Below are 57,671 nucleotides of genomic sequence, written 5' to 3'. Positions count from 1 at the left end.
ATCTCCCGGTTTATATGGATATCTACAACCTCAATACCGCAGATACTATTGATCCGACTGCCGAGACTATATCATTCTGGCAGTACGGCGGTGATGATCCCGACGGTTCATTTGATCAGAGTTTATGGCCTAATTCCAAGAAAGAGGGCACTGTGATCTATGACCATGTAACCTACTACAAGGTCAGTGATGACCGTTACAGCAATCTTGAAGAGTTCCGCAATTACTATGATAAGTATTTTGCATATAATCGTGAAGATGTTAATATCAACGGCCGCTATGTTTACTGCGATGATTTTTCCGATCATAACGTTGATGATAAAATAACGGATCCTGACAGTCCGGTCCGCAGATTTGACGTTATCGGCTACAACGGAGCTCTTTATGTTCCTGTGAAAGACGATTTAGCGCATCATCCCGAAAACTGGGACAATATAATATCCGACCGTTCCTTCAACGTCACCGAAAATTCCTTTGTCTGGGAGAGGATCAACAAGATTGAAACGGAAACGGATCCTTATATGGAGTGTTTAGACCTTGAGTTCGTAAAATGCAGCGACGGAAAATGGAGGATCTCGGATCATTCACTGATATATATGGCATACGATCCTTCAAAGGATTACAGTAAAGCCGAAAAGTCTTTGATCGACGGATTTACCCGCTATGGGGAAAGCGCTGAAGAGGCAGAATAAAAGACTTTTTTAATCATATATACAGAAAACGGGAACAGCTGGGATAAGCTGTTCTCGTTTTTGTTTTATTCTCATCCGAGCTTAACAGGCTGATAAGGCACGAAGTCCGCTGCCGGCAGCATTGCGGAATTTCTCTCTGTCAGCGGGATATATAATACTGATTCTTATGCTGTCAACTTGACAATAAACGAGTGATGTTGTATGATTTAATATAAGAATTTTAAATAGATCAAATAACGCAGGGAGGAAGAGTATGAAAAACAATATCCTTATAATAGATGATGATACCGACTTATCGTTTGTGATAACCGATATGCTTGAGGGATACGGATATAATGTGACTTCCGTAGAAAGTGCCGGACAGGCTTTTGAAATACTGTGCAGAACAAGCTTCGACCTTATACTTCTTGATATCAATCTGCCCGACTTTACAGGCTTTGAGGTATGTAAGGAGCTTCGCAGCGTATCAAATGTTCCTGTTATTTTTGCCAGCGCCAGAACCAGTGAATCCGACAGGATAACAGGCTTCGACATCGGTGGTGATGACTATCTTCCCAAGCCGTATTCCATGGCGGAACTTTTTTCACGCATAAAGGCATTGCTGCGGCGTGCTTATGGTAATGCTGAAGAACAGGAGCCGATCGTATTCGGAAATGTAAGAGTGGATATTTCTTCACGTTCAGTGACCAAGAACGGTGTTCCCGTAGCGTTGTCGCTAAAGGAGTTCGATCTGCTGGCTTGTCTCTGTGAGCATACCGGCACAGCGGTCTCAAAAGAGGATCTGTTCTCGGCCGTATGGGGAACTTTCTCTGACGTGGAGCCTTCAACACTTGCAGTGCATATACGCTGGCTGCGTGAAAAAATCGAGGACGATCCGGCTTCTCCGTGCTACATAAAGACCGTATACAAAATCGGATACAAACTGGAGGCAGAATAATGAAAAGCAGGATAATCAGCATCTCCATTTTCTTTATGTTTCTGATTACAGCCGCATCGGCGCTGTTTATATACAATGATAAGGCAGATTACATTCCTGATGCCAACGGAGGTATTATAGTCGCTGTAAACGAAGTGGAGCAGCTTATAAAAATGGGCGAAACAGAACAGGCTGCTCAGAAGGCGGCTGCATTAAAGGAAGAACTCCATGATTATTCAATGCCGGCGCCTGACAGCAATAAGGCTTTGATAATATGCATCATAGGATGTGTATTTGTGGCAGTCATCTTCGGATATGTATATTTCTCAATACTGCGTCCATTTGATAAGATGAAAAAATTTGCCGAGAAGATAGCACAGGGAAATTTCGATATCCCACTCGACTACGAGCGTTCAAATTACTTCGGAAGCTTCACGTGGGCATTCGATAGTATGCGCCGCGAGATAACAAAGGCGCGGGCATGCGAACGTGAAGCCATAGACAACAACAAGACCGTTATCGCTACGCTCTCACATGATATAAAAACTCCCGTGTCATCCATAAGAGCTTATGCCGAGGGACTTGACGCAAATCTTGACAGTTCCCCGGAAAAAAGAAGAAAATATCTGTCGGTAATAATGCGCAAGTGCGACGAGGTGTCAAAACTTACCAACGACCTTTTACTGCACTCACTTGCCGACCTTGACAAGCTGAAAATGCAGCCCGAGAGATTTGAGCTTATATCATTCATGGAAAGCTCCGTAAAAGAGATTGCTGCGGAACAGAACGATATTCATTTCATCAGTCCCGACTACACTGTCGAAGTATTTGCAGATAAGAACCGACTTATGCAGATAACCGAAAACCTGATCAACAATGCAAGAAAATACGCCCATACAGATATAACTGTATCAATTGAAAAAACGGAAAAAGCCGTTATGATAAATTTCCGCGATTCGGGTAGCGGTATCCTTGATGAAGATATGCCGTTTATATTCGAGAAATTCTACCGCGGAAAAAATACAGGCACCGAACAGGGTTCGGGACTTGGCCTATATATCGTAAAATACCTCACTGAAGCACATAACGGCGAAGTAAGCCTCAGAAATGCGGCAGGGGGAGGTCTGGAAGTAACGGTATCATTTCCGTTAAAAGCCTTAAGTACTTCTTAATAACTTTTGCTGTATAATTATAACAGTAAAAGTGAAAGGAAGCTTAAAATATGAAAAAAACAATTCTGAAATCCAGGCTGCTTTCAAAGAGTTTTGCTCACAACGGCGAACAGGTACATATATTATCAGGCGTTGACCTTGAAATATATGAAGGAGACTTCACCGTTATAATGGGAGCTTCAGGCTCGGGAAAATCCACAATGCTCTATGCTCTCAGCGGCATGGACAAGGCTACCGCAGGCTCTGTGATATACAATGAGAAAGATATCGTTAAAATGAGCGAAAAGGAGCTTGCAAAGCTGAGGTATTCAGACTTCGGATTTATTTTCCAGCAGATGCATCTTGTAAGCAATCTGTCTCTGTATGAAAATGTTGTCGTTTCGGGATATCTTAATAAAAAATGCTCGGCCTCTGAGGTGAGGAGCAGAGCGGATGAACTGATGAAAAGAATGGGGATAGATCACGTAAAGACAAATCTTCCCTCACAGGTCTCGGGCGGCGAACAGCAGAGATGTGCTATCGCACGAGCTGTTATTAATCAGCCGAAGCTTCTCTTTGCGGATGAGCCAACAGGTGCGCTCAATCGTAAAAATACTACAGAGGTACTGGACCTTCTCACAGAGATCAACCGCAGCGGTCAGAGCATACTCATGGTAACGCATGATATACGTGCAGCATTGAGAGCATCTCGTCTGCTTTATCTTTCGGACGGAAACGTTATTGGTGAGCTTGTTCTCAGACCATATGAACAGTCTGAGGAGAAGAGCCGCGAGACTCAGGTAAACGCATGGCTCAATTCCCTTGAATGGTGAGGTGAGAGGTATGGAGATACTTACCTTGCTGAAAGCAAATATACGCCGCAGGAAGGGCACGTTCATCAGCATAGTGATCCTTATGTTCATCATATCTATGGCGCTCAATCTTATATTCAGTGTCAGGAAAAGCTGTGACGACTCCCTGAACGAAGCTTATTCCTCAGCCAACAGCGCAGACATTACGGTTATGCTCAAGGACGTACTTTTTACTGACGAAATGAGACAGAAGCTTGATGATGAAGCTATCATCGACCATTATACATTAACACCTTCTGCTGTAATTTCATACGGTGTTGAATCAGAGAAAGTCAGCAACAAAAACTCATGTTTCTTTACTCCTTTGCCCAAGGGCATAAAGCTTGTGAATAAAGAGTGCAACGGCCTTGAAGAAAATATCCCTCCGCTTTCCGAGGGAGAGATATACATGAGCTACGGTTCAAAGAGCAGATATAAATGTGATATCGGTGACAAAGTGACTGCACACACCATAAGCGGAGATTACGATTTCACTGTAAAGGGATTTGTAGTTGAACCGATGTACGGAGCAATGGTCATAGGCTGGAAGTGGATGTTCGTTTCACAGAAGGATTTTGATATGATAATGGCTGAAAACTCAAAGGAAAACAGCGATGATCACTGGGGCACAGGATATTTCGTACAGCTGTACAAGTCAGACGACTGCACACTATCCGACGGGAAAATTCGCCGTCAGGTAAATCTTGACACGGATATAATCTCAAATGCGTGGGGGGCAACAACCAAAAGCGAGTCTATGCACTATACCAACATTTACCAGGATATCATACTCGGTATACTGCTCGTGTTCATACTTATACTTGCCGTAGTCGTACTTATCATTATGGGACACAGCATCTCAACGGGCATAGAAATGGATTATACCAATCTTGGCATATTAAAATCTCAGGGATTCGGCAACTTCAGGATACGGCTTTTTATAATGCTTCAGTATATCATTGCGGAAGTCATCGGAAGTGTCCTCGGAATATTCTGTGAACTGCCTCTCACGAGACTTGTAACCCGTGTTTTTGAGCCGATATCAGGCTGTATTACACAAACACATCATGCATTCGGAAAAACGTTTCTTTACCTTTTTGTGATACTTGGAGTCAGCGTCGTATTTATATATATTATCACTCATAAGGTATGCAAGGTATCACCTATACGTGCTATTTCAGGCGGCAGAAATGAAATATATTTTGACACCCGCATAAAGCTTCCCATAAGTGCAAAGCTGCTTTCTTCAACACTGGCTCTGCGTCAGTTCACATCTGCAAAAAGAAGATATTTTGCATCGGTGTTGATCGCAGCAATACTTGTGCTTTTCATGCTGATGGTCAATGCCCTCAGTGAAGCTGTAAACTCTCGTACAGCCGGAGAAAATATGGGAATGGATATAAGGGATATCGTTTTTTCCTTCGATGAGATGACACAAAAGGATAAAATAGATAAGATAGTCGAAACTGTGGAAGAACACGCTGCTATCCGAAGAAAAAATTTCTCTCTCGGCACATATATATCTGTAAACGGTGAAGAAGTATATTGCCGTATGGATATGTATCCCGAAGATATCATGACTTCAAAAGGCAGAGCACCTTTATACGACAACGAGATAGTCATTACCGAATTGTTAGCTGATGAGCTGGACATTAAACTCGGCGATACAGTAAATATTGCTAAATTCGATAACCATGAGGAATTCATCATTTCCGGAATATATATGTCCATGAGCGATATGGGCAGAGCTGCTGCCATCAATACAGATGCAGGTGAAAAGCTTGGTTTGCATAAACACACTGATCATGGCAGTATTATGCTTGAAGATGAAACAAAGGCTGAAGAGGCAAAAGCCGCTCTTGAAGAAGAATACGGCGACAGCATTAAGGTCACATTGGGAAAGGATGATGATGACGATGCAATATACGATACAGCGGTCAAGGTAATCAGGATCATAATCTATACATTTTCACTTTTCTTTGCGTTTATAGTAGTTTCAATGATGAGCTCAAAGGCCTTTACGCAGGAAAAGAATGATATCGGCATATTCAAGTCACAGGGCTTTACCACAGGCAGGCTGCGACTGCAATTTGCTGTAAGGTTTTTTATTGTTTCGGTTTTCGGAGCACTGCTCGGAACTCTTTTGGGGATGCTGTTCATGAATAAGCTGATAACAATTCTGTTAAGGGGAATAGGTGTAACAAACTTCTATACACCGCTTACTCCTGCAAGTGTTCTTGTTCCGGCAGCAGCTATCAGTATATGTTTCTTCCTGTTCGCATTTCTTGTGTCACGCAGGATAAAAAAGATCGGCATAAGACAGCTTATAACCGAATAACGAAAAATACAATATACTATCTGTTCTTATTTTGTATTTGTAAATCAGTTTTTATAAAACTGTTCTTATTCTGAGCATGAACGGGACGGTCATGACGCCGAGCCCGGCTGCTGCCGGAACACAACAGGCGACCTTGAAGCTTCTATCTCAGGAAGCGGCAGCTTCACTGTCCGGGGCATGGTTTTTATAAAGTAAACAGCAATGAATAAAGCTCCGACTGTAAAGTCGGAGCTTTTTCGGATTTAAAAGCGGATATCGGCTTGATATTATAGTTTTATAACTACTTCTATACAGCTGTCAACAGCCTTGCGGAATTTCTCTCCGTCATCGGGAGAGCCTGCGACTGTTCCGTAATGTATAGGGATAGCATACTTAGGGCGGATAGCATTAGCAAGCTCCGCCGCTTGCACCGCATCGGTAGTGAAAGTACCGCCTGCGGGAATGAGCGCAATATCACACTTTACCTGCTTGTTGTCGGGAGTTATGTCAGTATCTCCTGCAATATATATTCGTCCGTGAGCGGAACTGTCGATGATATATCCCAGCCAGCCGTTGGACTTAGGGTGGAATGGCTTGCCGATATTGTACGCAGGAACTGCTTCAAATCTTACGCCGAGGACTTCAAACTTTTCGCCAGCGGTGACCTGCTTCACGGACAGATCAAGCTCCTTCGGCTCGTTTACAGATGTGGGACAGACGATGACAGTATCGGACTTCATCACCTTGCGTATATCATCAAGGGAGTAGTGGTCGAAGTGGCTGTGAGTGATGAGAATGATATCGGCGTCGTGAGCAGCGCTGCTGATGTTGTACGGATCGGAGTATATGACCTTTCCCTCGTCAATACGGATACTGCTGTGTTCGTTTATTGTTATGAATTCAAGCATATTAAGACCTCCTGACAATGTTTTTTCCAATTATAACACACAATGGAAGAAATAGCAAGCTGGTATAACAATGCTTGACACTGTATAAAAACCGTGATATAATGGTAAAGTTAGTTCGGAGGAAAAACGTTAAACAGAGATTTAATGCCGGATAAGACCGCAGAGCTGATACGCCTGCTGTTTTGTCCGGTTTTTTGCGGAGGTATACAGATGAATAATAACAGCTTTACCGAGGGAGCTATCCTGCCCAAGCTCCTGAAATTCATGCTGCCTGTCCTGCTTGCGATGTTTTTGCAGGCTATGTATGGTGCAGTTGATCTGCTTGTAGTGGGGCAGTTCGGCACAGATGCCGATGTGTCTGCCGTTTCCACAGGCTCTCAGATACTTCATACGCTGACTAACCTTATAGTCAGCTTTTCAATGGGAATAACAGTAGCCGTCGGACAAAAGATAGGACAGAAACGTCCTGATGATGCGGCCAGGACTATAGGGACAGGTCTTATCATCTTTGCTTTAACGGGCGCAGTGTTTACACTTATAAGTGTTACAGGTGCAGGAGGACTTGCGGCAATTATGCAGGCTCCCGAGGAAGCCTTTGATCTCACAAAAAGTTATATCAGAGTATGCGGCGGCGGCTTTCTCGTTATAACGGCATACAATCTGCTGGGGAGCATCTTTCGTGGACTCGGAGATTCCAGAACACCGCTCATCGCAGTCGGCATTGCCTGTGTATTTAATGTTTTCGGTGATCTTCTGTTCGTTGCGGTATTTCATCTCGGAGCGACAGGCGCAGCTCTCGCAACTGTACTGGCACAGCTTGTCAGCGTTGTCATATCGTTCTTTATTATCAGGAAAACAAAGCTGCCCTTTGAGTTCCACAGGTTTGATCTGAAATTGGAAAGGAACTGCGCTAAAAACATTCTCCGCATCGGCACGCCCATAGCATTGCAGGATTTTCTTGTGGGGATCTCCTTTCTTGTAATACTTGCGATCGTTAATAAGATCGGCGTTACTGCTTCCGCAGGAGTAGGTGTCGCCAATAAGGTATGCGCCTTTATCATGCTGGTGCCTGCGGCGTTCATGCAGTCAATGGCAGCCTTTGTTGCACAGAATCACGGAGCAGGGTATACAGACCGTGCCGTAAAGGCTCTTAAAAGCGGTATCGCAGTATCACTTGCATTTGGTGTTGTAATGTTCTTTACTGCGTTCTTCCACGGAGACCTGCTTTCGGGACTGTTCTCCAATAAGCCCGATACTGTCGCTGCTGCGTGGGACTATCTGAAAGCCTACGCCATCGACTGTATGTTCACCTGTTTTCTGTTCTGTTTTATAGGCTTTTACAACGGTATAGAGAAAACAAAGTTTGTAATGATACAGGGCATAGTGGGAGCGTTTCTCGTGAGGATCCCTGTTGCATTCATAATGCAGCATTTCGGCGGCGGTTCGCTGTTCAGGATAGGTCTTGCCACTCCATGCTCAACGGTGGTGCAGATAATCATGTGCTTTGCGGTGTGTGCGCATTTCGTCAGGCAGGAAAAAAACGTATAAAATAATCGGGAACAGCTTATACAAGCCGTTCCCGATATTTTTTATGTGCTTTTCAGTTTTTATGAATTAAGCATTGATGCAAAATAATTGCTGTCTGTTTCGTCGATGATACCGTCGTCGTTTGAGTCAAGAAGCTCAAGCTGGAATGATGAGAACTTTTCGCCGATCTTTATATTTTTCTCATCTTCATTGGTGTCTTCGTTTAAAATATCGAAGTATTCCATTATCTTTCCGTAATCATCAGCGTTGATTTCGTGGTCGTAATTCAGGTCGCCTTTTTCAAAATTCACGCATAATGTGTATTCCAGAGATTCATTGTTGGTGAGTTCCTTCATGTAAACATCGCCGTTTTTAAATGAACACTCCGATACGATATTGCCCTTATCGTCCTTGAGGCGGATGCCCTTTACGATCGTTTTTGTGGTATGGTATTTGGAATCCGAATTGAGCTTGACTGTATAGTCTTTTCTGTTGATCTCAGAGCCGCATAATCTTGTTATATCAGTGTAGATCGGACCGCTGAATACTACAGGGGTGGAACCATAATCTGATATGATATCATTTGTTATTTTCTGAGAATGGAAGGAATAGTTATCTACACTCAGACTGTAGTAATCCTGGGAAGTTACATCAACCTCCGAGACCAGTTTTATCTCCTGCGGCGAAACATTGATTACATATGCCTCTTCAAAAGCGGGGTATCTTTGGTAAGTGCTGCCGTCATTTGTTTCCGGCGGAGCAGGGCAGTCATCAAGGGCGGATTCTTCATGTACTGCATCATACATTACCCATACAAAACCATCATTGCCCCAGTCTGTGCCCCATGAGTTTGCGATCTTGAAAGCTCCCTTCTCACCGGGATCGTCAGTATCTCCGTCATTGTTTATATCGCATTCGATAGTATCATCATAGCCTACGATCGTGAATTCGTGACCGGATCTTAATAGTCCGAATCTGTTATACTGTGTTACGTTCTGGAATACTATATGTTCATTCTTATCGTTTTTCAGGTATGTATTTCCTTCAAAATCGAGATAGTGGAAGCTGGTTGAAGTAGCTACTAATTTTCCGTGATCGAGAGCATCTTTTATATTGCTGATGAACTGATCTTCTATTTCTTTAGTATCTGTTGTATCCCAGTCTACGGTGGTGTCTTCGGTTATCAGCGCTTTTGATGCGTGATCCTGGTTAGGTGAGCATATAGACCAGCCTTCGTAGCTGTCAAGTCTCATTTTGAGGGCATTGAAGAGAGCCTGTTCATCTCTTGGAATAGCTCTGTAGGTTCTTGCTACGTGCCAGTAAAGCCCTGTCGGAACCTCGGTATAGTTGTTTCCGTAAACGGGCACATAGTATTCCTGGTCAGATGCGCTGAGGTTATTGTATTCGCTTTCGGTGATATATTCGCCTTTTCTTCTGTAGCGCTGCTTACCTCCGACCACATCGACCTTTTCAAAATCATTTTCATTGATTATTCTGTTTCCGTTTTCATCTTTGGCTGTGCTGTGCAGAAGGATGTTATTGTATGCATAATCATCCTGGGTTATATAATTGATTCTCGTTGGGTCACTGTAATATGTTCTTATATTATTCTCGTCTTTATAGAATCTCATATCAAAGCATCCGTCATAAGGCATTTCTTCAACAGTAAGAGCTCCTCTGTTCTTTAAAACACGATATGCCTTGTATTCCCATGATCCCCAGTTTTCGCCGTCGTTGATCTGAGGATAAAGAGATGCGGGAGAGTAGGTGAATTCGGTATTTGCTCTGGGATCATAATGATAAAGAGCTTTTCTCGCCTCATAGGTGAACTGATAGTATGCTGTTGTGCAAGCCACGCATGAGCCTACTCCGCCCTGATTGATTATTCCGGGGAAAAAGCTCGATGTGCTGAGGTCAGCAGATCTCGGCGATTCAGCCTGAGCTGATACAGTTGGTACGAAAGCTGCTGAAGAAGCGAGCATAGCAATTGATGTAACAAGTGCTGAGATTTTTTTGTTCATGATCATTGTCCTTTCTGTTTTTTGAGTTTTTTCTTTTTAAGGAAGCGGGGTTGTAATAATCAGATCTGATGTTTGTGCCTCCATAAAAAACAAACGGAGATGAGAAGCAATATCAGACAGGTTTTTTAAAAAATTTTTTTCGGATTGTATTTTTAAGGATAAAAATATGGTAATATTTATAATAAAATTTCGCATGGAACGTCTGTCCGTAACCGACAGAAATGCAGTGCGGCCATCTTTGTGAAAAGCCGGAGCGGTTCATCATGGGTACAGCTTACAATGGTAAAATTGCAGCTTACCTTTGTAAAACGACAACTTACCATAGTAAAATTGCAACTTACCGAAATTCTATTGACTTATATGGCTTACAAAGTATATAATAATGCAAAAGAAAGAAACAAAGCGGATCACCTGTACAGGAGCACAATACATTCTAATAAAATTATTACGTTCACCGGCTGCTTCCTGAGCAAGGAAGTTCACAGCAGGAAATAAAAAACAATTTTCAGGAGGATTTATACATGAAAAACAGAAGACTAATCTCATTTATGACAGCAGCACTGACAGGTATTTCAGTTACTGCACTTCCAATTGTATGTTCAGGTTCCGCAGGCATCACCGCCAGCGCGGAAGAGGGCCTTGGCAACTATATCATAAAAAGATATCCCACGGACGTTGCAGGAGAATTAATGGTTATCGGCTATTACGAGAACTCCGATGAAGCTTATTTTGTAAGGTATGCAGGCTACGGACGTTCTTTCACAGTTCCTGATGAGATCGATGGCAGAACGATAACAGAGCTTGATGCGAATGCCTTTAGTAATAAGTCGGATCTGCGTTCCGTTACACTGCCCGATACGATCAAGGTCATTGGCGACTGTGCATTTATGAATACACCTATTGAGAGTATTTCGCTGCCAGATTCCCTTGAATATATCGAAGACCGTGCCTTTGAAAATTCAGGGCTGAAGAGTATTACGATCCCTTCAGGTGTGAAAACAATTAAAGAAAAGGCATTCAATAATTGCAGATCTCTGAAATCTGTCACCATTGAGGGCGATACCGTACTTGAAAAAGACGCATTTGCAAACTGCCCTTATCTGGAAAGCGTTCAGATCGCAGACGGCTGTAAAAACGCCGACGGCGTTGCAGCATTCAGGAATGATTTAAGCCTTGTAAACGTAAATGGTGAGCCCGCATATACTTTGCAGTCTGTTTCTGCGACTGTAAAACGTCCTGTACTGAACAGCAATATTTACAATGTTATTAAGGATGTTTTCTCAAGCAGTACCAACGTTAAATTTGTGGATCAATACTGTTCGGATTACTGCAAATATGTTGTAGGCACCGAAACAGCAGGATGGATGAATGATGCACTGAAGGCACGCCAGCTCCATGACTGGGTTATCCGCCATTGTGAGTTTGAAGACTACGAGGACGGCGAGAAGTTCATGGATCTTGACAACCACGTTGCATCGTCGGTATTCCTCAGTGCAGGCGTGAACGCAAGAGGAGAAGGCGTCGGCGAAAGTGTCTGTGTCGGCTATGCCAAGGCTTACACCATGCTGCTTTCTACTGCGAACATAGAGTCATATGTCATAGGCGGCAGTCCCTGTATCGACAAGGGCGGACGCGCATGGAATGCAGTCAAGATCGACGGCAGCTACTATCAGTGTGATGTTCTTGCTGACGATACAGACGGCACAGTTGGTGATTACGGCACATACTACGTAAATTTCCTGAAGAATGATAATGATATGAAGAATCTTCATAATTGCAAATACGGTGCTACAAAGATGTATGATGATGCCAAGGACCACCCGCTTCTTACCAAATACAGCGGATCGGTACTGACACAGATCGGACAGTGCGCCCAGTCATATAAGGACGCTAATCACGACGGCATCCTTGACTACGACTATAACCTAAGCGGCAAGTGGCTTCAGTACGACTTCCTGAGAGACCTTTACGCATACAACTTCATGAATCAGTATATATATCCCGGCAAATCAATGGAAGAGATGAACGACATTATGGACGAGACGCTTTATTTCTGGTTCTATCAGCAGCACACTTCCTTTGAAGGATTCATTGACGGCTATTACGGAACAACTCCCAGCAATTAAGCTTTCGCTGAGCTTATAGATAAATTTGCGGAAATCATCACTGTATTATTTTTAAAAACTGTTTAAGGAGGAATTACATATGAAACGCAATAAAGCTTTCTCATTTCTTACCGCAGCATTTCTCGGCGCTTCTTTATCGGTCATACCCGGAGGCCTTACCGCAAAGGCAGCTTCAGGCTACTGCACTGTCAACAATATCAGGTATTACTATGATACGGAGACAGGACAGGCAAGGATATCCGGTTATTACGGTTCTGGCGGAGCACTGACTATCCCGTCCACAGTTGTAATACCTTCTCTGAATGAAGAGGTGTCCGTTACTAAGATCTCACATGGTGCTTTTCACAATGCGCCGTTAACGTCTGTTACCATACCTGCAAGCATTACATATGTTGATCAGGAGGCGTTCAGACATTGTACCGCTATGACATCGCTGACCATTCTCGGCGCGACAGAGATCACTCCGAATTCATTTACTGACTGTACTGCGCTGGCACACGTACAGCTCTCCGACAGCTCATGGACGAGCAGCAGGTATACTTATCCGGCATTTAATAACTGCCCTGCACTCTATGATGTCAACGGCAAGCAGGCGCTGCAGTATGTGACAGACAGCAGCGGTGTACGCAAGCCCGTTATTAATCCTGCCATTGAAACAGCTGTCCGCAATCATTTCAGCAGAAGCGTCAATGTGGGATTTGTGAATGACTACTGCACGGATCTCTGCAAATATATCGTAAAGACAGAGACCGACTCCGATCCCGATCAGCCGGGAAGCGGCTGGATGAACGATGCTCTGAAGGCACGTCAGCTGCATGACTGGCTGGTGCGTCACTGCGAATACGAAGACAAACTTAACGGAGAGACGAATAATGATCCCGAGAATCATATGGCTTCATCGGTATTTCTCAGCTATGCAATAAATGTCCGCGGAGACGGCGTAGGTGAGACGGTATGTGACGGCTTTGCAAAGGCATATACCATGCTTCTTTCCACAGCAGGCATAGAATCATATCACATCGGTCACAGCTTTCACGCCTGGAATCTGGTCAAGATAGACGGCAAATTCTATCACGTTGATGTTACCAATGACAACTCTTATGCAGGAGCTAATCCGCCGCAGGATAAGACCCATTATACCTACTTCCTGAAAAAGTCTCTTCACGGCGGAAATATCGTACAGAATCATCCGACCGATCATCCGCTTCTCATGGTTTACAACAATGATGTCAATGATGAGATCGCAAATTGTCCCGAGACCTACAGCGATGCAAACGGAGACGGCATACTGGATTATGACTTCGATCTGGACGGTACCGCGGGCGGAACGGACTACTGGGAGGATATGCTTGCACGTCAGATGCTTTGCGGACAGCAGCAGTGGAACTTCGGTTACAACACCGACATCAACGGAAAGCTCTCAGAGGTGCTTTACAGGCTGCATCAGCAGCACCATGGCTTCTGGGGCTGATCGTGCACAGATGCTTCGGCAGAGCAAGACAGCCGCACTTGAAACTTTTTGTCCTGTCAGGATAGTGTTGCATAAAAAAGGGACTTTCCATATTCGGAAAGTCCCTTTTGTTTCAGTTGTTAATGTATGCCGATCAATAAAGGTGATACTGCTGTATAAGTGTAACAGTATCTGACATATCGATTGTGCCGTCAAGGTTTGCATCTGCATATACTTTGTCTGTTGGGGCAATATTTTCAAGACCTAAAAGGTATCTCTGGATAAAGTTTATGTCATCTTTATCGATATCTCCGTCCCTATCTGCATCACCTACAGAATATGGGCATTCAGGCAGAGGAATTGAAGAGACATCAGGGAGCCTTGAATTGTTGGCGGTTTCAAGGTGCCATGTTCTATGGCCATCGGCACTGAATACAGAATCTGATTTAAGGAAATAATTGTAGCTATTTGTATAATCATCCCATGTTGCATCAATATGGAAATAATGGCCATCAATTTTGGCCATGTTCCACAAATGACCGTTGTTGTCCGCAGTATATGCTTCAATGCCTGCTTCATTCAGAAGTAATGCCAATCCTTGGGCATAACCTTCACAAATTGCTTTATCGCCCATAAAAACTGATGAATCTATAGCCTCTTTGCCTGTATGAGCTGGGTTTCCTTCTTCATCAAATGCATATTCAACTTTGTTGCACACCCAATCATGTAAGGCTTTGGCTTTCTGAGCATCTGTCTGCTGAGAATTTGTATTGGTTTTGACAATGTATTTTATATCTGCTTTAAGAAACTCTTCATAGAATCCCGGACGATCAGCGTCTGTTATGTCAAAGTTTTCATAAATAAAATCAGAATATTTGGAATTGAAATAAGGTTCAGCAATAGGACTGTACCTTTTGCTTCTGTATAAAACAACAGATTCATTGTTTATTTTTGTAAGATTAGGAGTATTTTTTAATGAATGATTCAATATCAAAGATTCAAATACACTAATACCTGAAATATTAATATTGTTAAGTGAAGTACAGCCGTCAAATATGGCTTCACCAAAATCGGTTACAGAAGAAGGTATCGATACTGATTGAATACTTGTACAGTCTTTAAATGCGTTTTTTTCTAAAGAATAAACAGATGAAGGTATAGTTACTGATTTGAGTTTGACACAGCCATCAAATGTACCTCCTCCAAGTCTTTTTAAGGAATTGGGAAGAGTTACTGTTTCAAGGCTTGAGCAGCCCTTGAAAGTGTCCCATGTCAAAGTAAAACCATTCTGAAGATATGCAGACTTGAGGTTTTTGCAGTCTTCAAAAACAGCGCTTCCCATATCATTAAGCGATGATGCTGAAAAAGAAGTGATTCCCGATCCCCAGAATGCACGGAATTTGATGTCTTTAACAGTTGAAGGGATAGTGACAGATCTTAAACTCTTGGTATCCTTGAATGCGCAGTTCCAGATAGTAGTCAGTCCGCTTGGGAGAGACACGGATTCAAGATTTGTTGCGCCCCAGAAACAACAGTAAGGGAGTTCTGTTATGCCCTTTGGGATTGTTACAGACCTGATAGTGGTATTATCCTTAAATAAGTTATCTCCTAATGCAGAAACAGTCTTGTTATTGATGGAGCTTGGTACAGTTACATATGAAGCTCCACCGGTATACCTGGTAAGTTTTACTGTTCCGTTGCTGAGAACTGAATAATCCCAGCCGTTTGAATTTGCTGCTTCTGCTGAAAGTGTGTTTGCAGGTATAATATTTCTTATTATACTTGATTCAGCTGATGTTGCTCCTGCGGTTATGATCGAAAGTGCCATAACAGATGCAATGAACTTTTTGTTTTTTTTGCTTGAACTCATGTTTTTTCTCCTTATGAAATATATATTTTGTAATATTGCACACGGTGCAATATACCATTAGTATACCATAATGTTATAAAATTGTCAAGCTTGGAGGGCAGAGCGGATATTTGAGAAAAAGGCATAGCTACGCCTTTCAGCTTCGCGAATACGGACTGACAGGCAGGGGATAAAGACAAAAAAACAAAAGGACCTTCTGCAAAAGAAAGGTCCTTTCTGATCGTAAAGAGATTACTTTTTCTTTAAATATGTGCTGATAGATGTGATCTGAGAGTTGTTTGTGCTGTTGTAAGCATAGATGCTCAGAATCATTGAAGCATCAGAAGCGTCGAGAAGTTTGTCGCTGTTTACGTCAAGGCGCATAATATCGTCCTTGTATGTAGCCGCATCGCTCTTGAGCTTTGCTACCTGAGATGTGAGAGATGCCTTATCTGCGGTAAGAGTTGCTTTTTCTGAAGTAAGGGTTGCCTTTTCAGAAGTAAGAGTGGAATTTGTCTTTTTAAGATTTGTATTTTCTGTGGTGAGTGAAGAATTTGTCTTTTTAAGATTTGCATTTTCTGTGCTGAGTGAAGAGTTTGTTTTCTGAACACTTGAAAGCTGATCCTGAAGATCTACTATCTTACGGTTTGCGCTTGCCAGCTGATCTTCATAGTCGTTTATAACTTGTTTGCGCTGATTATCTCTTACGTCAATTTCTTCCATTAAATTAGCTCTTTCACGCTGCCAGGAATTCTGCATATCATCCATTTCATACTGATACTGTATCATACGTCTTTCTGCTTCGGCCAGTTCTGCTTTAAGATCTTTGACCTGAGCCTGAAGTGATTTTATCTTTTCATCTGTCTTAGAATCTTCAACATTGTTGTAAGAAGAGATCTCGGGATTAACAACAGCTGCGTTTGCAACAAACATATTTGTTCCCGCACTAAGGCAAGCTGCTGCCAGTAATACAGATATTGATTTTCTAACGTTCATTATAATTCCTCCAATGCATTATAAAAAAATTTACACGCTATTATAACATACCTTTTATCCGACATCAAGTCAAATTACGGTAATATACTTGTGGGAGACAAAAAACGTCATATGCAACAATAACGTTGAAAAACTTTGTCTGCCCTATATATAATTATATAACTATTTGTATAATATGTGCTGTATATTCCGCTTTATAAAGTCCGTTCTCCCCAGATATTGCGGTAATACACGGTAAAAATAAAGGGCTTCCGCATGAGAAGACCTTTATTCCGCACCGCTGCCCCTGAATACTACGGCAACGGTCTTTAGTATTATTTTTGCATCGAGAAGCAGGCTCTGGTTTTCGATATATTCGCGGTCGAGCCTTACTACCTCCTCAAAGTCGGTTATGCGGCTCCTTCCGCTTACCTGCCAGAGTCCCGTAAGTCCGGGCTTAATGCTCATTCTTATCCTGTGGCCGAGGTCGTACTTCTCCCATTCGTCGAGAGTAGGCGGCCTTGTGCCCACAAGGCTCATATTTCCCTTCAGGACGTTGTAGAACTGCGGCAGCTCATCAATGGAATGGCGGCGGATAAAGTTTCCGATACCTTTGGGACGGCCGTGCCTGTCCTTTTTTTCGCTGCCTATTATTCTCGGATCGTCGTCCATTTTGAACATCATGCCGTTTTCGATCTTGTTCTTTTCCATGAGCTCCTGCTTGCGCTTTTCCGCGTCCATATACATACTGCGGAACTTATACATCAGAAAAACCTTTCCGTTCTGTCCTACGCGCTTCTGGGCGAAGAATATAGGTCCCGGGGACTTGATGTATATTACGGGAGCAAGGAATATGAACACTATCAGCGTTATTATACAGCCTATAAGGCCTCCTATAATATCTGCCAGTCGCTTTACAGCCTGTTCTCCTGCGGGAGCTATTGAAACGCTGCTTGAGAGCACCCTGTACGGTCCAAGTCTGCGCATTTCGGCTATGGGCCATCTTCCGTCTGTGATGGGGGTTATGGAGTAATTTACGGTGATACCCATGCGGAAAAGGTTATCCATGAGCTCTGAGGGGAAGGACATATTGTCCGACTGGAGCAGGAAAACCTCGTCTACCCAGCCATGGCTGAGCTTTGATAGGGTATCGCTGTTCAGCGAGTACAGCGGGACATCTCCGAGCTTTTCATCCTTGTGGTGTTCGCTGTCGGTGACGATAACGCCTGAGATGAAGTAGCTGCTGTGCTTGGGATCGCTCATAAGAGCTCTGAGAGCGTTCTCTGCGGTATCGCAGGTGGTAATGAGCACTACTGAACGGCGGTTCTGTCTGTATTTGCTTGAATTGAAAACGCGGAGCTTGTTGAGCTGTCTCAGGATATAGTCCGCGATGGTATAGGTAACGGACGTAAATCCCAGCTGAAGACGGGAAGCGGTGGTGGATTGCTTTACTGCGAAGAGGTAAATCAGCGCCAGTATCATTATCGTCGCTATGTATTTGAATACCGCCCAGGCTTCTTCCAGCTTGCCGCGCCGAAGGATGCCGTTGTAGTTATTGGTGAACACTATCACAAGCAGCTGGCTCGTAGTGAGTATGACCGCCTGGTACTGGAAGGAGTCGATGCTGTAAGGGTTTTCAAAGGGCATATGCAGCCAGTAGCTGACAATGAAGCAGAGCTGCAGACAAAGCAGGTCTATAACGATGAAATCGCCGTGCTTCAGCCCTTCCTTTAAGGTCTTGTTTCCCACGAAGCACCTCCGTGATATTTATTTGTTTATAATTATTATAAACTATATGCAGTCACCTGTCAAGCCTTGGAGACAAGGCAATAACCGCAAATTATGAGTTGACAAATGTCCTTCCGTGATGTACAATTCCAGTAGAGGAATATTATTCTTTACGGAAAGGAATGAGATAATGAAAATAATAAAAAAGGCGTCTGCCGCAGCGGCTGCCGTACTGACCGCACTGACCTGTTCTGCGGCTGTTTTCCCTGTACAGGCAAAGACGACTCCATATGTTGTCGATTATGAGGAAACAGACAACAACTGGGCAAAGGTGCTTCAGTACACCCTGCATTTTTACGATGCGAATATGTGCGGCACAGACGTAACGGGCAAGAGCAAATTCAGCTGGCGCGGAAACTGCCATGTCTACGATGCTAAGGTACCCATGCATCCCATTGATGAAAAGCACAGCGGCGTGAATATGTCCGAGAGCTTCATGGCAGAGAACAAGGACATACTTGATCCCGACGGTGACGGATGTATAGACGTTTCAGGCGGCTACCATGATGCAGGCGACCATGTCAAATTCGGACTCCCGGAGGCTTATGCCGCTTCTGTGGTATCCTGGGGCTATTACGAGTTCCGCAGGGCTTACGAGGAGACAGGGGAGAGAGAGCATATAGAGACTATATGCCGCCATTTCTGCGATTACTTTATGAAGTGTACCTTCCGCGACAAGAGCGGAAAGGTAGTTGCCTTCTGCTATCAGGTGGGCGACGGCTCTGTGGATCACAGCTACTGGCAGTCTCCCGAGATCGATGCCATGGGACGTCCTGCATTCTTTGCCACGGCGGATCTGCCGACCACCGACGATGTGTCTGAGAGTGCCGCTACTCTGGCCATAAACTATTACAACTTCAAGGACACCGATCCCGAATACGCCGAGAAGTGTCTCGATTACGCAAAGGCGCTCTTTGATTTTGCCAATAAAAACGACAAGGCAGTAGGCCCTTCAGGTGAAGGCCCCATGGGCTTCTACTCATCGTCGAAATGGGAGGACGATTTCTGCTTTTCAGCAGGCTGGCTCTACCTTATAACCCGCGATCATGACTATCTTGCAGCCTGCGAGAAGTACATAGACTATTACGCTCCTCCGGGATATGTTCTCTGCTGGAACGATATGTGGAACGGCGTGGGCATAGTGTTCGGACGTATTCAGGATATATACCCCGAGGTATGTGAGGAGACAAGAGCTGCCATAGGCAGGGGAAAGTACGAGGTGCTCGACTTCTGGGAAATGGAAGCTAAGGCACTGAATACCGTTATGGAAAAGAAGATGACTCCTGCGGGCTATTTCCACCTTGACACCTGGGGAAGCGCCAGATACAATACTGCGGTGCAGTTCACAGCCCTTGTCTATGACAAGTATCAGAACGGCGTAGACCGCTATAATGACAAGAATCCTGATTATACATTCACCGACTGGGCAATAGGCCAGATGGAATACATCATAGGAGATAATCCTCTTGGCAGGAGCTACATCGTAGGCTACGGCGATAACTGCGTAAAGCATCCTCATCACCGTGCAGCTTCGGGACTTACCATGGCTGAGGATCCCGCTCCCCATAAGCACGTGCTCTACGGCGCTCTTGCAGGCGGTCCCGACGAAAACGACCAGCACAACGATGTCACCAATGACTGGACTTACAACGAGGTCACCATCGACTATAATGCCGCCGTGGTGGGAGCTGCCGCAGGTATGTACCTTGCCAAGAACGACGGTACAATGAAGCCCGAGGAGAACTTCCCTCCCGCAGAAAAGACAGATGATACACAACTGTTTTCGGGAGATGATTTCTGGGCGGCAGGCTACTGCTCCGACGCTCCCGAGGCTACGGGCGCAGGAGTTACAAAGCTGACATTCTTCGTGAATACCGACTCTATTGAGCCCCATGAGGATATTTCCATACGCTATTATTTCAGCATTGAGGAATTCAACAAGAAGGAGATCCCCGGCAGCTTTGTATTGCAGAAGACCTACGATCAGGTAGAGACCGAGGTCGCAGGCAAGGCAGCAGTGCTTTCAAAGCCTGTGCAGTACAAGGATGATATATATTATATCGAGATCTCATGGCCTGATTATGCCATTGCCAATTCCAACAAGAAGTATCAGCTCATCATCGGAAACTATTTCGGCGAGAACTGGGACTCCACCAATGACTGGAGCAAGAAGGGCATGACCGATCTCACCAAGGAGGGCGAGGACTACGATAATATCGTAGGCGGCGTAGAGTTTGCAAAGCGCTGCGACAACGTGTGCGTATACGCTGACGGAAAGCTCATCGGCGGCACAGAGCCCGACGGCACAAAGCCTTCAAAGGTATACAAGGTTGCGCAGCTTGTAAGACTGAGAAGGATGCTTCTGGGCAAGGAAGCATTCAGCTCTGAGGAGGCGGCAATGCAGTTCGACTTCAATGCCGACGGAAATGTTGACGTCCATGACGAGGTCGAGCTGAGAAAGCTCCTTGTGGCACCGGCAAAGTAAAGAATATATCAAGAAAGGCTCCCCGAAGGGAGCCTTTTTTATCAAACACAGAATAACAGGATCTTACTTTGCGAATCTGTAGTTGGAGTTGCTTAAATATTTCATGAACATATCTGTGTCAGCCTTGCTTAAATATCCGTCATTGTTGATGTCGAATGAGTAAGGTGAATAATTACGGCCTACGTTGCCTACAACTACGTTCATGATTCCGAAATAGCTGAACTTGTAGCTCTTTGTGAAGTTGTTTGTAACTGATCTGATTCCGCTGTAAAGGATCTGGTAATCATCAGAGTTTATCTTCTTATCCAGGTTGAGATCGCCAACGAGGAATGTAGGACCTGCTGATACAGCATCTGCAATGAGGTTGCCGTTTGCATCGTATGCGTAGTTTGTAGTGCTGAGCTCCTTATAGTCGGAAGGAGAATTGCAGTACATATGTACAGATACCATGCCGCCTACCATATTGCGGTTTGAGGGACGGAAGTTGCCGCCGCCGTTGTATACGCCGGGATTTCCGCCGCCGCCGGGGGTAAGTGATCCGGATGCGATCTTGTCTGCAGAGGGAGCGCTTGTGTTAGCTGTTCTGCAAGAAACACCGAATACGAGGAGATCGATATTCTTGCTTTCAGAAACTGCAAAAACCTTTCTGTATGTGAAACGTGCGTTTGCGTTAGCTGCTGCGTTTGCAGAAAATGAGCTTGCCATAGGAACAGCACAAAGAACTGCTGCTGCAATTGAAGCTGTAACTTTTTTGAGAGTGTTTTTCATTTTATTACATATCCTTTTCAAAATATTTGAGTTGTCGACGACTCTGATAGTATTATACCAGATTTTTGCCAGTAATTGGCTGTTTGTTGCACCTGGTTAACGTATGGTATATGTAAATTTATATGGACAATCTTTATTTATTTTATCAATTTACAAAAAATCTGTAAACAAAAAGACTCCCCGAAGGGAGCCTTTTCAGAGTGACTATTGAATAATAGAAAGATTATTTAGCAAATCTGTAGGTGGGATTGCTTAAATACTGCAGGAACATATTTACGTCAGCCTGGCTTAAATATCCATCATCGTTGATATCGAATGCGTAAGGTGAATAATTATGACCTACGTTGCCTACAACTACGTTCATGATTCCGAAATAGCTGAACTTGTAGCTCGTTGTGAAGTTATTGGTCTTTGATCTGATTCCGCTGTAAAGGATCTGGAAATCATCTTCATTTATAGCCTTATCCAGGTTAAGATCGCCAACGAGGAATGTAGGACTAGCAGATACTGCACCGCTTACAAGGTTACCGCTGGTGTTGTATGTATAAATAGTATTGCTGTATTCTGTGAAATTCGGAGTGGTGGAATAGAAGCTCTGCGAGAAAAGGCCGCCTACTATATTATTGTTTTTGGGAGAGTAGGTTCCTGCGCCGATGTGGCGGTTCTGAGCGCCTGAATTACCGTTGATGAAAGTACCGCTTGCAATTGCATTTGCCTGAGGAGCTGATGTGCCGTTGGAATTGATGCTCCATGAGAATACTACATCCTTGATGTGGTAGTTAGAAGAGCAAGCGTAATTCTTTCTGAATGTATAACGTGCGTCTGGGCCTGCGTAAGCATTAGCTGTTAATGAGTTTACAACGGGAAGAGCGCAGAGAACTGCTGCTGAAATTGAAGCCGCGATTTTTTTAATAGTGTTTTTCATTTTGTATTCATATCCTTCGTAAATTATTTGAGCTGTCGACGACTCTGATGTTATTATAACAGTCTTTGGCTAAAAATAGTCATTTGTTGCGCATGGTTAACAGTGACTTGTGTGTAGAAAAAATAAACTATTGTTTGTACAATTTGTACAAAGAGCATAAAACGAGAGGGTGTAAAAAAGGCTCCCGTGAAGGGAGCCTTTTCGTATGTGCAATTATTTATTTGTAAAACGAGTCCGATTACTTTGCAAATCTTGTGAGACTGCCGTTGTTGTAGTTGGCGAGCATAGTTCTGTCAGCAGAAGTTACATAGCCGTCGCCATTGATGTCGAACTTATATTTTGCATATGAGAAATAGCTGCCGCCAAGAGTACCTGTTACGTTCTGAGTGTATGAGTAAGAGCCTGTGAAACCGTTGTTGATTGCATAGCACATATAATCATAGTCCTTTGCGTTTACAACATTGTCGTTGTTGATGTCGCCAACGAGGAACTTATAGCTGTGAACGCTGTTGTATGACGGTACGTTTCCAGCCTTGAAAGCATTACCTACTAAGCTGCCTTCAACGAAATCAGAAGGGCTGTTGCAGTATGCTGATGCGAAGCAAACAGGGCCGTAGAGACCTGCTGATCTTTCAACATTAGCGCCGCAGCTGTAGTACTGAGTGCCTGCGCTGCCACCGTTGCCTGTTACATTTCCCTTAAGAATGGTGTAAGAGGGGACAGAGGTATTTGTCATCCTGCAAGAGAAGCTGAAAACGAATTTTACTACATTAGCTGAATCGTCAATAAACCAGATGCGTCTGAATGTGTTGCGTGCGTTTGCGTTAGCTTCTGCGTTTGCAGACAGTGAGCTTGTCATAGGAACAGCACAAAGAACTGCTGCTGCGAGTGATGCTGTGATTTTTCTAAGAGTGTTTTTCATTTTTTAACATATCCTTTTCTATATATTTGAGTTGTCGACGACTCTGTTGTTATTATACTTGTTTCTGGCTAAAAATAGCCGTTTGTTGCACTGAGTTAACTGCTTTTGAACGTAAAAAAAACAGCTCGTTTTTTGTGCATTTTATCAATTGACATCGGGGATGCACCTATAGATGCAAAAAAGGCCCCCATAGCGGGAGCCTTTTTGATCTGTATTATTTTAAGTATGATTACTTAGCGAACTTCTGGAGATTGTTGCTGATGTACTGGAGATGCATCTCATAATCAGCATCTGTTATAACGCCGTCATCATTGATATCGAACTTGTAAGCAGGGATAAGCTCGCCGTTTACACTGATATTTGTCTTGAAATCAGCGTTTCTTGCGCCGCAGTAATTGATACCTGTGTAAAGGAGAGAGTAATCAGCACCGTCAATTATTGAATTACCGTTAAGATCTCCAACAAGGAAAGGTCCGAAAGTAGTGATGGAGTTGTATGAAGGCTGCTCGTTGTTCTGAGGCTTGTAGTTCTTGTAGCCTGTGCAGTAATTGTATTCACCGGGTACGAAATCAGTAGCTGTATTGCAGTATGCGGATACTGATAATACAGGGCCTGAGAGAGATGAAGTCTTCTTTAATGTACCGCCGCAGTTATAGTATGTATCACCTGCGCTGTTGCCGCCTGAGTAGGTAGCATTCTTGGCGATAACTGTCTTGAAGGGGCTGGAAGTTCTGTACTTCCTGTTTGCGAAGAAGTGCTCTATTCTCTTTACGCCTGCTGTACCGTCAACGTAGTATGTCTCTCTGAATGTGAAGCGTGCGTCAGCGTTAGCTGCTGCGTTTGCAGTTACTGAGCTTACCATAGGAACTGCACAGAGAACTGCTGATGCGAATGCTGCTGTAATTTTCTTAAGTGTGTTTTTCATTTTAATTCATATCCTTTGTAAATCTAATATTAAGATCAGTCGACTCATCTGTTATCAATTATAACACATTACATGGGAAAAAATCATATGTTGCATCAAGTTAACAGCCTTTTGGACGTAAAAATTCCTGCTCATTTTTTGTGTATTTTGTCAATTGACATAACAAAAAGGCTATATATCCGAGAAAACAACCTGTATGCGTTGATTGATAAGAATAGGACGCCCTGAAAAAAGCGTCCTATAAATTTTTTATATAACATAAGTTTTTTTGCCCTGAGTATAAGCTGAGCTTGTGAAAACTCATTTATACGGAAGGGATTTTAGTCGCTGACATCGGTGTCGAGGGTAATGCTCACGGCATGATCGGGATAAGCCTCCTGCGTTTCCGTGAGGATATGTTCATAGAGCTCATTGGCATCAGGAGCCGCAAAATCTATGATGATGTCGAAGTGTATGGTCTTGCGCACCTCGTCCAGATAAAAACCGTGTATCTGGAGGATATACTCATGGGACATGACATTTCTGCGTATATCGCTGTAAACCTGAGCTGCACGGTCGTTGCCGGTATTTACTGCATAGACGCTTATGCCTGCCAGTATGACCTTGTGCTGTACAAGTACCTTTTCCGTTATGTGGTGCTCCAGCTTGTCGAGCTCTGCCACAGGCATGGTATCGGGCACCTCTATATGCACCGAGCCTATGAGCAGATCCGGACCGTAGCTGTGCAGCAGCAGGTCGTATGCACCTTTGACCTCGGGGAATGAGGTTATGGTCTGCTTTATCTCCTTTGACAGCTCACTGCTTATGCGCTTGCCTATGATGTTCGAGAGGCTGTCTCCAAGCATACCGAGACCTGATTTTATTATCACGAGGGAGATCACAGCGCCCAGCCATGCTTCCGTGCGGATATTGAATATCAGGTATACCGCGGCTGCAATGAGAGTGGAAAATGAGATCACCGAGTCGAGCATTGCATCCTTGCCCGAGGATATGAGCGAATCCGAATTTACGCTCTCGCCCTTTTTCTTGACATAAAGGCCAAGTATGACCTTTACGACAACTGCCGAGGCTACTATGATAATGGCTGCCGCAGAATAATCGGGAACGGCAGGGTGTATTATCTTCTTGACGGATTCGACGAAGGAGGTCACGCCTGCGTACAGGACTATTACCGCGATAAAAGTCGCACTGAGGTTCTCCACTCTGCCGTATCCGTAGGGGTGGGCTTTGTCGGGACGTTTCCGTGCGAGCTTTGTGCCTATTATGGTTATGACGGATGACATAACGTCGCTGAGGTTGTTTACCGCGTCGAGTACGATGGCGATGGACGAACTGATTATTCCCACTGCCGCCTTGAAGGAGGCAAGAAAGATGTTTGCCAGTATACCGATGATACTGGTCCTGACAATGACTTTATCTCTGTTCAATGAAATAACACCCCTTCAGATCATTTCCCATTCAAATTCCGAGCAGTCCGTAAGACTTATATCGTCGGGGGAGATATTTACTGCTTTGGTGGAGGCGCGCATACAGTTCATGTCAAGATCGTAACGTGCCTGGGATTCAAAGCTTTTTTCTGTTCTGTCATAGCTTATTTTCAGAAGCTTTCCGAGCTTTGCTCCTGAGGCCTCGCAGAGAACGAGAGCCTTGTGCTTTGCGTCGGCGGCAGAAAGCCTGATGAGCTCATCACGGACGGCTTCCGTATCCTTTACGGAGAATCTCACTGACAGCTGTGGAGCAGCTGAGGACGAGGAGATATCCCTGAGCACGGACGCAAGGAGCTCCGTGTTCATGGGGAATTGCAGACTCATGCTGTGTGAGCAGCAATAGCCTTTGAATACATTGCGGAACATACCGTTTTCATCTGAAACAGACTCGTATTCCGTATATACATTGAAGTTTGAGGTTTTAAGGCTGTCCCTTTCAAAGCCCAGCCCTTCAAGGACAGTGCGCAGCTCTGTGAGAGCGGCTTCTGCCTTTTCCATGGCTTCGCCGCAGTCCTTGCTGCGTGTCTGTACATCGAGTCCAAGATCTATGAGATCGGGCTTTACAGAAATGCTTCCCGTACCTCTGACTATAATAGAAGCCATATCCTTTACTCCTTTCTCAATAGCCGCCGCCCCTGACCTTTACGTCATCTTCGGTGGTGGCTATATCTCCCGTAAGACCGCACCAGCCGCAGGTCATACGTTCCTCGTTGTTCCAGCAGCTGAGTTTTCCGCAGCGTCCGCAGAGCACGAACTTTACCGAGCCGCAGTAGGGGCAGCCGTTATAGTCGTCCGTAGCGTCGAGGCTTCCTCTTATCTCGGTCCTGTCGAAGCCTTCATGGGAAGCGCGGCGCTCGTCTATGGGGAAGGCCCATGTCCTGAACCAGTCGTTGTATCTTTCCTCTACTCTCACACCGTAGATACGGCGGGATTCCGGGCATTTCATAAGTATTACTTCAGCTTTCATTTTCCTCAGCCTTTCTTTTCTGTTCGTCCCTGTATTCCGAGGGAGAATGTCCCTCGCACATCCTGAACTGGCGGACGAAATAATTATAGGATGAATAGCCGCATTCGCGCGATATCTCCGTAACGGTCATATCCGTCTGTGAGAGCAGCGTCTTTGCGGTGTCTATACGGAATTCTATCATTTCCTCGATTATGCTCTTTCCAAAGTAGGATTTGTATATCTTCTGGAGGTAGCTCTTGCTGAGATACAGGCTCTCGGCTATCTCACTGATATTCCACGGGAGCTCGGGGTTCTTCATTATCCTGTTGCGGAGCAGGCAGAGCTTTTCAAACTGCGGATTGTTGGTAGGCTCTGATATGGTATAGGAGAACACGCGGTTTACAGTAGCCTTGTACATAGCGTCCGAAAGGTCGGCGGAGGGCGTCAGCTCCAGACTGTAAACGCCTACTGAGAAATCGATATTGCAGTTTTCCTCGCTGCTGTTGAACTGAGTCTCCTTTATTTTTGCACATAGGGTGTTGTATATGGGCTCGGCTCTGTCGGTATCGGGACTTATTACGCACAGCGTCTGCGAAGCCCATGCACCGCATATCTCCCTGTTGTGTATACATGAGCGGAGTTTTTTCGCAAATGCCGCCATGATACTGTTGGACTTCTCCTCGCCGCTCTGATAATAGGCTTTCTTCAGGCCGTGGAGTTCAAAGGTCATGCACTCGATGTATTTATTGCCCGAGTCGGCCGAGAGCTTCGCAGCGAATTCGCGCTCGATGCCGCTTCTGTTGATAAGGCCTGTGATGTGGTCGTACAGCAGAGCCTTGCTGGTATTGAGGATAGTGCGGTTCATAATGGCTTTTATGCGCACCTGTTCAAGGGCGACGTTTACGTAGTTTATCCACTTCATGTAAAGGGAGCTGAAGGAACGAGGCTCCTTTCCGAAGGAAACTGCGCAGTAGCCGAAGAAATTATTGTTGTAATGCAGGGGCGATATGAAGAAAGCGGAGGGGTAGTTCCTTTCTTCGCTGTAATCGGGGAGTATCCTTGAGGAACTGAATACCACATTGGTCTCTGCTTCTCGCCATATGGCGGATTTTGCAAGTATGACCTTCATATCGTCTCCGACGCTGAAATTGAGCTCCTCGGCGTTTTTGTCCAGGGTGGCGTCAACATACTTCTTTGTAAGACATATGCGTATCCTGCGCATTTTATGCAGAAAGTAGGTGTAGTTGTCGAGTCTGTCGGCAAAGGTAGGGATATTGTCGGCATTGGTTATGTCAAACAGCATATCACCGTAGAGCAGCTGCGACTCAAAACGGGCATTTATGCTGATATTCCTGAGTATATTATGACGAAGCCCGGGATTTTCCGAGCAGCCGCAGCTCTCACCGAGACGGAGCTCGCCGTTCTCGTTAGGCACCTTGCTGCATATCTTTCCCGTGATTATCCGGTAAAGTCTTCTTACAGCCTCTGCTCCCAGCTGGAAGTTGGGACGGCTGTAGCTGGTTATGGTAGGACTTGACTGATAGCCCTCTATGGAGGCGTCATAGCCTGTTATGGCAATATCTCCGGGGACGCTGAGACCTGCGTCCATAAAGAGCTTTGTAAGGGTTATAGCCATGACGTCGTTTCCGCAGACGATGGCTTCGGGGCGTTCAAGCTCGCCGCTGAGTATTCTTTTTGCGTATTTTTTCGGAGCTTCTGTCCAGAAGTCGCCGTATTCGAACCAGGTCTTATCTATATTTATGCCGTGGCGTTTCATAGAGTTCTTATAGCCGGCAAGCCGTTCCTCACCGCTGAAGGTGTTTTTTGGACCTGTAATGCAGTATATCCTCTTGTAGCCATGTACTCCGATGAGGTGGTCGGTGATGGTCTCGAAAGCCTCGCGGTCATCAACGGATGTGGTCTCGAAGTTTTTGTGGCCGTTGTAGTCCAGGAGCATTACAGGCTTTTCGGAGCGCTTGCAGAGCTCGTCGATATATCGGCATATATCCTCATTGTGAAAGGCATTTCTGTCATAGATGAGACCGTCTATATTCTCGGAGAACATGAGGTCGAAGATGGTTTTTTCGGCGTCCTTGTGGACGGAGTGGAGAGAAAAGTTGTGAAGGGGCGAGATGACGGCGATATCGCAGTTGCTCTTGAAAGCCTGAGTTATGATACCGCGGAGTATCTCGCTCTGGAAGTCGATATGGCAATCGGCGATTATCACGCCTATTAGGATTCGTCGGCTCATTTTATCCCTCCTTATTTAAATACATATATAAAATGGCGGGGAGGAAATTATCTTCCTCCATTTCAAGGAATGCTTCTGCCGTCCGTGATGTGTTCGCTATTAAAAAGGTATCAGTATCGATGCCAGTTAAAGGACGTCAGTGGGGGTATATTTCTGCTTATGTACTATTGTATCATATTTTTGTGTGAATTGCAAGATGATTTTATATATTTGTCAGCGTAATTTCAAAAAATCTTCTCAAAAAGATAGTTTTTTTCATTGTATTTGCTGATCGTATATGTATAATATTATTGTAGGCATAAGACGTTCGTGAAAACGGCAGAAACATAGCCGTTGCTTTATGCCTCCTCAGGGGAATGATCCATTGCCGCTACGGACATTAGGCAGTTCTTCGGCATCTGATCTGCTCGGCTCACGGAGCCGACGAACAGGACACTCCGATTACACCCTCAGGTTTTTTGTAAACATCCCTCAGGAAGAACCTCCCTCACAATCGGGAGGTTTTTTCATTTTTATAGCTAAAAATCGGTGAAAACAGTCTTTTTTTGATGTAGTATGTATAAAATCGCACAAAAATACGCCGCCAATTATATCAACCGTAACACTTGACATTTACTTCGTAAAATGGTATGATAAAGTTATATAACTGCAGCCTGCACAAAGGAATCACTATTTTTTTGTGCAATGTGCAGATAAAAAGGAAATACAATATGCTTGCAAGCCTGACAAATATAAACAAATTCTATAACGGCGCTCAGGTGCTGTGCAATGTCTCGCTCACTATTGACGAGAACGACAAGATAGGTCTGGTCGGCAGGAACGGCTGCGGAAAATCCACTTTGCTCAAGATACTTACAGGCTCTGTGGAACCCGACCGCTTCACTGAAAAGGACGGCATCATTTCTATGGCGGCCAAGACCACGGTGGGCTATCTCGAACAGATGGGAGGTCTCAACACAGAGAATACCGTCATCGAGGAGATGAGAAGCGTTTTCGCTCCCATACACCGTGCCATCGACAGACTGCGCGAGATCGAGATAGAGATAGAAACAGGCGATGATTCCTCCGCTGATGAGTACCAGCAGCTCTCTTCATGGATAGAGGCCAATGACGGCTACAATACCGATGTGAAGATACGTATGGTGCTCAATGGTATGGGTTTTTCGGGCAAAGAGCTTGAGCGTACGGTCTCGGGCTTCAGCGGCGGAGAGAAAACAAGACTTTCAATAGCAAGACTGCTGCTGGAAGAGCCTAACCTTCTTATACTCGACGAGCCTACCAACCACCTGGACTTCAAGACCATAATGTGGCTGGAGGATTATCTGCGTTCATACAAGGGCGCGATACTCATAGTATCCCATGACCGTTACTTCCTGGACAGACTCTGTACTTCGGTATGCGAGATCGAAAGGGGAGTCCTTACAAGATACAGGGGCAATTATACAGCCTTTGTCCGTCAGCGTGAGGAGAACGACGCCCGCCGTGAAAAGGAATATGAGCTTCAGCAGAAGAAGATAGCTCAGCTGGAGGACTATGTGGCGAAGAACCTCGTCCGCGCCTCCACTACAAAAATGGCTCAGAGCCGCAGAAAGCAGCTTGAGAAGATAGAACGCATAGAACGTCCCGTACATGAGACGAAAAATGCAAAGATACGCTTTACCTATGCTGTTGAGCCGCCTCTTGACGTGCTCAAGGTAAAGGGCGTGGATATATCAGTGGGTGACGGAGCCGCCAGAAAAACGCTGGTGGACAATATTGACTTTGAAGTCCGCAGAGGCGAAAAGATCGGTATCATCGGCGATAACGGCATCGGCAAATCCACTCTTCTGCGTATAATACAGGAGCAGCTGCCCCACAAGGGCATCGTGCGCTGGAACAGCAATATAAAGATCTCCTACTTTGAGCAGGAGAGCACCAACCTCAATAAAGAGCTTACAGTTATGGAGGAGCTCCACAGCCGCTACCCGTCCATGTCGGATCTTGAGGTCCGCAGCCTGCTGGCTCAGGTAAGACTGGTGGGAGAAAATGTTTTCAAGGAAACAGGAGTCATCAGCGGCGGTGAACGCGCCAAGCTCTGCTTCGCAATAATGATGCAGGAGCACGGCAATGTACTTATTCTCGATGAGCCGACCAACCACCTCGACCTCAGCTCAAAAGAGGCCATAGAGGAGGCATTGGCTGAATATACGGGTACGGTCATTTTCGTCAGCCATGACCGCTACCTCCTCAGCAAGATTGCTGATAAACTTATAGAACTGACTGACGGCACATACAGGCTCCATAACTACGGCTTCGAGAAATACCTTGAAGTTCTGCGTGAGGAGCAGGCCGCGGAGAGAAAAGCTCTCGATGCGGAAAAACAACAGAAGGCTGCGGAAGCAGCCGCAGAAAAGGCTGTAAAAGGCTATCGCAGCAAACAGCAGAGAAGTGCCGACGCTGCGAGAAAAAATGAAATGAGACGCCTTGAAAAGGAAATCGACGATCTGCAGGCGCAGATCGACTCCCTTACCGAAGAGATCGGCAGGGAAGAGGTGTACAGCGATTATGAGCTGATGAACCGAAAATGCGCCGAGATCGAAGAGCTTAAGCAGAGGATCGATGAGGATTTCGAGCTTCTGATTGAGCTTGACCAGTGAAAAGGAGTAATTTATGAAAAAGAAAACGCTTATGAGCCTTGTCGCAGCAGCGGTCATGACTATTTCTTCTGTGGGCATTGCTGCTCACGGTGAAGCAGGTCTTTTTACGATCGGAGATCTGAACGGTGACGGCATGGTGGACGCAACGGACGCTTCAAGTGTTCTTGCAGCATATGCGTGCGCATCAACGGAAAAGGAATCGCCTCTGCTGAGCTCTCAGCTCCCTGCTGCCGACCTTAACGGCGACGGCATGATAGATGCGGTAGACGCTTCACTTATACTTTCTTACTATGCATGGGCTTCGTCCAGCAATGATGAAGGTGCAATACTTACTGACTTCCTCGAGAAGAACGGATTCAAACAGAAAATGACAGATGCCGACAAGGCTGAACGCACAAAGGAGAACAACGGCGGCGAACCCGCTCCCGAACAGAATGATGCTCCTCCGATCGCGGAGCCCGGCAGCTTTGAATATACTCTTCCCCGTATCGACAGCGAATACGATGAGTGGTTCTGGGTTGGAGACTCACGTACCGTGGGTATGGCAAGAGGTATCGATATAGACTATATCGGCAAGGTAGGCGCAGGTATAAGTCTCTTCAGGAACAACTACGATCAGATATGCCAGATACGTGACAAGACAGTTATCATCAACCTCGGCGTAAACGACCTCGACAGCGGTGCTTACCTCAGACTCTACAACGGCCTGCCCGATGATTTCCTTGAAAACAACAAGGTCATCGTTCTGGCAGTAAATCCCTGCGACGGAAACTATCAGTACCTGAACAGCAGGATAGAAAAATTCAACAGCGATATGAGTGCAGGTCTGGACAGCAGGATCACTTTCCTCGATTCCTATACCTTCCTCGTATGGAACGGCTTTGCCACTGTTGACGGACTCCACTACACCAATAATACCTATGTGGATATTTATAACTTCGTTTTCGACAGCCTTCATGCCGAATAAAGAAAAAAATCTGAATTTTTTGAAATAACACTTGCATTGAAGCTGTTAATATGATATAATATTATAAAGTATTCTGCGGCAGAGTGCCGCATATTCCTATGGAGGGTAAAAAAATGAAACACATCAAGACTATCAATAAGGCTAATCTCAAGGAATCTGCTCAGAAGGGCGGCTGCGGCAAGTGCCAGGCTTCATGCCAGTCAGCTTGCAAGACTTCATGCACAGTTGCAAATCAGAAGTGCGAGAGATAAGCTCAAAGCTAAGAACAGCTGAGGCAGTATGAAAATGCTGCCTCATATTTTTTGAATAGAGGGTACAGATATGATACATAAGTACAAGCTTAACGGACTTAATATAGTCCTTGACGTAAACAGCGGCGGAGTTCACATCGTGGACGAGCTCACATATGACCTCCTCGACAATATTGAGCCGCCCTTTGAGGCAGAATGTCCGCAGGACGTTATCGACAAGCTCTCAAAGTCATATCCCGAGGAGGATATACGCGACTGCTACGGTGAAATAATCGAGCTCTACAATGATAAGATACTCTTTTCAGAGGATGATTACGAGAAGTACGCTCAGTACTCCGTAGCTTCTCCCGTTAAGGCTATGTGTCTTAATATAGCTCACGACTGCCAGCTCAGATGCAAGTACTGCTTTGCGTCCACAGGCGACTTCGGCAAGGGCAGAAAGCTTATGTCCTTTGAGACAGGCAAGCACGCCATCGATTTCCTGCTGGAAAATTCGGGCGATCGTCCAAATCTGGAGCTTGACTTCTTCGGCGGCGAGCCACTTATGAACTTCGGCGTGGTAAAGCAGGTGGTAGAGTACGCAAGAAGCCGCGAAAAGGAGTATAACAAGAAGTTCCGCTTCACTATCACCACTAACGGACTTCTTCTTGACGACGAGAAGATAGACTTCATAAACCGCGAGATGTCAAATGTCGTACTCTCTATCGACGGAAGAAAGGAAGTCAATGACTATTTCCGCGTTCTTCCCAACGGACAGGGCTGCTACGATATAATCATGCCAAAGTACAAGAAGCTCGTTGCAGGCAGAGGCGATAAGGAGTACTATGTAAGAGGCACCTTCACAAATAAGAACCTTGACTTCTCAAAAGATGTATTCGCCCTTAATGAGGCAGGCTTCGACCAGATCTCGGTAGAGCCTGTTGTGGGCGATGATGACATATACGCTCTTACGGAAAAGGATCTCCCTGCTGTATTTGCAGAGTACGAGAAGCTTGCGCTTCAGCTCCTTGAAAACGAGAAAAAGGGCAAAAAGTTCAATTTCTTCCACTTCATGCTGGATCTCGACCAGGGGCCCTGCGCTATCAAGCGTCTCAGAGGCTGCGGCTGCGGAAACGACTATGTAGCTATAACTCCCGACGGAGATATCTTCCCGTGTCATCAGTTCGTGGGTATCGATGAGTACAAAATGGGCAATATCGACGAGGGCACCTTCGATCAGGAGATGAAGGCCGACTTCGCAAGGGCTCATGTATACTCAAAGCCCGAATGCCGCGAGTGCTGGGCAAAATTCTATTGCAGCGGCGGCTGCAACGCCAATAACTACCAGTATATGGGCGATATAAGAAAGGCTCATAAGATCTCTTGCCAGCTGGAAAAGAAGCGCCTTGAATGTGCTATCATGATGAAGGCTGTCAAAATGGCGGACAGCGCCGAATAATTCTGTAAAAAAAGGGGCATTGCCCCTTTTTTTATGCCCTGATCTGATATGAGATGAACCTTTGTACAGGCATCGGCAGGGCGAAAATATGATAAATAGGCAAAAAATACTTTTCAGGGCTTGCATTTTTGTCCAGTTTATGTTATAATTGTATATATCATCATTGATTCGGGGGGGGAGAATATGAAGATAAATCACATTGAACTCAATTGCAGGCGCAATACCTCTTTCGGCGGTGAACTGGGCGCCGATCCCGTCTTTATATTCTTCAGGACTCCTGTTATCTACATGGAAAACGGACAGGAGATGTATACCTCGGACAGCTCCGCGGTGCTCCTCACCAGCGGATATAAGTCCACCTTCCGCCCGCTGAAGGGCAAGTCTGTACGTTACGATCTGGTCAGCTTCAGGACTTCTGCTGCTGACAGACAGTATATCGCCTCCATGAATCTCCCTTTGGACAGACCTGTGGAGCTGAAGGACGATTTCGTAGTCTCAGGTGCGCTGCGCTCGATGAGATCACAGTCCATGCACAGAGGCAGACATTTCAGTGAGTTCATGGAGCTTTCAATGCGCATAATCTTCATCGCCATAAGCGAGGCCGCAGAGTCACTGCCTGCTTCTCCCGAGGAGAAGATACCGCGTTATGCCGAGCTGAAAAAGCTGCGTACCGCTATATATGACGATCCCGTCAATACCTGGTCCATCGAGGAGGTATGCGATGATATGCAGATAAGCCGCACATACTTCCACAGGCTCTATTTTGAGGCTTTCGGAGTCACCTGCCGTCAGGACGTCATTGAGAGCCGTCTGCTGAAGGCCGCCGATCTGCTGAAAAATACGGGAAAGTCGGTCACGGAGATAGCCGAGGCCTGCGGATATGACAGTGAGTCGTATTTTATGAGACAGTTCAAAAAGCACAAGGAGTGTACTCCTTCCGAGTTCAGGAGGAGAATAAATTCGGGTGAAATCAGTTGACTTTTGTGGGCAAATATGACTGCATTAGTACACAATGTTCAAAATTAAATGAATTATTAGTGCAAAAAATCAAAAAAACACTTTACAAGTACAAAAAATTGTGATATAATACATTATGAACAATTTATGATACGGAGATCATCTGGGGAGCAATTTTGGAAGACATTGCACGAAAGTGCGATCCTATATGCGCAGGCAGCTGTTCCTTCTCGGGAATAAAGCTGTCCGGTTCTTTACCGAATAATCTTTAAGGAGCGATTTCTTTTTATGACTAACGGAGATAAACGCAGAAACCGCAGCAGAGACAGATCGTCCAGACGCTACAAAGTCAGATACGACAGACTCGTTGCGGTAGCCCTTGTCCTTGTTGTTCTTGTAGTTTTGCTTACTTCATGCTATAAGAGCTGTTCCGGAAAGGGAAAGAACAAAAACTCCGCTACATCGGCACAGACTACAGTTTCAGACAATACTCAGCAGTCGTCAATCGTGGATAACCTGGAATCAAGCAATGAAACAAAAACGCTGATAACAGGAACTCCCGGTGCATCAGCGCCTTCTGAGGCTCAATACACTACGGAGATACATAATGCTTCGGATATTAACCGCGGAAACCTCGTCCTCGTAAATTCCGAGCATGAGTATAAATTCATTGAAGGCGATACTGAATTAGTTACACTCTTTGATAACCACGACGATTCACATTACCATGTAAGCGATTTGGTAACAAAGCTGGATTCAGAGACTCTTACTCAGCTCAATGCACTCATGGACGGCTTCTATGAGGCTGAGAGCAATTCTGATATTTATGTTATAGGCGGTTACCGAACCATTGAGGAACAGAATGACAAGTACTACAACGGCAATTCTCAGTTCCAGGGCGGTTATTCCGACTACCACACAGGAAGGACCTTTGATATAGGTATCTTCCCGACTGACGGCTCAAGCTCGGGCTATTATTCGCCTACCGGCGTTTACGGCTGGATAGACGAGCACGCTGCGGAGCACGGCTTCGTAGTCCGTTTCCCCGAGGGCAAGGACAATTCTACGGGCGAACGTCAGAGAGCCTATACATACAGATATGTGGGAGCGCCCCATGCTGTATATATGAAGCAGAACAATCTCTGCCTCGAAGAGTATATTACCAAGCTCAAGGAGCATACTAAGGACAGCCCTGTTGAGGTAACAGTGGGTAATAAGCTTTATAATATATACTATGCTGCTGCAAATTCCACAGGCGATACAGAGGTACCTGTTCCCGCAAACAAGACCTATACCGTTTCGGGAAATAACGTTGACGGCTTTATCATCACCGTCAGCATGAATTGAAGCTGAATGTCCCCCGTCTTTCGGGGGGCATTATTTGCTATTGGGAGAATGACGGCTGTATATAACGGCTGCAAAAGAACAGGAATGGAGAAAAAAGTGAGAGAGAAAAGGATCATTACTCTGGCTGTATGCGCTGCCTCGGTCATAGGTTCTGTGACGGGCTGCGGAAACAGCGATAAAAAAGGCGGTGGCGGCGGTCATATGTACAGTGCCGCACTGGCAGGCAATCCCCGCAGTCTGGATCCTCAGTTCGCTACGGATCCGTCTTCGGCTACGGTCATAAAAAATCTGTACAGCGGACTTATGATGAAGGACGAGAGCGACAATATCATATGCTGCAATGCTGCGGACTATAAGGTGTCGTCGGACGGCTGCGTATATACCTTCAACCTGAAGGACGACAATTACTGGTTCTTTGATAAGAATGACGACGATAAGATAGATGAGGACGAGTATTATCCTGTTACCGCTTACGATTATGTTTTTGCATTCAGAAGGCTTCTTGATCCGAATATGCACTCACCATTCGCCAGGGACTTCCGCTGCCTGAAAAACAGCGGCAGAGTTGCTGACGGAAGCTATGCCACCCATTCTCTCGGAGTTGAGGCAAAGGATAACCATACCCTTGAATTCACCCTTGAGGCTCCCTGTGCGGAGTTCCTCAGCCTGCTTACTACTCCCGCTGCTTTTCCGTGCAATGAGGAGTTCTTTATAGGCACCAAGGGAAGATACGGCCTTGATGACAGATCGGTCATGTCCAACGGCGCCTTCTATGTGCGTCAGTGGTTCTATGATCCCTACGGCAGCAATAATATCCTTTATATGCGCAAGAACGAGGTCAACGAAAACGACTCCTATAGCATACTGCCTTCCTATGTGAGCTTCTCCATACAGGACGATGAGGCAGGAGTGAGACAGGCCTTCAAGGACGATGAGGCGGAATGTTTCCCCACTATGAAAACCGGCGGATATAACCCTAAAAAGTACAAGATAACAGGCGAGCAGGCTACTACGCTGGGACTTGTCTTCAATCCCGATGATAAGCTGTACTCCAATCAGGACCTGCGCAGAGCAGTTGCGCTGTCACTGGACAGAGAAGCTCTCGGTCTGGACGATAACAGCGACCTGAGGGCAGCTTACGGCATTATCCCTCCTGCTGTGGATATTGTGGGAAGAAGCTACCGCGACCTCGCCTCAGACAGACAGTTCGATATCTTTGATCCGCAGGCGGCTGTCGGGCTGCTGGAGAAGTCCAAGGAGGAGCTGAAGATAAAGTCCGTGGACAGCGTGAAAATTATCGTGGACGCAAGCACCGTGGATTCGAGATACCTCCATATCCTTTCACAGAGCTGGCAGGATAGCCTGGGCATATACATCGGTATCGAGGATCTTACCTCTGCCGAGTTCAGGGAAAGGATCGACAGCGGCAATTACAGCATAGCGCTCTATCCTCTCAGGGGAGACTTCAACAGCGGTATCGCTTTCTTTGACAGGTTCGTTACCGAGAGCTGCCTTGCCGGCGCTTCAGGCGGTGCGGACTGCTCTGCGGATATTATAAAGTGTCCCACGGTCAATGAGCTGGTAAACAGCTATACGGCTGCTGAGAAGCTTATACTCGAAAAGAACGGATTTATCCCCGTTTTCTACAAGAGCTCATACCTTATAGCAAAGGACGATAACGACGACATTATCTACGACCCTTTCACAGGCTCTATAGATTACAGAATCGCAAGAAATTACAGCTGATAGTCACGGGAGTTCTTCCGCGGAGTCGGCATAAAAAAGTATCCTCAGGAAGGATACCGATACAGAATTAAAGCCCCGGAGCAGTTTGAATATGCTTCGGGGCTTTATTATTGTGATTTAAGTCTTTTTAATCCATGCTGTTCAGATATTCGCTGGCAAGATAAAGGGAACCGCATATTACGGCTACTCCGTCATTTTCACGGGCGAGAGCCTTTGCTTTTTCTGCGCACTCGGCAAGAGTGCCGAACTCAGCTTCTGTCCTGAATGAGGCTATATCCGCAATGGTCTCTGCGGAGACTGCGTTGGGAGCAAATCCGTCAACTGCAAAGAATTTATCGGAAAGTCCCGATATAGTCTTTACACATTCTATATAGTCCTTGGAGTCTACCATGCCCATGACAGTATATATCTTCTTGCCTCTGGTGCTCAGATACATCAGCATCAGCGACAGCATACCCACTCCCGCAGGATTGTGTCCGCCGTCCACTATCACCGGGGGCTCGCCGTCTATGTACTGAACCCTTGCACGTACCTGCGTAGTCTCGACGGATCTTATCATGGCTCCGTCGCTTACGGAAAAGCCCTTGCTTCTTAGGTAAATGCAGGCAGTTATTGCGGTCTGTGCGTTGTATTTCTGGTGTATACCTGCCATAGCAGGCCTGAGCTTTATGCCTTTGTACATGAATGGTGAGAAGAGCCCGCCGTCAGCCGACGGGGGACAGTCCTCGCAGGGAATGAGCTCCGCGCCGACTTTTTCCGCAGTCTCACGGACGAGCACCTTAACGCTTTCGGGATTGTCCTCGGAGAGAACTACTGCTGAGCCGTTCTTTATTATGCCTGCCTTGTGGGAGGCTATCTCCTCAACGGTATCGCCTAAAAGGGCTGTATGATCGAGGGATATGGAGGTTATCACTGACAGTAGCGGCGGCGGTATCACATTGGTTGAGTCCAGCGTTCCGCCTATACCTGTTTCAAGCACAACTATGTCGCAGCCCTCGCGCTCATACCACAGCATAGCGATGGCCATTGTTATCTCAAACTGAGAGTAGGCCTCGTCGTCAATGCGTTCCTTTACGTAGTCAGCGATCTCGCAGAGGGACTTCTCGTCGATCTCGTCGTCGTTTATGCGTATCCTGTCGGTGTAGCGCAGTACAAACGGGGAAGTGAACTTTCCGGTTTTATACCCCGAGAACTGCAGTGCATTGGCAATGTATTCCAGAGTGGAGCCCTTGCCGTTAGTGCCTGCGATATGGACGAATTTAAGCCGCTCCTGCGGGTCACCCACACGCTTCATAAGCTCCCTTGCGCGGGAGAGATCGGTTATACGTCCTCCCGATTTGGTATAGGAGTTTATGAAGCTCATACATTCTTCGATGTTCATGGTTTCTCCTTAAAATAAGTAATACTATTCTAAAAATGGGATTCCAAAGGGAGTATATTCCCTCTGGCAGGTTTGGGCAGAGTTCCCCAAAAACACAAGGCGTTCCATAATATGTTAATATACCCCTGCCTGCTTTTCAGCCCTGGCAACGGCTTCTTCGAGAGTCATGCCCGTAAACTCCTGCGCAGAGAATATACGTCCGCACTTCTTGTCGTCGATGAAAGCTCCCACCAGTATGCCGGGGAGTGCGCTCTCGGGAGAATTTGGAGCCTTTGGTCCGCCCAGGTCTGTTCTGCACCAGCCGGGGTCAGTAAGGCTGAGAGTAACGTCCGTACCCTCGTAGTTCTTGCCGAGGTCGCGCGTTACCTTGTTGAGAGCTGCCTTTGCTGCGGAGTAGCCCGCCTGCTCGGGTTCGAGGTCGATACCGCTGGTGGTATTGACTATGCGTCCGAAGCCGCGTTCCTTCATCTGCGGCAGGAAATGATAGCATATCATCATAGGAGCTGTAGTGTTTATCCTGAAGCTTATGTCGTAATCCGATGCGGGAGTTGCAAGATAGTCTTTTCTGTATGCTATCTGGAGTCCTGCATTGTTGAGTATTATGTCAAGCTTTGTGCCCTTTTCGTCAATGGTGCGGCACATTCTGTCTACCTGTTCCATGTCGGAGAGCTCTGCTGTCACAACGTAGGCGTCAACACCGAGTGACTTTACTTCGCTGAGAACCTTTGCGCAGTGCTCCTCGGTGCGGCTGTGGAGCACCAGATTACAGCCGAGCTTTGCCATGAATACAGCCGAAAGATAGCCGAGTCCGCGGCTTGCTCCTGTAATGAGCGCCCATTTGCCCTTAACGTTAACCATGTTTTTCCTCCTTTAAAGGTAATATTATATGCAGCTCCCATGCTGCGTGTCATGGGAGCTGTTATCAGTATTCGTAATCTATGCAGGCTCTGTCGGTTCTTACCGAACCTATGAACTTACCGAATTCAAGGTGTGCTGGGTGTACCTGATAGGCGTTGAGGTCGTCAATGCTGTCAAAATCGCAGAGAAGTGAGATAGTGTAGTTGCTCTCGGGAGCTTCTTTAGAGTTGATGACAACCTCGCCCTTTTTGAGCTCTTTGACATTGGCGATAACGTTGTCGAAGCGCTTCTGTGCTTCGAGAGCGTTCTCGTATTCGCTTCTGCCGTCAGCTTCCTTTAATTTGAACATTACTATATGTTTTATCATGATAATTACCTGCTTTCATATTTTTTGGATTTGAATTTCTTCTTTCCGTCATAGCTTGAATATTCACCATAGCCCACAAAGTGCAGACCACATTTTTCGATAACGTGCGCGGAGGCAGTATTTTCTGCGGCACATTCTGCTTTCAGCTTAACATTTCCGTATCTGCTGCGGACAAGCTCTATCATGGCAAGAGATGCTTCCGTAGCATAGCCCATGCCCCAGCAGTCATAGCGGAAGTTGTAGCCGAACTCCCAGAAACCGTCATCATGAAGCCTTATACCGCCCGAGCCTATGAGCTTATTGTCGCTTCTGCGGACAAAGCCGAACTCAAACTGAGTATCAGTGGATTTTACAGTGCGCAGCCATTCTTTGGTAGTCTCCACGCTTTCGTGGGTGGAGTATATCATATATTCTGCGACTCTTTCATCGCCTGTCCACTCAAAGGCGGCATCTGCGTCGTCGAGAGTGAGCGGACGGAGTATAAGGCGGTCAGTCGTTATCGTCGCCATTATCATTTTCCTCGTCATCATCGACATCTGCGGGAGTAACAATTCTTTCGAGCTTTTCCTTACGCTCGAACAAAATAAGCGGCATAAGAATGATTGCTGCTGCAAATATCAGGCTTCTTATACTTTCATATTTTGCGGCTGAGTTGGAATAATTCAGATAATCAAGGAAACCGCCGTCAGAACTGCTCTGAACTTTGTTAATATAATAATTGAAATAAAAATCGAAGAATATATCAGATATCGCGGCGGTAAGAGTTCCCACCCAGCCTGCAACAGCCTTGAGGTCACTCTTTTCCTGCAATTCGTAGATAAGGCACGTCATCAGGACAAGTTCCACGTAATAAATGTTATGGAACTTCAGAATCAATGCTCCCGTAACCATGATACCTGTCATTACATAAGCATAGATAAGAAGTGAATTCCACTTTTTCCATTTTATCTTTCCGAACATCGTAAGAACAAGGACTATTCCTGCTGTTATGCCGAGAACGAACAGCAATGTTCCGAACAGAAAATTATAAAGAACTGATACGTCACGGATGGATGCGCTTATATAGAAGCTTAAATTTTTTACATAGCGAAGATTATTGTCTGTGCAGAAATTTGCTGCAAGTGAGCTGATCACAAGCAGTTTCGACCATGTTTGGTCATATTTGCGTGTTATTATGACAATTGCAAGGGCAACTGTTGCAAAAAAAGAAGGAAATGCAAGTTTCAGAGCCGCTTCTACTGTTTCTGCATTCTGACAAGAATAAAGTTCCTGTATTATCAATAAAGATGGTCTTATCATCAGTATTGCAATGATGATCTCGAATATCCTGCTTCTTTTCTGTACTGTCATTTTTATTTTTCCTCCATATCATGTTACAAAAAATATTTTACGCCTTTTTGCAAAGGCGTAATTACCCCATTTTATTATTTACCGCCTATTTTCTCAACTTTCATAAGATTGGTGGTGCCCGATACCCCAAGGGGCACACCTGCGGTTATAGCTACAAGGTCGCCGTCCTCAACAAGCTGATGGGACTCGGCTGCCTCAACTGCTGCTGCAAAGAGGTCGTCGGTGTTGGTCTTTTCGTCTATAATGAACGGTATAACTCCCCAGCTCATGTTCATCTGGCGGCATACCACTTCGCTCATGGTGCAGCTGATAATAGGACAGCTGGGACGGTACTTGGATATAAGTCTTGCTGTCTGTCCGCCGAGAGATACTGTGATTATAGCCCTTGCATTGAGGTCGTGAGCGGTAGTTACCGTAGCGTGAGCGATGGCTTCTGCCACTGTGCCGTTCTGATCTGCGCGGCGTGAGGAGAAACGTGCCTTATAGTTTATGTTATTCTCTGTGGTCTCGGCGATGAGAGCCATTGTCTTTACGGCCTCCACAGGGTAAGCGCCCGCTGCGGTCTCGCCGGAGAGCATTATAGCGCTTGTGCCGTCGTAGAGAGCGTTGGCAACGTCTGTTATCTCCGCACGGGTAGGACGGGGATTTGTTATCATTGATTCCAGCATCTGTGTGGCTGTGATGACCTGCTTGCCTGCGTTGTAGCCCTTCTTGATAAGGGACTTCTGTATTGCGGGTATCTGCTCGAAGGGTATCTCTACGCCCATATCTCCGCGGGCGACCATGATGCCGTCGGCAGCTTCAAGTATCTCATCGATGTTCTCAACGCCGTCGGTATTTTCTATTTTAGCGATGATCCTCACATCGAACCAGCCCAGGCTCTGAGTGAACTTTCTCAGATAGTTTATATCCGCAGCAGTGCGGACGAAGCTTGCCGCTATGAAGTCAAAGCCCATTTTCGAGCCGAATTCCAGGTCGTCCATGTCTCTTTCGCTGAGGTAGGGCATGGAGAGCTTTACTCCGGGCACGTTGATACCTTTATTATTGGAGAGAGTTCCGCCGTGTACTACGCGGCATACTATCTCGGTGGTGGTTACCTTCTCGGCAATGAGCTCGATAACACCGTCGTTTATGAGTATACGTGTACCCATGCTCACATCGCGTGGGAGCTTCTTGAAGCTTACGCTTCCGATCTTGTCATCACAGAGCACATCTTCTGTGGTGAGAGTGTATGTATCGCCGTCGTGTATCTCCACGGGCTTATCGTCCACGAATTTACCCAGACGGATCTCGGGGCCCTTTGTGTCAAGAAGGGTAGCTACGGGGAGATCAAGTTCCTTCCTCAGCCTTTCTATGACGCGGAAGCGCTTTTCGTGAGTCTCATAGTCTCCGTGTGAAAAGTTGAAGCGTGCAACGTTCATTCCTGCGAGCATGAGCTCGCGCATAGTGTTTTCGTCGTCGGTAGCGGGACCGATGGTACAAACGATCTTAGTCTTTCTCATGATTTATTCTCCTTATATTTTCAGAGCTTTTTGAGCTTGGCGTAATTTGCCATGATCTTCTTTGTGCCGACTTTATCAAAGGCAATCTCCAGCATCGAATCGTTTGCCATTGGCTTTACGGACACGATGACACCTTCGCCGAATATGCTGTGGGAGACCTTTTCTCCCGGGGTATATGTGATTGCTTCCTTGGGGGCAGCTGCTGCCTTTTTGGTTCTTGCAAGCTGCTGCTGCAAGGTCGCTGAGCGGACCTCTGTCACGGACTTGTCGGCAGCTTCAAGCTGCTGCTTCAAGGCTGCGGCGTTGTCGTGCTTTTCCACCAGCTCGCTGCCTATCTCTTTCATAAAGCGTGAGGTTACGTTGTGCTGAGTCTGTCCGAAGAGCATACGCTGTCTTGCATTGGTGAGGTAGAGGCGCTTCTTTGCACGGGTGATAGCCACATATGCAAGGCGTCTTTCCTCCTCCATATCGTCCTCGCTGTCGAAGCAGCGTGAGCTGGGGAAGATACCGTCATCCATGCCTATTACGAAGATATTATCGTATTCCAGTCCCTTTGCGGAATGGATGGTCATAAGAGTCACCTTGTCGTCGCTGCCGTCATCGCGGTCTGCCTCGGTATAGAGAGCGACCTCTTCGAGGAAGCCGCCGAGAGTAGGTTCCTCCGCCTGTTCCATGTACTGTACCATGGATGTGCGGAGCTCCTGAACGTTTTCTATCTTGGTATCGGCATTCTCAAGAGTCTTGAGGCTGTCGAGGTAGCCTGTCTTGTCAAGGAGAAGGTCAAGGAACTCGTCAAGGGGGAGCTCCTCTGATTTCTCGGTGAGCATCTCGAACATCTGGTATGCGTTTTTCAGCGCAGTGACCTTCTTGGAAAGGGGAGCGTACTCCTCGCAGTTCTTCATGACCTCAAAGGGTGATATTTTAAGGTCTCGGCTGATGTCCTCGATGACTGCCAGAGTTGAATCGCCTATGCCGCGCTTTGGCTCGTTGATTATACGTCTGAAGCGGAGCATATCGTTGTGGTTATTTATAAAGCTGAGATAGGAGGTAACGTCCTTTATCTCCTTGCGGTCGTAGAAGCGCATACCGCCGTATACCCTGTAGGGGATGCCGCATTTTACCAGCATACGCTCTATGGAGTTGGACTGTGCGTTCATGCGGTAGAGCACAGCATTTGCGGAATATTTTCCTGTCTCCTTATAGGAAGCAAGTATGGTATCGGCTACGAATTTAGCCTCGTCTGTCTCGTCCACAGCCTTGTACCAGTACACCTTATCGCCCTGCTCGCCGGAGGTCCAGAGAGTCTTGGGCTTGCGGCTGTTATTATGGCTGATGACAGAGTTCGCAGCGTTGAGTATGGTCTGTGTGGAGCGGTAATTCTGTTCGAGGCGAATTACCTTTGCACCCTCGAACTGCTCCTCGAAGCCCAGTATATTCTCGATATTTGCGCCGCGGAATTTATATATGCTCTGGTCGTCGTCTCCTACTACGCAGAGATTTCTGTGTCCGCCGGAGAGGAGCGAGACCAGTTTGAACTGCACGTGGTTGGTGTCCTGGTATTCGTCCACCATTATGTATCTGAAGCGGTTCCTGTACTTTTCCAGCACCTCGGGGAACTGCTCGAACAGCTCCACTGTGAATACGAGGATATCGTCGAAATCCAGGGCATTTGCAGCTCTCATGCGCTCCTGATAGAGGGCATAGAGCTTTGAGATCATCTTTTTGCGGTAATCCTGTCCCGCATCGGCACGCATTTCCGCAGGAGTTATCATTTTGTCCTTGGCAAAGCTTATCTCGCTCAGTACAGCCTTGGGTGCAAGCTGCTTTTCGGATACGTCCAGCTCGCCCATGACGTTCTTTATCATTCTCTGGCTGTCGTCGGAGTCATAGATAGTGAAGTCCTTTCCGTAGCCCAGAGCTTCTATCTCGCTCCTGAGTATTCTTACGCAGGCGGAATGGAAGGTTGAGGCATGGATATTCAGAGCCTCTTCGCCAAGCATGGCAGAGAGTCTCTCCTTCAGTTCGCCTGCAGCCTTGTTGGTGAAGGTTATGGCAAGGATATTCCAGGGACGGACGGGATCGACTGCCACTGTGTCGCGCAGTGTGTCAAAATCGTCTGTCTTTCCCTCGGCATAGTCTCTGAAGAAGGCGATATCATCGCTGCTGCCCTCACGTGAGGTGTCGAAATAGGCGTTTCCGAAATTTATAAGATTTGCAATACGGTTAACGATAACAGTAGTTTTGCCGCTTCCTGCTCCTGCCAGCACAAGCACAGGACCGTTTACGGTAAAGACAGCCTCCTGCTGCATTTCGTTCATACGGCTGAAGTATTTCTTCAGCGCTGCCTGTTTTGCTGAATTGTAAGAATTAGTTTCCATAACATGATCTCCATATACGCATTGATGTGATGTAAAAGCATATCCCCGATATACTTTTATAAATAATCCGATTAATATTCTATTTTTTCTGTTCAGATACTTATATTATATCACATTAATCATATATTGAAAAGACCTCGATGGAATTTTTTTGAAATTTTAGTTGATATTCTGCACAGACAAGTCAGAGAAAAGTGTCAGATAATTGTAATCATTTCAATAAATTGTAATGAAATGCAATAATCGGGTAAGAAAATATAGACTAAATCGTAGCAGAACTGGCATTTTCCTGTTATTGTAATAGGCGCTGATAGGGGGTATAATTAGAGTACAGAAAAGGTACGGCGAAGATGCCGTATACGTTATCTTGTCCGCAAGGACATTAAAGGAGGAAGTATTATGAGTACTAAGCTAAGAAGTATCACAGCAATGGCTGCTGCATGCACATTGATTATGGGAGCTGTCTGCAGCTGCGGCAGCAGAAAGGAGTATGCACCAAAAGGCGATTATCGCAAGGACGAACATAAAAATAATAATGTTATCGAACAGCCAAGAGATGAAGAACCCGAATGTTACGAAGGAGCTTGTGAGAGCCCCGTTTGGGATCAGCCCGTGGAAGTTTCTCCCGATGAAAGCTATAAAGAATATATAGAAGGAGGCTTCAAGGATCCCAAGGCAGAACCCCTCTCAACCTTTTCTGCCGATGTGGATACAGCTTCATTCACAAATGTGCGCAGACTCATTGAAGACGGAGTTATTGTTCCCGAGGAAGCAGTGCGTGCGGAGGAGTTCATAAATTACTTTGATTATGATTATCCCGATCCCGAGGAGGGAAGGATATTCGGTGACTATGTCGAACTGGCAGACTGTCCGTGGAACTCAAGAAACAAGATCATGATGATAGGCATACAGGGCAGGAGAATGGAGAAAAAAGAGCTTCCTCCCTCAAATCTGGTGTTCCTCATAGACTCTTCGGGTTCTATGGCTTCATACGACAAGCTGCCCCTTGTTCAGACTGCTTTTTCAATGCTGGCCGAACAGCTCACCGTAAATGATAGAGTATCAATAGTTACCTACGCAGGAAGCTCCGATACCCGTATTTCAGGTGCTTCAGGCAAGGATAAGGACGATATCCTTGAGGCGCTCTATTCCATAACCGCTTCAGGCGGCACCAACGGCGAGGGCGGCATAAACAAGGCTTACAAGCTGGCCGAGAAGTACTTTATCGAGGGCGGAAACAACCGTGTTATCCTTGCTACAGACGGCGACCTTAATATCGGAGCAAGCTCGGTGGATGAGCTCACAGAACTCATTGAGTCCAAGCGCGATAAGGGTATATACCTTTCTGTTCTCGGATTCGGAACAGGCAATCTCAAGGACGACAGAATGGAAGCTCTTGCTGATAACGGAAACGGCAATTACAGCTATATCGACTCGGTCGAGGAGGCTCAGAGAGTACTTGTCAAGGAAATGAACGGGACCCTTTTCACCATTGCCAAGGACGTAAAGGTGCAGGTCGAGTTCAATCCTTCACAGATAAGCAGATACCGCCTTATCGGTTATGATAACAGGCTCATGAATGCAGAGGACTTCTATGACAATACCAAGGACGCAGGCGAGGTCGGAGCAGGCCACAGCGTGACAGCTCTCTATGAGGTTGAGCTTGCTGGTTCAGGCGATACATATCGCGGCGTTCCTCTGGAATTTGCATCCGAGCATCCCGAAGAGCTAGCGGCGGACACAGGCAGGAGCGAGCTCTGCAAGCTCTCCGTAACGTATAAGCCTGTTAACAGCAATGAGGACATTTATGAGTCTCAGCTCTTCGGTATGGAAAAGTATAACTCTGTTCCATCTGACTCCCTTAAGCTTGCTTCAGCAGCTGCCGAGTTCGCAATGCTTCTGAAGAACTCGGAGTACAAGGGGACATCAAGCTTCGGCCATGTTTTCGATACCGCCTTTGAAATGGATGATAACGAGAAGGCACAGGAGCTTTACGAGCTTGCATGGAATGCAGAAAAGCTGTACAGGTGATACCGCCGCTTCTGTGGCGTTGATATAAAGGCAGATTAAAGAAAGAAAAGTGTATTTATATGCGAAGCAGCAGCTCCCGGGATCGGTCATTTTATCCCGGGAGTTGTTGTATTGTTAAAAAATAAAAATATATATCATGCTATTGACATTTATATAAATAGGTGATATAATAATAAAGCTGAATAATTCAGTCCATATATTGGGGTGTCGCCAAGTGGTAAGGCAGCGGACTCTGACTCCGTTATTTCGAGGGTTCAAATCCTTCCACCCCAACCAGTAAGCTCACGCAGTTGCGTGAGCTTTTTTGTTGTCCAGACAGATAAGACTGCCCTGTTGTTACGGGGGGCGGACAAGTTCGCGTTTCACTTTATGTGAAGCGCATTTTTTATCTTAACATGATGCGGCTATCGGCATCACTTCATATTCACGAGCCGAAAGCAACGCAGCTGCGTTGTTTTGATAAAGTCAGAGAAATTACTGCTTCGGAGCCGACCTCTCCCAACATGGCCGCAGGGCAGTACATGGCTGAAAACAGAAGAAAATCTGACAGAAAAAAGTATTGACACAGCCGGAAGATTATGATAATCTGTAATTAAAGATGATGGCAGATTTCCGAAAGGATAATTGTAAACTGCGGCATCATAGGTTATGAGATTATCGATATGAAAAACAATGTAAAACTTTTCCTGAATAAATCACGCTTTGATGAAAGAGAAGGGAAGTAATAGAATATGAGCAGAAAAAAATGCAGGATTTCAGGAATTATTGCAGCTTTCATGGCTGTGCTGATACCTCTGACAGGCGCAGCCGATATGTGTTTTGCCGAAGGAGCTGCCGGGAGCGGAGCAAAGACCTCGGTACTGACTGATACGGCGGCGGATAAGCCTAAGGGGGACTACGGCATCAAGCCTGTAAATGTCAATGCCACAACTTTTCCCGATGCTAATTTCAGATCTTATGTCTCAAGTGCTTTTGATAAAGATAAAAACGGAACACTGGATGCTGATGAGATATTGAGAGCGAGAAACGTCTGGTGCAACGGAATGAATGTCAAGTCCTTGCAGGGCATAGAGTATCTTACCGAACTGCGCGGGCTTTATTGTATGAACAACCAGATAAAGACCATGGATCTCAGCAAAAATCAGGAGATCACAGGTATATGGTGTTCTGACAATCTCTTTACGTCGCTGGATTTCTCAAATCTTCCTACTCTGGAGTGGGTATATTGCTACAACTGTAATCTGACATCGCTGAACGTCACAAAGAACCCTAAGATGTCATACATTGAATGCAATTCCAATCCTCTGAAGAAGCTTGATGTAAGCCATAACCCCGTACTCGAGCATCTTATGTGCGGTGACTGTGAGCTCACCGAGCTTGACCTGAGTCACAATCCGAATATGCAGCATCTGGATGCTTTCAGAAATAAATTCAAGACACTTGATGTTACTTGCTGTCCGAAAATGAAAAGACTTAATGTCTGGGATAATCATGAACTGGGAAGCATTGACGTTAGCAAGTGTCCCGGATTGCAGTATTATAACTGTTCAAATAACGGTGCTACCAGTATTGACGTAAGCAGCAATCCCGAGCTGAACAAGCTCAGCTGCTCATACAATGAGCTTGAAAGCCTTGATCTTTCTCACAATCCGAAGCTTGCTTATCTGGATTGTATGCAGAATCATCTCAAAGGGCTTGATCTGTCGTATCACCCGAATTTACGTTTCCTGCAGGCGTTTATAAATGACTTTACCGAGCTCGATATAAGCCACAACCCTTACCTTATAAAGGCCTACAACGAGGGCAAAGACGAGGATATATGGAATTATGGCAAATTCCATGCCTGGACAATAGATTACGGCGGAGATACTTCTACCGGCAAGGATAATATATTCTTCATCGCCTTTGACAACAAGGTCACTCTGAATGCGGAATCAAACGGTTCTTTCCCGGCATATGACGATAAGGATGACGAAATAACCGACACGAAAGATCTTATCACACGTGAGAGCGTAGTGCAGACGCTGTATGAGATGGCAGGCAAGCCAAGCGTCAGCGGACTTAAGTCCAGATTTACCGATGTTGAGCCGGGCTCATGGTATGAGGACGCCCTGCTCTGGGGTGAGAAAAATGCACTCTGTCTGGGCTATCCCTATGTTGTTTCCGATACATTCGGTGTAGGAAAATGGATATCAAGAGAAGACGTTGCTCTCATGCTTATGAGATATTCTGAGTTTATGGGCTATGAAAGAGCCATAGACTTCGGCAGAAGCGACGATTTCATGGATTATTACGATGTGGATTTCGACCATTGGGAGGCAATATGCTGGGCCTGTACATGGCATATCATCGAAGGCAAGGGAGAGCCCGGTGCGCCCAAGTCGGAGCGCAGGATAGATCCTCACGGAAAAGCCACACGCCAGGAACTTAAAGAGATGATCGCAAGACTGTATGAAGTGAACAGGATAGATGCACCGATGCCTGTTCTCAGCTGTTCTCTCGGTGATGTAAACGGTGACGGAAATGTAGACGCTGTGGACGCTTCTGATGTTCTTGCGTACTATTCGAAGGTATCCACCAGACAGGACGGCGGCTACGGCAAAAATCAGCAGACAGCGGCAGATGTGGACAAAAACAGCCTGATAGATTCCGTAGATGCATCCGAGATACTTTCGTACTATGCCTATGTCTCCACCGCAAAGGGCGATGTTATCTCCATGGAAGCTTACATGGAAAAGAAATGACGCACCGAAAAGCGTATTTTACAGTATAATATCCGAAAAAACAGTCGTAAGGACATAAAGCCTTACGACTGTTTCTGTTTTCAGGTATTGTTTACTATCATTTTCCTGAGTCTTATAACGTCAAACACATCTGTTGCTCCGTCGCCGTTGACATCTGCTGATACAGACTGCTCCTGAGTGAGCTCTTCTTTTTTGAGTATGTATTTTTGCAGCAGTACAAGATCTGCCATACCGGTGATACCGTCTCTGTTTATGTCGCCTGCCGGGTATTGCTTTTCGGCAGGTAAAGCCATGACGATATAATTCACGCATTTGTAGGTCTGTCCGTTGCTGCCGAGGGAGATATTTTCGCCTGCCCTGACGTCCTTTATATACATCATAAATGTAACATCGTTATCCGATCTGCACAGCGTCCTCATCAGCGTGTAATCGCTGAGCCATTCGGGAACATTTTCCACTCTGCTGTCCAGACCTACATACAGGGACATATCGCTGCCTGCGGTAAAGGAAGCCGCTTCGCCTGTGGTGCCCTTTGCGTCGCAGGAGGTAAGGAGTATCTCCGCTCCCTCAAGATTAGACTGGAGTTCGGCTATCCTGAATTCCCTGTCGCCGAATATGAAAGAGCCCACAGCTGCATTTTCCCCTATCTGCCATGAATCGGGATTTGCCTGCGCCGTCACCTGAACATTTTTGAATAGCTTTCCGCTGATGGGCAGCTTATCTTTTCCGAACTTGAATGAGCACAGATTTACGAGATATTCGCTTTCGCCCTTGAATACCATATACAGGTCATGAGTACCTGTTATTGTCTTGATATTAGTCTCGAATGTATGATAATCATTCAGCGATTTTGTGCCGCTGTAATCTATGACTGCTGCAGGAGTTCCGTCCATACTGTCAAGATAGAGTTCGATCTTTGAAGGATAGCCGCCCATCCATCCGCTGAAAGAATTTGCTCCGCTTCCAAAGTTTATTCTGCTATACTTTACCCAGTCGCCGTCAGAAACAAGAGCTAAATTATTTGATCTGCCCGAATATTCCTCGACGATTATGCCTTTCTTATCCGAAAACGAATCGGCTTCTATCTTCTCAAAGGCTGATACAGCAGAAACCGGTGTGAAATTTCCGTCTGTGGGAGACAGCTTCACAACGCCCTCGGGGAAGGAATTCACAGTAAGGTCGTTGATGTAATACTCGATATTCATATATCCCTGACCGCAGTAATCTCCTGCATAGTCCTCTGGATCATTGGGATCAAGACCGCGTTCCAGCTCCCAGCTGTCGTCCATGCCGTCGTTATCGGCGTCTGTTATCTCCTTTTTTGTAACAGCGGAGGGATAGCTGTAGGTCACTCCGCACTTGATATTGTATTTATTGAGATTGGCCTCGGAACCGTCGTAAGCGGCGGTACCGCTGCACTGTCCCGTACCGTTTTTTGCATCGCTTGCGCACTGTCTGTCAATGGCTGTCCTCTTATCGGGAGAGATGCCGTTGCCTGCGAAGCTTATAACGTGGTCATAGGAGGCAGCTGCACTTTCAGCGGTATTTGCTGTGGATATGTTCTCGCCGTCTATATTGATCGGGAAGGAAGAAGCGCTGTAAAGGTCGTTCTTTGATATGCCTATGTCGTCCTTTACGGTGACTCCCGACCAGTTGTCATTGGTTATGCTGTGTAAGGAGCCGTCCTTATTGATAAGGCGGTTGCCTGCGCAGTAGACCTTGAAGTTCTGCGGCTTTGTGGTGCTGTCCACGTACATCCAGTGATAGCCGCCTGTTGTGGAGCTGCCTGCCTTGAGGGTATTGTTCACATAGTTCAGATGGCCGATAGTTCCGTAGGCGGTCTGATAGCCCCAGTCATAGATGATATTGTTTGTGAAGTCAGCGGTGTACTGGTCGGGCACCTTGCCGCGGAAATTTCTGGAAACATTGTGGATAATGAGGTTGTGGTCAAAGGTCAGGTCGCCCTTTCCCATCATTATACCGAAGCCGTGGAGGCCTTTCTTGTGGCCGCCCCAGGAGTCGGCAGGACCAAGTACGGAGTACTGCACGGTATAATTGGTATTATTGGAGTAAAGCCCCCATTGCTCGTCGGTGGTCCAGCCCATGGAGCAGTGGTCGATGATGGAATTGGAGCCCTTTGCTCCTCCCCATGCGTCGTTGCCCGAGTCGGTGGCCGCATAAGGTCCCGGGCGGGAGCTTATATAACGGCAGATGATATTATCCCCCGACATACCCATCTTGTAGTTTTTGAGCGTGATGCCCGAACCTCCGGGAGCAGTCTGGCCTGCTACGGTGACATTGCCCGAACACAGGATATTTCCTTTTAATTCGATAGTGCCGCTTACGTCAAAAACCACTATCCTTCCCGATTTGCTTACCGCGTCGCGGAAGGAACCCTCACCGCTGTCATTGAGGTTGGTAACATGATAGACCTCGCCGCCGCGGCCGCCTGTGGCGTATTTTCCTCCGCCGGCAGCTCCCGGAAAGGCGGGAATACTGCCTGCCGCATAAGCGTTCAGAACAGGTCTGCCCGAAGGAGCAGCAGAAGAAGCTCCCGAAAAGGCAGTCAGGATACCCACAGCCAGAGCTGCCGATCTTTTGATCTTCTTATTCATTTTAATATCCTCCCGACAAATGTCAATATTTTCTATATTAACATTATACATGATATTGCGTAATTTTGCAATGAAAAATAGTACTTTTTTACTGATATCAGCTGTTTTTTTAACCTCTGACTTACTTTCCGAGAATAAAAAAGCCTTCCGTCCACCGCAGCGGAGCAGGAAGGCTTTTTCTATGTATTATTGTTCAGTGCTTTCGGGATGGTCTGTGAGCTCTTTTGCGACTTCTTCGGCTTCATCCGTATCGTCATGGACTTCAGCGGTTACCTTCACGTCTGTGTTTTCGGAGATTTTTTCCTTCACTTCAGATGCTTCGGCGCATATTTTTGTATCCATGCACGGGATAGCGCAGAACAGCGGCATTGCCGTGAAGAGACAGTAGATATACCTGAATTCGGCGTGAACGGGAGTAGCGGCCAGAAGAGTGAGCCATATTGCCATAACAGGGAGATAAACGAGGAATACCGAGCGTCTGTGCCTTCTCATGGCGGCTCCCGTCATGAAGAGGAACACCCATACTCCCATGCCTATGCTCCATACAAGTCCGAGGAAGGGCGTTTCAATGTAGGAATTGATATAGAAGGTAAGGGTATCGGTCATAAAGCCTGCTTTCGATTCGGGCTTTATGTCAAATCCCTCCGTGAAGCAGGAGGTGGACGTTACCCAGTACTGTATATCGGGGAACCAGTAGCCGCTGGTCTGGTTGATATATGCCCTGAAGTATTTTTCGGGGTATGCCATTCCGAGATCTGCCCACAGCTTCAGGAATTCCGACTTGTGCTCGGCGATATACTGCTGATTGTTCTTTTCCCTTATGAGGTCGTGGATAGGATTGGATATGAAGTATGTATACATATCGTCGATCTTGTCGATCTCTATGACCTTGCTGAGGAGCTCCTTCTGTTCAGGGGTAAGGTTATTGGGATTTGCAGCCACAGCAGCTATCTGCTGATCGGGTATGGAAAGGGGATCAATGACATCTCCCGGCTCCACGTTCATTGCCTTGTAGACAGGACCGTTTATTATTACGGCAGCTGCCAGTGATGCAGCCATTACCGCGATAGTCAGCTTGCTTCTGCGGAAGAATACGAATATACTTCCGATGAGCAGGAGGGGATAGGCGTAGAGACCGTTGCTTCTCATAAGGCACATAGCTACGGAGAAAACGAAGAGTATCACTGCCTCGGCAGCTGATAAGCGGAACTTCTTCTCTTTGCACAGCAGTCTCCAGATGAGGGCGGACATTACGGCGATAATTCCGCCGAACCATACGTCCTTCCACATGGTCACGCTGTACATACCGTGGTAAACGGGTATGCAGTAGAAAAGCAGAGAGCCTATGATAAGGCATTTTTTTGCCTTGAATTTATAGAGAGTCTCGATGAGGTATGCAAAGCAGGCTGAAAGGAAGAGCTGCTGTGTAACTGTGCAGACGAGGACAGCTCTTGTATCGTCGCCGAATATGAGCTTTCCGATATTGAAGGTCAGTCTGATTATAAGAGTGTGGAAAACAGGGTGGTGGTTATTCAGCGGTTTCAGGCCTGCTGCCTGCTGGAGCTGCCATATGGAGTCCTCAGTCATAACCGCAGGATAGGAGTAAAGCAGGAACGGCAGCCACATTATCAGCATTACTGCCATTGAGCCGAAAAACACCTTGAGCTTGCTTTGGGCGGAGGGTTCGGCTCTGTCCGCAGTCAGCGTAATGGTTTCCAGCTTCTGAAGCAGTACAAAGCATAAAGCCTCATAGAAAAAGAAGAACATAATAAATGTGGCTATGAATGGTGAGAACTGCTCCAGCTTTGAGAAGGTTGGCTGTATCTGCTCCTGTCCTATGAGCGCAGAGCCGATGGTGAACAGGGAGAACAGTGCTCCGCATATGGCAGAGGACTTGGTGAAACCGTTTCCGCGGGAGTATCTTTTCCTGAAAAGCGGGAACATCAGCAAAGCGAACAGCAATGTGAAGTGGCTTGAGCTTTTGAGGCAGAAGTACTGTGAAAAGGCAACAGCGCCCAGTGCAGAAAGCAAATATGGGAGCCATTTCAGGTCGGCGAGTGTTTTAGGACTGTTTTGATTTTTCATCTGTTTAACCACCTTTTATATTGATAAAGATCCCGCAGGAACTCTGCTATACAGAAAATATAAATTAATTATAGCATATAATTAATGACATTGCAATGTACCGGAGAAATACAGCGGTATAAAATAAAAACCTCCCGCGGCTTTTCGGCCGCAGGAGGTCTTGTTTTGCACTTTAGCGGGAGTTTCCGCATCTGTCCGCAGAGGATCAGATGCTCAGGTCAGGAAATATCCCGTATCAAATGTGAATATATATCAGCAGATCATGAAACGCCGGGCATATAGCTCTCAGGGAGTGCCGAAACAGAACCGATGAGGAACTTCTGGATTGCAAGAGCGTCATCGCTGGTAAGACCTGCGCCTGCCTCGCAAACATCGGCATTGGATCTGCCCTGTGAAGAGATGCTGTACTTATTGGGGTTAGCAAGTGCCTGCATGATGAAGATAGCATCTGAAAGGTCAACCTTGCCGTCGCCGTTAGAGTCGCCCCACTTGGAAACCTTAGCGTCGATCTCCTTCTTGGTGGGTATGCTGGGAGTTACGCTGCCGGGATCAACTGTACCGCCGCCGAAGCCGCCCTGGCCGCCCCAGCCCTGGCCGCCCTGACCGCCCCAGGGCTGGCCGCCCTGACCGAAGTCGAAGCCGCCGGGAGTTGTTGAGCCGCCGGGAGTTGTTGAGCCGCCGGGAGTTGTTGAACCGCCGGGTGTTGTAGAACCGCCGGGTGTTGTTGAACCACCGGGTGTTGTTGAACCGCCGGGTGTTGTAGAACCGGTCTCGTTAGACTCGGTCTTGAAAGCGTATCTCATGAATGTGTAAAGATGAGGCTTTACGGATTCAGCACCGTGTCCGCCGCCGGGGATGGACTGGTAAACGTGCTCAACGCCGTTTGTTGTGAGTGTATCGCTGTATTCCTTGGGGAATGTACCAACAACTGAGTCGTTTGTACCGCCTGTTATCATAAATACCTCAGGCTCGGGACCTACGTCTCTGAACTTCATCTCACTGGGCTTCATACAGCCGGGATGAGTCATGAACATATCTGTTGCAGGTGTGATTCCGGGAGCGGGACAAGCACCGCCTACATAACCGAAGAGGTCAGGACGCATAAGACCAATGTAGATAGCCTCTCGGCCTCCCATTGAGAATCCTGTGATAGCTCTGTTCTCACGGCCTGTCTTTACGGGGTAATTAGCCTCGATGAAGGGGATAAGGCTGTCGGAGATATCATAGAGGAAGTTGTCGTATGCAGCGCAGGTCTCCTGGTTGATACCGAAACCGCCGCCGCCGTTGCCGTTCTTGCTTGTGTACTGGCTGGGAAGAACGATGATCATTTCCTCTGCCTTGCCGCTAGAGGTAAGACCTGCAAGGAGCTCCTGAACGCCCATACCGCTTACCATGCTGCCTTCGTCACCGCCGATACCGTGGAGAACGTACATAACAGGGTACTTCTTGCTGGGATCATAATTAGGAGGAAGAACAACGTTACAGCTCTTTGTTCCGCCTGTGAATTTACAGTTATAGGTCTTCTTCTCGACCTTGCAGCCGCCGCTCTTCTCGGAGCCGGCAGGAACTGTTGTGGGCATATCATTCTTGATCTTAGCGTTAAGGCCTGACTTAGCGTTACCGCCGTTGCCGGGATCGCTGCCGATATTGCCGCCGCCGCCTGCAAATCCGCCTGCGAAGCCGCTCATATCGCCGCCGCCGAAGCCGCCCTGGCCGCCCCAGCCCTGGCCGCCGAAGC

General features: G+C 46.3%; 41 protein-coding genes and 1 tRNA gene (1 of these 42 running past the window's edge). 19 read left to right on the top strand and 23 right to left on the bottom strand.

What is annotated here, in order from left to right:
• The 5 genes from RF007C_RS02990 to RF007C_RS02970 form a co-directional block, all read left to right on the top strand.
• Positions 1-692: the 3' portion of a hypothetical protein gene (locus RF007C_RS02990; RefSeq protein WP_037297128.1), read on the top strand. 499 nt of this gene lie to the left of the window's left edge; the window shows 692 of its 1,191 coding nt (coding positions 500-1,191); its start codon lies off the left edge, out of view; it ends in the stop codon at positions 690-692.
• Between the two features lie 253 nt (positions 693-945).
• Positions 946-1,629 carry a response regulator transcription factor gene (locus RF007C_RS02985; RefSeq protein ID WP_037297126.1) on the top strand — a complete coding sequence of 228 codons (684 nt, stop codon included), beginning with the start codon at positions 946-948 and terminating at the stop codon, positions 1,627-1,629.
• Positions 1,629-2,780 carry a HAMP domain-containing sensor histidine kinase gene (locus RF007C_RS02980; RefSeq protein WP_037297124.1) on the top strand — a complete coding sequence of 384 codons (1,152 nt, stop codon included), beginning with the start codon at positions 1,629-1,631 and terminating at the stop codon, positions 2,778-2,780. Before RF007C_RS02985 ends, RF007C_RS02980 begins: the two co-directional genes overlap by 1 nt.
• A 50-nt stretch (positions 2,781-2,830) precedes the next feature.
• Positions 2,831-3,592 (top strand): ABC transporter ATP-binding protein, encoded by a 762-nt coding sequence (locus RF007C_RS02975; protein WP_037297121.1) that lies wholly within the window; start codon positions 2,831-2,833, stop codon positions 3,590-3,592.
• A gap of 10 nt (positions 3,593-3,602) precedes the next feature.
• On the top strand, positions 3,603-5,948 hold the full coding sequence (locus RF007C_RS02970) for an ABC transporter permease (protein ID WP_037297118.1): 2,346 nt from the start codon (positions 3,603-3,605) through the stop codon (positions 5,946-5,948).
• A gap of 266 nt (positions 5,949-6,214) precedes the next feature.
• Here the strand turns inward: RF007C_RS02970 and RF007C_RS02965 are convergent, their stop codons facing one another.
• Positions 6,215-6,835 carry an MBL fold metallo-hydrolase gene (locus RF007C_RS02965; protein WP_037297117.1) on the bottom strand — a complete coding sequence of 207 codons (621 nt, stop codon included), beginning with the start codon at positions 6,833-6,835 and terminating at the stop codon, positions 6,215-6,217.
• A gap of 210 nt (positions 6,836-7,045) precedes the next feature.
• Between RF007C_RS02965 and RF007C_RS02960 the strand changes: the two genes are divergently transcribed.
• Entirely contained in the window at positions 7,046-8,383 is a 1,338-nt protein-coding gene (locus tag RF007C_RS02960) for an MATE family efflux transporter (RefSeq protein WP_037297153.1), read from the top strand.
• Between the two features lie 59 nt (positions 8,384-8,442).
• Here RF007C_RS02960 and RF007C_RS02955 read toward each other — a convergent pair whose 3' ends face one another.
• Positions 8,443-10,383 (bottom strand): C1 family peptidase, encoded by a 1,941-nt coding sequence (locus RF007C_RS02955; RefSeq protein WP_037297115.1) that lies wholly within the window; start codon positions 10,381-10,383, stop codon positions 8,443-8,445.
• Positions 10,384-10,904: 521 nt separating this feature from the next.
• Between RF007C_RS02955 and RF007C_RS02945 the strand changes: the two genes are divergently transcribed.
• Together RF007C_RS02945 and RF007C_RS02940 are read left to right on the top strand one after the other, a co-directional pair.
• Positions 10,905-12,509 (top strand): leucine-rich repeat protein, encoded by a 1,605-nt coding sequence (locus RF007C_RS02945; protein WP_037297112.1) that lies wholly within the window; start codon positions 10,905-10,907, stop codon positions 12,507-12,509.
• A 79-nt stretch (positions 12,510-12,588) separates the two neighbouring features.
• On the top strand, positions 12,589-13,980 hold the full coding sequence (locus RF007C_RS02940) for a leucine-rich repeat domain-containing protein (RefSeq protein ID WP_037297109.1): 1,392 nt from the start codon (positions 12,589-12,591) through the stop codon (positions 13,978-13,980).
• A 133-nt stretch (positions 13,981-14,113) separates the two neighbouring features.
• Here the strand turns inward: RF007C_RS02940 and RF007C_RS02935 are convergent, their stop codons facing one another.
• The 3 genes from RF007C_RS02935 to RF007C_RS02925 all read right to left on the bottom strand — a co-directional run bounded on the left by RF007C_RS02935 (position 14,114) and on the right by RF007C_RS02925 (position 18,532).
• On the bottom strand, positions 14,114-15,829 hold the full coding sequence (locus RF007C_RS02935; protein ID WP_037297102.1) for a leucine-rich repeat protein: 1,716 nt from the start codon (positions 15,827-15,829) through the stop codon (positions 14,114-14,116).
• Positions 15,830-16,060: 231 nt separating this feature from the next.
• On the bottom strand, positions 16,061-16,804 hold the full coding sequence (locus tag RF007C_RS02930; RefSeq protein ID WP_037297101.1) for a hypothetical protein: 744 nt from the start codon (positions 16,802-16,804) through the stop codon (positions 16,061-16,063).
• Between the two features lie 267 nt (positions 16,805-17,071).
• Positions 17,072-18,532, bottom strand: coding sequence for a sugar transferase (locus RF007C_RS02925; RefSeq protein ID WP_037297099.1), 1,461 nt, complete (start codon positions 18,530-18,532; stop codon positions 17,072-17,074).
• Positions 18,533-18,701: 169 nt separating this feature from the next.
• Here RF007C_RS02925 and RF007C_RS02920 point away from each other — a divergent pair, with 169 nt between their 5' ends.
• Positions 18,702-21,056, top strand: coding sequence for a glycoside hydrolase family 9 protein (locus RF007C_RS02920; protein ID WP_037297096.1), 2,355 nt, complete (start codon positions 18,702-18,704; stop codon positions 21,054-21,056).
• A 63-nt stretch (positions 21,057-21,119) separates the two neighbouring features.
• Here the strand turns inward: RF007C_RS02920 and RF007C_RS02915 are convergent, their stop codons facing one another.
• From RF007C_RS02915 to RF007C_RS02880, 8 genes are all read right to left on the bottom strand, one after another.
• Positions 21,120-21,824: a hypothetical protein gene (locus tag RF007C_RS02915; protein WP_037297094.1), complete on the bottom strand. Its 705-nt coding sequence runs from the start codon at positions 21,822-21,824 to the stop codon at positions 21,120-21,122.
• 223 nt (positions 21,825-22,047) lie between these two features.
• On the bottom strand, positions 22,048-22,749 hold the full coding sequence (locus RF007C_RS02910) for a hypothetical protein (protein WP_037297093.1): 702 nt from the start codon (positions 22,747-22,749) through the stop codon (positions 22,048-22,050).
• Between the two features lie 238 nt (positions 22,750-22,987).
• Positions 22,988-23,671 carry a dockerin type I repeat-containing protein gene (locus RF007C_RS02905; protein WP_037297092.1) on the bottom strand — a complete coding sequence of 228 codons (684 nt, stop codon included), beginning with the start codon at positions 23,669-23,671 and terminating at the stop codon, positions 22,988-22,990.
• A gap of 229 nt (positions 23,672-23,900) precedes the next feature.
• Complete coding sequence (locus RF007C_RS02900) at positions 23,901-24,596, bottom strand: hypothetical protein (RefSeq protein WP_037297090.1); 696 nt, start codon at positions 24,594-24,596, stop codon at positions 23,901-23,903.
• A 320-nt stretch (positions 24,597-24,916) separates the two neighbouring features.
• Complete coding sequence (locus tag RF007C_RS02895; protein ID WP_019679117.1) at positions 24,917-26,023, bottom strand: cation diffusion facilitator family transporter; 1,107 nt, start codon at positions 26,021-26,023, stop codon at positions 24,917-24,919.
• Between the two features lie 15 nt (positions 26,024-26,038).
• On the bottom strand, positions 26,039-26,686 hold the full coding sequence (locus RF007C_RS02890) for an SIMPL domain-containing protein (protein ID WP_051456490.1): 648 nt from the start codon (positions 26,684-26,686) through the stop codon (positions 26,039-26,041).
• 16 nt (positions 26,687-26,702) lie between these two features.
• On the bottom strand, positions 26,703-27,050 hold the full coding sequence (locus RF007C_RS02885; protein WP_019679119.1) for a TerY-C metal binding domain-containing protein: 348 nt from the start codon (positions 27,048-27,050) through the stop codon (positions 26,703-26,705).
• Positions 27,040-29,280: a substrate-binding domain-containing protein gene (locus RF007C_RS02880; protein ID WP_037297089.1), complete on the bottom strand. Its 2,241-nt coding sequence runs from the start codon at positions 29,278-29,280 to the stop codon at positions 27,040-27,042. The genes RF007C_RS02885 and RF007C_RS02880 overlap by 11 nt, the downstream gene beginning before the upstream one ends.
• A gap of 710 nt (positions 29,281-29,990) precedes the next feature.
• On the opposite strand from RF007C_RS02880, the gene RF007C_RS02875 reads away from it, so the two are divergent.
• The 7 genes from RF007C_RS02875 to RF007C_RS02850 all read left to right on the top strand — a co-directional run bounded on the left by RF007C_RS02875 (position 29,991) and on the right by RF007C_RS02850 (position 38,622).
• Positions 29,991-31,916: an ABC-F family ATP-binding cassette domain-containing protein gene (locus RF007C_RS02875; protein WP_037297088.1), complete on the top strand. Its 1,926-nt coding sequence runs from the start codon at positions 29,991-29,993 to the stop codon at positions 31,914-31,916.
• Positions 31,917-31,929: 13 nt separating this feature from the next.
• Positions 31,930-32,883 carry a dockerin type I domain-containing protein gene (locus tag RF007C_RS16265; RefSeq protein WP_051456489.1) on the top strand — a complete coding sequence of 318 codons (954 nt, stop codon included), beginning with the start codon at positions 31,930-31,932 and terminating at the stop codon, positions 32,881-32,883.
• Positions 32,884-32,996: 113 nt separating this feature from the next.
• Positions 32,997-33,134 carry a six-cysteine ranthipeptide SCIFF gene (scfA, locus tag RF007C_RS16845; protein WP_019679123.1) on the top strand — a complete coding sequence of 46 codons (138 nt, stop codon included), beginning with the start codon at positions 32,997-32,999 and terminating at the stop codon, positions 33,132-33,134.
• A gap of 70 nt (positions 33,135-33,204) precedes the next feature.
• The gene (scfB, locus tag RF007C_RS02865; RefSeq protein ID WP_037297087.1) at positions 33,205-34,572 is read left to right on the top strand and encodes a thioether cross-link-forming SCIFF peptide maturase; all 1,368 of its coding nucleotides are present in this window, start codon (positions 33,205-33,207) and stop codon (positions 34,570-34,572) included.
• A gap of 183 nt (positions 34,573-34,755) precedes the next feature.
• On the top strand, positions 34,756-35,550 hold the full coding sequence (locus RF007C_RS02860; protein ID WP_037297086.1) for a helix-turn-helix transcriptional regulator: 795 nt from the start codon (positions 34,756-34,758) through the stop codon (positions 35,548-35,550).
• A gap of 267 nt (positions 35,551-35,817) precedes the next feature.
• Complete coding sequence (locus RF007C_RS02855; RefSeq protein ID WP_019679126.1) at positions 35,818-36,876, top strand: M15 family metallopeptidase; 1,059 nt, start codon at positions 35,818-35,820, stop codon at positions 36,874-36,876.
• Between the two features lie 96 nt (positions 36,877-36,972).
• On the top strand, positions 36,973-38,622 hold the full coding sequence (locus tag RF007C_RS02850; protein ID WP_242836262.1) for a peptide ABC transporter substrate-binding protein: 1,650 nt from the start codon (positions 36,973-36,975) through the stop codon (positions 38,620-38,622).
• Positions 38,623-38,749: 127 nt separating this feature from the next.
• On the opposite strand, the gene RF007C_RS02845 is transcribed toward RF007C_RS02850, so the two are convergent.
• From RF007C_RS02845 to RF007C_RS02815, 7 genes are all read right to left on the bottom strand, one after another.
• Positions 38,750-40,003: a bifunctional folylpolyglutamate synthase/dihydrofolate synthase gene (locus RF007C_RS02845; RefSeq protein ID WP_037297084.1), complete on the bottom strand. Its 1,254-nt coding sequence runs from the start codon at positions 40,001-40,003 to the stop codon at positions 38,750-38,752.
• Positions 40,004-40,117: 114 nt separating this feature from the next.
• Positions 40,118-40,861, bottom strand: coding sequence for an SDR family NAD(P)-dependent oxidoreductase (locus tag RF007C_RS02840; RefSeq protein ID WP_037297083.1), 744 nt, complete (start codon positions 40,859-40,861; stop codon positions 40,118-40,120).
• A gap of 64 nt (positions 40,862-40,925) precedes the next feature.
• A complete protein-coding gene (locus RF007C_RS02835) occupies positions 40,926-41,228 on the bottom strand; it encodes a Dabb family protein (RefSeq protein WP_019679130.1) in 303 nt (100 codons plus the stop codon).
• Positions 41,229-41,233: 5 nt separating this feature from the next.
• The gene (locus RF007C_RS02830) at positions 41,234-41,737 is read right to left on the bottom strand and encodes a GNAT family N-acetyltransferase (protein ID WP_037297082.1); all 504 of its coding nucleotides are present in this window, start codon (positions 41,735-41,737) and stop codon (positions 41,234-41,236) included.
• Positions 41,718-42,578: a hypothetical protein gene (locus RF007C_RS02825; protein WP_037297081.1), complete on the bottom strand. Its 861-nt coding sequence runs from the start codon at positions 42,576-42,578 to the stop codon at positions 41,718-41,720. Before RF007C_RS02825 ends, RF007C_RS02830 begins: the two co-directional genes overlap by 20 nt.
• Positions 42,579-42,652: 74 nt before the next feature.
• Complete coding sequence (pyk, locus tag RF007C_RS02820) at positions 42,653-44,080, bottom strand: pyruvate kinase (RefSeq protein ID WP_037297080.1); 1,428 nt, start codon at positions 44,078-44,080, stop codon at positions 42,653-42,655.
• Between the two features lie 20 nt (positions 44,081-44,100).
• A complete protein-coding gene (locus RF007C_RS02815) occupies positions 44,101-46,458 on the bottom strand; it encodes an ATP-dependent helicase (protein ID WP_037297079.1) in 2,358 nt (785 codons plus the stop codon).
• 399 nt (positions 46,459-46,857) lie between these two features.
• Here RF007C_RS02815 and RF007C_RS02810 point away from each other — a divergent pair, with 399 nt between their 5' ends.
• The 3 genes from RF007C_RS02810 (at position 46,858) to RF007C_RS17950 (ending at position 51,233) form a co-directional block, all read left to right on the top strand.
• The gene (locus RF007C_RS02810) at positions 46,858-48,489 is read left to right on the top strand and encodes a vWA domain-containing protein (protein ID WP_037297078.1); all 1,632 of its coding nucleotides are present in this window, start codon (positions 46,858-46,860) and stop codon (positions 48,487-48,489) included.
• A 200-nt stretch (positions 48,490-48,689) separates the two neighbouring features.
• Positions 48,690-48,765, top strand: a tRNA-Gln gene (locus RF007C_RS02805).
• A gap of 455 nt (positions 48,766-49,220) precedes the next feature.
• Positions 49,221-51,233 (top strand): dockerin type I domain-containing protein, encoded by a 2,013-nt coding sequence (locus RF007C_RS17950; protein WP_037297077.1) that lies wholly within the window; start codon positions 49,221-49,223, stop codon positions 51,231-51,233.
• A gap of 80 nt (positions 51,234-51,313) precedes the next feature.
• Here RF007C_RS17950 and RF007C_RS16840 read toward each other — a convergent pair whose 3' ends face one another.
• The 3 genes from RF007C_RS16840 to RF007C_RS16255 all read right to left on the bottom strand — a co-directional run.
• The gene (locus RF007C_RS16840; protein WP_037297075.1) at positions 51,314-53,848 is read right to left on the bottom strand and encodes a carbohydrate-binding protein; all 2,535 of its coding nucleotides are present in this window, start codon (positions 53,846-53,848) and stop codon (positions 51,314-51,316) included.
• A 186-nt stretch (positions 53,849-54,034) separates the two neighbouring features.
• Positions 54,035-55,933 carry a DUF6020 family protein gene (locus RF007C_RS02790; protein ID WP_037297073.1) on the bottom strand — a complete coding sequence of 633 codons (1,899 nt, stop codon included), beginning with the start codon at positions 55,931-55,933 and terminating at the stop codon, positions 54,035-54,037.
• Positions 55,934-56,193: 260 nt separating this feature from the next.
• The coding region (locus RF007C_RS16255; RefSeq protein WP_242836261.1) for an alpha/beta hydrolase-fold protein at positions 56,194-57,671 on the bottom strand (1,478 nt) is incomplete at its 5' end.

Source organism: Ruminococcus flavefaciens 007c, from assembly GCF_000571935.1.
Taxonomy (GTDB): domain Bacteria; phylum Bacillota; class Clostridia; order Oscillospirales; family Ruminococcaceae; genus Ruminococcus; species Ruminococcus flavefaciens_F.
This window is presented reverse-complemented; position numbering and strand designations above follow the sequence as displayed.

Excerpts from the sequence above, each read along its gene's own strand:
- RF007C_RS02985 (WP_037297126.1), top strand. The coding sequence starts at position 946 with ATGAAAAACAATATCCTTATAATAGATGATGATACCGACTTATCGTTT.
- RF007C_RS02980 (WP_037297124.1), top strand. The coding sequence starts at position 1,629 with ATGAAAAGCAGGATAATCAGCATCTCCATTTTCTTTATGTTTCTGATT.
- RF007C_RS02975 (WP_037297121.1), top strand. The coding sequence starts at position 2,831 with ATGAAAAAAACAATTCTGAAATCCAGGCTGCTTTCAAAGAGTTTTGCT.
- RF007C_RS02970 (WP_037297118.1), top strand. The coding sequence starts at position 3,603 with ATGGAGATACTTACCTTGCTGAAAGCAAATATACGCCGCAGGAAGGGC.
- RF007C_RS02965 (WP_037297117.1), bottom strand. The coding sequence starts at position 6,835 with ATGCTTGAATTCATAACAATAAACGAACACAGCAGTATCCGTATTGAC.
- RF007C_RS02960 (WP_037297153.1), top strand. The coding sequence starts at position 7,046 with ATGAATAATAACAGCTTTACCGAGGGAGCTATCCTGCCCAAGCTCCTG.
- RF007C_RS02955 (WP_037297115.1), bottom strand. The coding sequence starts at position 10,383 with ATGAACAAAAAAATCTCAGCACTTGTTACATCAATTGCTATGCTCGCT.
- RF007C_RS02945 (WP_037297112.1), top strand. The coding sequence starts at position 10,905 with ATGAAAAACAGAAGACTAATCTCATTTATGACAGCAGCACTGACAGGT.
- RF007C_RS02940 (WP_037297109.1), top strand. The coding sequence starts at position 12,589 with ATGAAACGCAATAAAGCTTTCTCATTTCTTACCGCAGCATTTCTCGGC.
- RF007C_RS02935 (WP_037297102.1), bottom strand. The coding sequence starts at position 15,829 with ATGAGTTCAAGCAAAAAAAACAAAAAGTTCATTGCATCTGTTATGGCA.
- RF007C_RS02930 (WP_037297101.1), bottom strand. The coding sequence starts at position 16,804 with ATGAACGTTAGAAAATCAATATCTGTATTACTGGCAGCAGCTTGCCTT.
- RF007C_RS02920 (WP_037297096.1), top strand. The coding sequence starts at position 18,702 with ATGAAAATAATAAAAAAGGCGTCTGCCGCAGCGGCTGCCGTACTGACC.
- RF007C_RS02915 (WP_037297094.1), bottom strand. The coding sequence starts at position 21,824 with ATGAAAAACACTCTCAAAAAAGTTACAGCTTCAATTGCAGCAGCAGTT.
- RF007C_RS02910 (WP_037297093.1), bottom strand. The coding sequence starts at position 22,749 with ATGAAAAACACTATTAAAAAAATCGCGGCTTCAATTTCAGCAGCAGTT.
- RF007C_RS02905 (WP_037297092.1), bottom strand. The coding sequence starts at position 23,671 with ATGAAAAACACTCTTAGAAAAATCACAGCATCACTCGCAGCAGCAGTT.
- RF007C_RS02900 (WP_037297090.1), bottom strand. The coding sequence starts at position 24,596 with ATGAAAAACACACTTAAGAAAATTACAGCAGCATTCGCATCAGCAGTT.
- RF007C_RS02890 (WP_051456490.1), bottom strand. The coding sequence starts at position 26,686 with ATGGCTTCTATTATAGTCAGAGGTACGGGAAGCATTTCTGTAAAGCCC.
- RF007C_RS02885 (WP_019679119.1), bottom strand. The coding sequence starts at position 27,050 with ATGAAAGCTGAAGTAATACTTATGAAATGCCCGGAATCCCGCCGTATC.
- RF007C_RS02880 (WP_037297089.1), bottom strand. The coding sequence starts at position 29,280 with ATGAGCCGACGAATCCTAATAGGCGTGATAATCGCCGATTGCCATATC.
- RF007C_RS02875 (WP_037297088.1), top strand. The coding sequence starts at position 29,991 with ATGCTTGCAAGCCTGACAAATATAAACAAATTCTATAACGGCGCTCAG.
- RF007C_RS16265 (WP_051456489.1), top strand. The coding sequence starts at position 31,930 with ATGAAAAAGAAAACGCTTATGAGCCTTGTCGCAGCAGCGGTCATGACT.
- scfA (WP_019679123.1), top strand. The coding sequence starts at position 32,997 with ATGAAACACATCAAGACTATCAATAAGGCTAATCTCAAGGAATCTGCT.
- scfB (WP_037297087.1), top strand. The coding sequence starts at position 33,205 with ATGATACATAAGTACAAGCTTAACGGACTTAATATAGTCCTTGACGTA.
- RF007C_RS02860 (WP_037297086.1), top strand. The coding sequence starts at position 34,756 with ATGAAGATAAATCACATTGAACTCAATTGCAGGCGCAATACCTCTTTC.
- RF007C_RS02855 (WP_019679126.1), top strand. The coding sequence starts at position 35,818 with ATGACTAACGGAGATAAACGCAGAAACCGCAGCAGAGACAGATCGTCC.
- RF007C_RS02845 (WP_037297084.1), bottom strand. The coding sequence starts at position 40,003 with ATGAACATCGAAGAATGTATGAGCTTCATAAACTCCTATACCAAATCG.
- RF007C_RS02840 (WP_037297083.1), bottom strand. The coding sequence starts at position 40,861 with ATGGTTAACGTTAAGGGCAAATGGGCGCTCATTACAGGAGCAAGCCGC.
- RF007C_RS02835 (WP_019679130.1), bottom strand. The coding sequence starts at position 41,228 with ATGATAAAACATATAGTAATGTTCAAATTAAAGGAAGCTGACGGCAGA.
- RF007C_RS02830 (WP_037297082.1), bottom strand. The coding sequence starts at position 41,737 with ATGGCGACGATAACGACTGACCGCCTTATACTCCGTCCGCTCACTCTC.
- RF007C_RS02825 (WP_037297081.1), bottom strand. The coding sequence starts at position 42,578 with ATGACAGTACAGAAAAGAAGCAGGATATTCGAGATCATCATTGCAATA.
- pyk (WP_037297080.1), bottom strand. The coding sequence starts at position 44,080 with ATGAGAAAGACTAAGATCGTTTGTACCATCGGTCCCGCTACCGACGAC.
- RF007C_RS02815 (WP_037297079.1), bottom strand. The coding sequence starts at position 46,458 with ATGGAAACTAATTCTTACAATTCAGCAAAACAGGCAGCGCTGAAGAAA.
- RF007C_RS02810 (WP_037297078.1), top strand. The coding sequence starts at position 46,858 with ATGAGTACTAAGCTAAGAAGTATCACAGCAATGGCTGCTGCATGCACA.
- RF007C_RS17950 (WP_037297077.1), top strand. The coding sequence starts at position 49,221 with ATGAGCAGAAAAAAATGCAGGATTTCAGGAATTATTGCAGCTTTCATG.
- RF007C_RS16840 (WP_037297075.1), bottom strand. The coding sequence starts at position 53,848 with ATGAATAAGAAGATCAAAAGATCGGCAGCTCTGGCTGTGGGTATCCTG.
- RF007C_RS02790 (WP_037297073.1), bottom strand. The coding sequence starts at position 55,933 with ATGAAAAATCAAAACAGTCCTAAAACACTCGCCGACCTGAAATGGCTC.